At 52.0% G+C, this 57,671-nt stretch carries 47 protein-coding genes (1 of these 47 only partly in view); 21 read left to right on the forward strand and 26 right to left on the reverse strand.

The features are described from left to right. Positions 1-715 precede the first annotated feature (715 nt). Positions 716-2,092, reverse strand: coding sequence for a carboxyl transferase domain-containing protein (locus tag KKH3_RS15660; RefSeq protein ID WP_039361273.1), 1,377 nt, complete (start codon positions 2,090-2,092; stop codon positions 716-718). Between the two features lie 452 nt (positions 2,093-2,544). On the opposite strand from KKH3_RS15660, the gene KKH3_RS15665 reads away from it, so the two are divergent. Continuing rightward, on the forward strand, positions 2,545-4,233 hold the full coding sequence (locus tag KKH3_RS15665) for an NAD(P)/FAD-dependent oxidoreductase (protein WP_052201352.1): 1,689 nt from the start codon (positions 2,545-2,547) through the stop codon (positions 4,231-4,233). A 27-nt stretch (positions 4,234-4,260) separates the two neighbouring features. Continuing rightward, positions 4,261-5,595, forward strand: coding sequence for an amidase family protein (locus KKH3_RS15670; protein WP_039361275.1), 1,335 nt, complete (start codon positions 4,261-4,263; stop codon positions 5,593-5,595). Positions 5,596-5,892: 297 nt separating this feature from the next. Here the strand turns inward: KKH3_RS15670 and KKH3_RS15675 are convergent, their stop codons facing one another. Continuing rightward, on the reverse strand, positions 5,893-7,245 hold the full coding sequence (locus tag KKH3_RS15675; RefSeq protein ID WP_039361277.1) for an MFS transporter: 1,353 nt from the start codon (positions 7,243-7,245) through the stop codon (positions 5,893-5,895). 553 nt (positions 7,246-7,798) lie between these two features. On the opposite strand from KKH3_RS15675, the gene garD reads away from it, so the two are divergent. The 4 genes from garD (at position 7,799) to KKH3_RS15695 (ending at position 12,718) form a co-directional block, all read left to right on the forward strand. Next, on the forward strand, positions 7,799-9,373 hold the full coding sequence (gene garD, locus KKH3_RS15680; RefSeq protein WP_039361279.1) for a galactarate dehydratase: 1,575 nt from the start codon (positions 7,799-7,801) through the stop codon (positions 9,371-9,373). 664 nt (positions 9,374-10,037) lie between these two features. Further along, positions 10,038-11,573, forward strand: coding sequence for a methyl-accepting chemotaxis protein (locus tag KKH3_RS15685; protein ID WP_039361281.1), 1,536 nt, complete (start codon positions 10,038-10,040; stop codon positions 11,571-11,573). 170 nt (positions 11,574-11,743) lie between these two features. After that, positions 11,744-12,163 carry a FlxA-like family protein gene (locus tag KKH3_RS15690; protein WP_039361283.1) on the forward strand — a complete coding sequence of 140 codons (420 nt, stop codon included), beginning with the start codon at positions 11,744-11,746 and terminating at the stop codon, positions 12,161-12,163. 198 nt (positions 12,164-12,361) lie between these two features. After that, the gene (locus KKH3_RS15695) at positions 12,362-12,718 is read left to right on the forward strand and encodes a FlxA-like family protein (protein ID WP_039361285.1); all 357 of its coding nucleotides are present in this window, start codon (positions 12,362-12,364) and stop codon (positions 12,716-12,718) included. Positions 12,719-12,808: 90 nt separating this feature from the next. Here KKH3_RS15695 and KKH3_RS15700 read toward each other — a convergent pair whose 3' ends face one another. From KKH3_RS15700 to KKH3_RS15720, 5 genes are all read right to left on the reverse strand, one after another. Continuing rightward, positions 12,809-13,030 carry a DUF3820 family protein gene (locus KKH3_RS15700; protein ID WP_039361287.1) on the reverse strand — a complete coding sequence of 74 codons (222 nt, stop codon included), beginning with the start codon at positions 13,028-13,030 and terminating at the stop codon, positions 12,809-12,811. Positions 13,031-13,034: 4 nt separating this feature from the next. Further along, the gene (gene ligA / locus KKH3_RS15705; RefSeq protein ID WP_052201354.1) at positions 13,035-15,089 is read right to left on the reverse strand and encodes an NAD-dependent DNA ligase LigA; all 2,055 of its coding nucleotides are present in this window, start codon (positions 15,087-15,089) and stop codon (positions 13,035-13,037) included. A gap of 123 nt (positions 15,090-15,212) precedes the next feature. Further along, positions 15,213-16,649: a bifunctional D-glycero-beta-D-manno-heptose-7-phosphate kinase/D-glycero-beta-D-manno-heptose 1-phosphate adenylyltransferase HldE gene (hldE, locus tag KKH3_RS15710; protein WP_039361289.1), complete on the reverse strand. Its 1,437-nt coding sequence runs from the start codon at positions 16,647-16,649 to the stop codon at positions 15,213-15,215. Positions 16,650-16,706: 57 nt separating this feature from the next. Continuing rightward, entirely contained in the window at positions 16,707-19,562 is a 2,856-nt protein-coding gene (glnE, locus tag KKH3_RS15715; protein WP_039361292.1) for a bifunctional [glutamate--ammonia ligase]-adenylyl-L-tyrosine phosphorylase/[glutamate--ammonia-ligase] adenylyltransferase, read from the reverse strand. 52 nt (positions 19,563-19,614) lie between these two features. Then, a complete protein-coding gene (locus KKH3_RS15720) occupies positions 19,615-20,952 on the reverse strand; it encodes a CYTH domain-containing protein (RefSeq protein WP_039361293.1) in 1,338 nt (445 codons plus the stop codon). Positions 20,953-21,273: 321 nt separating this feature from the next. Here KKH3_RS15720 and KKH3_RS15725 point away from each other — a divergent pair, with 321 nt between their 5' ends. Both KKH3_RS15725 and KKH3_RS15730 read left to right on the forward strand, forming a co-directional pair. Next, the gene (locus KKH3_RS15725) at positions 21,274-21,894 is read left to right on the forward strand and encodes a TIGR04211 family SH3 domain-containing protein (protein ID WP_039361295.1); all 621 of its coding nucleotides are present in this window, start codon (positions 21,274-21,276) and stop codon (positions 21,892-21,894) included. A 369-nt stretch (positions 21,895-22,263) separates the two neighbouring features. Then, on the forward strand, positions 22,264-23,508 hold the full coding sequence (locus KKH3_RS15730; protein ID WP_039361297.1) for a multifunctional CCA addition/repair protein: 1,245 nt from the start codon (positions 22,264-22,266) through the stop codon (positions 23,506-23,508). A gap of 71 nt (positions 23,509-23,579) precedes the next feature. On the opposite strand, the gene bacA is transcribed toward KKH3_RS15730, so the two are convergent. Continuing rightward, the gene (gene bacA, locus KKH3_RS15735; protein ID WP_039361299.1) at positions 23,580-24,398 is read right to left on the reverse strand and encodes an undecaprenyl-diphosphate phosphatase; all 819 of its coding nucleotides are present in this window, start codon (positions 24,396-24,398) and stop codon (positions 23,580-23,582) included. Between the two features lie 252 nt (positions 24,399-24,650). Then, positions 24,651-25,004 (reverse strand): bifunctional dihydroneopterin aldolase/7,8-dihydroneopterin epimerase, encoded by a 354-nt coding sequence (gene folB, locus KKH3_RS15740; RefSeq protein WP_010287496.1) that lies wholly within the window; start codon positions 25,002-25,004, stop codon positions 24,651-24,653. 128 nt (positions 25,005-25,132) lie between these two features. Here folB and plsY point away from each other — a divergent pair, with 128 nt between their 5' ends. After that, the gene (gene plsY, locus KKH3_RS15745) at positions 25,133-25,768 is read left to right on the forward strand and encodes a glycerol-3-phosphate 1-O-acyltransferase PlsY (RefSeq protein ID WP_039361301.1); all 636 of its coding nucleotides are present in this window, start codon (positions 25,133-25,135) and stop codon (positions 25,766-25,768) included. Positions 25,769-25,820: 52 nt separating this feature from the next. On the opposite strand, the gene KKH3_RS15750 is transcribed toward plsY, so the two are convergent. Continuing rightward, the gene (locus KKH3_RS15750; protein ID WP_039362518.1) at positions 25,821-27,407 is read right to left on the reverse strand and encodes a methyl-accepting chemotaxis protein; all 1,587 of its coding nucleotides are present in this window, start codon (positions 27,405-27,407) and stop codon (positions 25,821-25,823) included. A gap of 247 nt (positions 27,408-27,654) precedes the next feature. Between KKH3_RS15750 and ppa the strand changes: the two genes are divergently transcribed. Next, positions 27,655-28,185 carry an inorganic diphosphatase gene (gene ppa / locus KKH3_RS15755; protein WP_010278977.1) on the forward strand — a complete coding sequence of 177 codons (531 nt, stop codon included), beginning with the start codon at positions 27,655-27,657 and terminating at the stop codon, positions 28,183-28,185. Between the two features lie 85 nt (positions 28,186-28,270). On the opposite strand, the gene KKH3_RS15760 is transcribed toward ppa, so the two are convergent. The 3 genes from KKH3_RS15760 to tamA are packed head-to-tail and all read right to left on the reverse strand — an operon-like array spanning position 28,271 to position 34,379. Next, entirely contained in the window at positions 28,271-28,627 is a 357-nt protein-coding gene (locus tag KKH3_RS15760; RefSeq protein ID WP_039361303.1) for a gamma-glutamylcyclotransferase family protein, read from the reverse strand. Positions 28,628-28,629: 2 nt separating this feature from the next. Then, a complete protein-coding gene (tamB, locus tag KKH3_RS15765; protein WP_039361305.1) occupies positions 28,630-32,667 on the reverse strand; it encodes an autotransporter assembly complex protein TamB in 4,038 nt (1,345 codons plus the stop codon). Then, the gene (gene tamA, locus KKH3_RS15770) at positions 32,664-34,379 is read right to left on the reverse strand and encodes an autotransporter assembly complex protein TamA (protein WP_039362520.1); all 1,716 of its coding nucleotides are present in this window, start codon (positions 34,377-34,379) and stop codon (positions 32,664-32,666) included. Before tamA ends, tamB begins: the two co-directional genes overlap by 4 nt. Positions 34,380-34,851: 472 nt before the next feature. Here tamA and msrA point away from each other — a divergent pair, with 472 nt between their 5' ends. Then, a complete protein-coding gene (gene msrA / locus KKH3_RS15775; protein WP_039361308.1) occupies positions 34,852-35,490 on the forward strand; it encodes a peptide-methionine (S)-S-oxide reductase MsrA in 639 nt (212 codons plus the stop codon). Between the two features lie 152 nt (positions 35,491-35,642). Further along, entirely contained in the window at positions 35,643-36,968 is a 1,326-nt protein-coding gene (gene paeA / locus KKH3_RS15780) for a polyamine export protein PaeA (protein ID WP_039361310.1), read from the forward strand. A gap of 76 nt (positions 36,969-37,044) precedes the next feature. On the opposite strand, the gene KKH3_RS15785 is transcribed toward paeA, so the two are convergent. Continuing rightward, positions 37,045-37,251: a DUF1107 domain-containing protein gene (locus tag KKH3_RS15785; RefSeq protein ID WP_005974755.1), complete on the reverse strand. Its 207-nt coding sequence runs from the start codon at positions 37,249-37,251 to the stop codon at positions 37,045-37,047. Between the two features lie 346 nt (positions 37,252-37,597). Between KKH3_RS15785 and KKH3_RS15790 the strand changes: the two genes are divergently transcribed. Further along, positions 37,598-38,176 (forward strand): YtfJ family protein, encoded by a 579-nt coding sequence (locus KKH3_RS15790; protein WP_039361312.1) that lies wholly within the window; start codon positions 37,598-37,600, stop codon positions 38,174-38,176. Positions 38,177-38,195: 19 nt separating this feature from the next. Here the strand turns inward: KKH3_RS15790 and cysQ are convergent, their stop codons facing one another. Next, on the reverse strand, positions 38,196-38,936 hold the full coding sequence (cysQ, locus tag KKH3_RS15795; protein ID WP_039361314.1) for a 3'(2'),5'-bisphosphate nucleotidase CysQ: 741 nt from the start codon (positions 38,934-38,936) through the stop codon (positions 38,196-38,198). 212 nt (positions 38,937-39,148) lie between these two features. On the opposite strand from cysQ, the gene KKH3_RS15800 reads away from it, so the two are divergent. Further along, positions 39,149-41,101, forward strand: coding sequence for a bifunctional 2',3'-cyclic-nucleotide 2'-phosphodiesterase/3'-nucleotidase (locus tag KKH3_RS15800; protein WP_039361316.1), 1,953 nt, complete (start codon positions 39,149-39,151; stop codon positions 41,099-41,101). A 52-nt stretch (positions 41,102-41,153) separates the two neighbouring features. Here KKH3_RS15800 and KKH3_RS15805 read toward each other — a convergent pair whose 3' ends face one another. Further along, complete coding sequence (locus tag KKH3_RS15805; protein WP_039361317.1) at positions 41,154-41,576, reverse strand: DUF2502 domain-containing protein; 423 nt, start codon at positions 41,574-41,576, stop codon at positions 41,154-41,156. Between the two features lie 303 nt (positions 41,577-41,879). On the opposite strand from KKH3_RS15805, the gene ipdC reads away from it, so the two are divergent. Together ipdC and ytfE are read left to right on the forward strand one after the other, a co-directional pair. Beyond that, on the forward strand, positions 41,880-43,547 hold the full coding sequence (gene ipdC / locus KKH3_RS15810; RefSeq protein WP_039361318.1) for an indolepyruvate decarboxylase: 1,668 nt from the start codon (positions 41,880-41,882) through the stop codon (positions 43,545-43,547). 101 nt (positions 43,548-43,648) lie between these two features. Then, positions 43,649-44,314: an iron-sulfur cluster repair protein YtfE gene (gene ytfE / locus KKH3_RS15815; protein ID WP_039361320.1), complete on the forward strand. Its 666-nt coding sequence runs from the start codon at positions 43,649-43,651 to the stop codon at positions 44,312-44,314. A gap of 119 nt (positions 44,315-44,433) precedes the next feature. Here ytfE and bamJ read toward each other — a convergent pair whose 3' ends face one another. Next, positions 44,434-45,054 (reverse strand): BamJ family beta-barrel-assembly machinery protein, encoded by a 621-nt coding sequence (gene bamJ, locus KKH3_RS15820; protein WP_039361322.1) that lies wholly within the window; start codon positions 45,052-45,054, stop codon positions 44,434-44,436. Positions 45,055-45,437: 383 nt separating this feature from the next. Here bamJ and KKH3_RS15825 point away from each other — a divergent pair, with 383 nt between their 5' ends. Beyond that, entirely contained in the window at positions 45,438-46,151 is a 714-nt protein-coding gene (locus KKH3_RS15825; protein ID WP_039361325.1) for a LysM-like peptidoglycan-binding domain-containing protein, read from the forward strand. Here the strand turns inward: KKH3_RS15825 and KKH3_RS15830 are convergent. The 6 genes from KKH3_RS15830 to yjfP form a co-directional block, all read right to left on the reverse strand. Then, positions 46,148-46,510, reverse strand: a complete 363-nt coding sequence (locus tag KKH3_RS15830) for a DUF488 domain-containing protein (RefSeq protein ID WP_039361327.1) — start codon at positions 46,508-46,510, stop codon at positions 46,148-46,150. The two genes, KKH3_RS15825 and KKH3_RS15830, sit on opposite strands and share 4 nt — an antisense overlap. Before the next feature lie 254 nt (positions 46,511-46,764). Further along, positions 46,765-47,217 (reverse strand): 50S ribosomal protein L9, encoded by a 453-nt coding sequence (gene rplI / locus KKH3_RS15835; RefSeq protein ID WP_010279043.1) that lies wholly within the window; start codon positions 47,215-47,217, stop codon positions 46,765-46,767. A gap of 41 nt (positions 47,218-47,258) precedes the next feature. Next, complete coding sequence (gene rpsR / locus KKH3_RS15840; protein ID WP_005974788.1) at positions 47,259-47,486, reverse strand: 30S ribosomal protein S18; 228 nt, start codon at positions 47,484-47,486, stop codon at positions 47,259-47,261. Between the two features lie 4 nt (positions 47,487-47,490). Next, entirely contained in the window at positions 47,491-47,811 is a 321-nt protein-coding gene (priB, locus tag KKH3_RS21890; protein ID WP_015841576.1) for a primosomal replication protein N, read from the reverse strand. Positions 47,812-47,816: 5 nt separating this feature from the next. Further along, positions 47,817-48,209 (reverse strand): 30S ribosomal protein S6, encoded by a 393-nt coding sequence (gene rpsF, locus KKH3_RS15845; protein WP_005974793.1) that lies wholly within the window; start codon positions 48,207-48,209, stop codon positions 47,817-47,819. Positions 48,210-48,390: 181 nt separating this feature from the next. Continuing rightward, on the reverse strand, positions 48,391-49,143 hold the full coding sequence (yjfP, locus tag KKH3_RS15850) for an esterase (protein ID WP_039361328.1): 753 nt from the start codon (positions 49,141-49,143) through the stop codon (positions 48,391-48,393). 293 nt (positions 49,144-49,436) lie between these two features. Between yjfP and KKH3_RS15855 the strand changes: the two genes are divergently transcribed. From KKH3_RS15855 to bsmA, 4 genes are all read left to right on the forward strand, one after another. Then, positions 49,437-51,377, forward strand: coding sequence for a methyl-accepting chemotaxis protein (locus tag KKH3_RS15855; RefSeq protein ID WP_039361330.1), 1,941 nt, complete (start codon positions 49,437-49,439; stop codon positions 51,375-51,377). 234 nt (positions 51,378-51,611) lie between these two features. Next, positions 51,612-52,733, forward strand: a complete 1,122-nt coding sequence (locus tag KKH3_RS15860; RefSeq protein ID WP_039361332.1) for an RNA ligase RtcB family protein — start codon at positions 51,612-51,614, stop codon at positions 52,731-52,733. Then, on the forward strand, positions 52,730-53,353 hold the full coding sequence (gene prfH / locus KKH3_RS15865) for a peptide chain release factor H (protein ID WP_039361334.1): 624 nt from the start codon (positions 52,730-52,732) through the stop codon (positions 53,351-53,353). Before KKH3_RS15860 ends, prfH begins: the two co-directional genes overlap by 4 nt. 116 nt (positions 53,354-53,469) lie before the next feature. Further along, positions 53,470-53,778 (forward strand): biofilm peroxide resistance protein BsmA, encoded by a 309-nt coding sequence (gene bsmA, locus KKH3_RS15870; protein ID WP_039361337.1) that lies wholly within the window; start codon positions 53,470-53,472, stop codon positions 53,776-53,778. A gap of 63 nt (positions 53,779-53,841) precedes the next feature. Here bsmA and KKH3_RS15875 read toward each other — a convergent pair whose 3' ends face one another. The 3 genes from KKH3_RS15875 to rnr all read right to left on the reverse strand — a co-directional run. Then, positions 53,842-54,240 carry a DUF350 domain-containing protein gene (locus tag KKH3_RS15875; protein WP_039361338.1) on the reverse strand — a complete coding sequence of 133 codons (399 nt, stop codon included), beginning with the start codon at positions 54,238-54,240 and terminating at the stop codon, positions 53,842-53,844. A gap of 185 nt (positions 54,241-54,425) precedes the next feature. After that, a complete protein-coding gene (gene rlmB, locus KKH3_RS15880) occupies positions 54,426-55,157 on the reverse strand; it encodes a 23S rRNA (guanosine(2251)-2'-O)-methyltransferase RlmB (RefSeq protein WP_015841585.1) in 732 nt (243 codons plus the stop codon). Positions 55,158-55,242: 85 nt separating this feature from the next. Continuing rightward, positions 55,243-57,671 carry the 3' portion of a ribonuclease R gene (rnr, locus tag KKH3_RS15885; RefSeq protein WP_039361341.1) on the reverse strand. The gene runs 28 nt beyond the window's last position, so the window shows 2,429 of its 2,457 coding nt (coding positions 29-2,457); its start codon lies off the right edge, out of view; the stop codon is at positions 55,243-55,245.

Raw genomic sequence — 57,671 nt, forward strand, 5'->3', positions numbered from 1 at the left:
TACAGGCTCCCGTCATGCATCGAGCGAACAGGCGTTACGCTTAGGTTTCCGATGTTTGCCGAAACACAGGGGCGCGTTGCAGCGGATGAAAATAATTCAGTCATACAGAAATAAAAAACAGATGGTGCACCAGTAGATGATTTCATGTTGTTTTCCTACTTTATTAGCGCGACCTTGTTTTTACTCTGATTTGAACTGAACACTGCTTGTAGGGTTATCAGAATAAAAACAGGTTATATACCCGTAATACTTCAAGCTGCATGTGCGTTGCCTTCCCGCACCTCGAATTATTTGAGGTATAACTGCCCGGATACCGAAATAAACCAGTCAGAAAAGCGATGTTGTAATCTGTAGCGCCTTACCAACCTCAGTAAAAAGTATAAGTTTTCTTATTTCACAACTCATTGGGCAATAGCACAGCATTCCCTGTCGAAATGCAGATTAAATATGTCATTATCACAGGCCAATGGGAGGTGTTTCACGAAAACCGGGAAAAGCGAATTTATCTCTTCAAAGGGTAAAATAGGTGCCAACCCAATGATATTTCACAAATGAAAATACCGCTGCTATGGCATAGCGTCTAAATCATGATAGAGCTAGACGGTGGTGTGTCAGTCACCGGATTAGAGAGCATACGTTACACACGATGCTCCTACTGCCCGGCTATTATTTATTTTTCTAGCTTCTTCTATTAACGTATCTATTGTGGTAGAAGCTAAACATTGACAGGATCTGCAGAGTCAGAAAATAAATACGTCATAATTTTCTCTCTGGTCTGAGAAATAGTAATAACATCCGTTAACAGTCCTTTGTCTTTTAATCGCTCAGGATGAGAAACTTCATATTTAAGTGTAGCAAGAACGTGATATTCTCGTTCATTAAGAGATGTTGTCATAATCTTATTTATTGTTTCCACGCTATAGACACCGATATTCGCCTGAGGATAAGCTAGAACAGCAGTGGGATTAAATCCAGGTCCACCAAGTGCAAAAACGCCGCCTGTATAAGCTTTTCTCGCGACTAAGAATAACTTTGGAACCTCACAATTAACGTGAGCCTTGAAAAGCTCCGCTGCGGCTAAAAACATTCCACTACTCTCAGCTACTTTACCAATCATAAACCCCGGGACATCCGCAATAAATAGAATGGGAGTATGGCACTTGGTGGCAAGATTTATCATCCGAACCATTTTGGTTGCAGACTGTCGATAAATCGCGCCACCTTTATATTTTGGATTATTGGCAATAATAATGAATGGATTACCCTGAATTTTCGCCCATCCAGTTATCACTTCCTGAGCATAGTCAGGGCTGCATTCAAAAAAACTTTCTTTATCAATAAATACTGATAATAAACGATGCATATCATAAGGTACTCGGTGATCCGTCGGAATAATAGTATTAACATCAACCTCATCTGGCTGAGTAAAATTAATAGTGTGCTGTCGTGGGAAAAGTAAAGAGAATAGCGTTCGTAAACGAGAGAATAATACCGTCTCCATTTCAAAAACACATTGAACCTGACCGGAATGCCTCGCATGCATCGTCGCCCCACCCAAACTGTAGAGATCTGACGCTTCGGCAAGCATCGCTTTGACCATATCAGGCCGTCCCATACAGAACGCGCCACGATCCGTCATCAAGACCAAGTCACCCAGCATAAGCGGCAGGGCCAAAGGTCCTGAGGTCGGCCCAAGGATCACAGAGATAAGCACATTACGATGTGCGAAGCGGGCCAATGACGCACTGACCTTTCCCATTCCCGATGGGGAGAGCAGGAGTGAAGACATATCTTCCGAAAACACATTTGTGGTGTTGAAAGGAGTATCGCCCCCCCCCAACTTATCCTGAATATAGATTAACGGCACACCAGAAACTGCAGCGCGCTCTGTCGTCTGAATAATATGGTCAATCGTTTTCCATTGCCAGAGTACGTTAAACTCACAATCCTCACCCCGATTCATAATAATGAAAACAGGTTGCTGGTTAATCGTTCCTTCGCCACATATAAAATGTGTATCGTGATAAGGAAAATGTGCACAGAAACTCTGGCAATCTAACAAATGCTTTATCCTTTCCTCGCTACAACTCATGTAACACCTATTTTAAAAATAAGAAAACAGACTCACCATACAACAAGAGACATGGCTAAATTTAAAAAACCAAGCTTAACCTGATAAAAAACAAATGATTTTAATTTACCCATGCAAGCGACCCCATAACCATTTACTATCCGAACTAATAAACCCTGTATATTTACACACCCACACCAAGTACTTTATTTAATGATTAAAAAATTATCTCGACTTACATTATTTATGGATATACCACCGATATTTTAATGAAAAAAATAAGCAACATCCATAAACTTACCCTACTAACAATATAGATAATCATTATCATAGCATGATAAAACATTAGCATTTCATACTATACACATGCAATATATACGCAACGAAAAATAAGAGTCATGAATTGACTATTTAATAATTACCACGCTATTTATTAAAACATTCATATTGCATAATAATGTTAAGGAAAACCTATGCTGAAAAGCAACATCCGCGCGATAAATGGAATGCCGTGTGTCGACCAACTATTTGACTACGCCGCTTTCCTTGAGCAAATAGAAGCATACGGTGCCATCGGATCGTTTCCTGCAAATGTGACACCACCCCGTATCGCAATCGTCGGTGCAGGGTTAAGCGGGCTGGTTACCGCATTCGAATTACTGCGTGCCGGCATACGTGACATCACAGTGTTTGAAGCGCGCGATCGCATTGGCGGCAGAATCTGGTCGCAAAACTTCGATCCCAACTTGCCCAATTTAATTGCCGAAATGGGCGCGATGCGCTTTCCATCCAGTGAGACATGTTTGTTTCACTACCTTGATAAATTCCAGATCGCGACATCTTCAGCCTTCCCCGATCCTGGCATCGTGGATACAGAACTGGACTACCGTGGTCAACGCTATTACTGGCCCGCAGGTGAAAAACCACCAACGCTATTCCAGCATGTTTATGAAGGCTGGCACGCTTTGCTACAAGAAGGTTATACACATAACGGCCAACAACTTGTCTCCCCGTTGACAATCACATCACTACTGCAGGCGCGACGCTTCAAGGAAGTTCAAGCCGCATGGCAGGCGTGGATCGATGCTTTCGGCGATTATTCCTTCTATTCGGCGATCGCCTTGATTTTCAGTGGCGATAATCCGCCCGGCGGCAAACGCTGGAAAAAACCGGATGATTTTGCACTTTTTGGTTCATTAGGTATTGGTTCCGGGGGCTTTCTTCCTGTTTATCAGGCAGGATTTATTGAAATTATGCGGTTGGTTGTAAATGGTTACGAAGTCGATCAGCGCTTAGTCGTCGGTGGAATATCTAGGCTCATTGACCAATTGCTCTCTCAAAATATTCACGATCATCCTCTGAGAGAGCATGTCCATTTCCGCACCGTGAAACAGATAGATAAAGTGGACGGAAAAATAGCGCTGAAATTTGAACAAGATGACGAGCAGCAGTTTGATCGCGTGATCGTCACTAGCAGTCCGCGTACCATGCAGATAGTGCATAACCTGACCCGAAGCAATATGTTTTTCAATCATGATGTCTTGCGAGCCTTAAAAGAGACACATCTTACGGGGTCATCAAAATTATTTATCCTTACTCGTAATAAATTTTGGCTACAACACGCTTTGCCCGTTACCATCCAATCTGATGGTCTGGTACGCGGTGTCTATTGCCTAGACTATGAGCCAGACAATCCGGAAGGACACGGCGTAGTGCTGCTGAGTTATACTTGGGAGGATGATTCTCACAAACTATTGAGCCTGACTAATAAAACGGAACGTTGTCACTATTTAACCAACGATTTAATGGCAGCATTCCCGGAATTCGCCCGCCACCTCATCCCGCTGAATAATGATTATGACCGCTATGTCTTGCACCACGACTGGCTGACCGACCCACATGCGCTAGGTGCCTTTAAGCTAAATTATCCTGGCGAAGATAGCTATTCGCAGCGGCTATTTTTTCAGTTTCAGGATGCCAACTCCCCGCATACCGATCCCGGTATTTATCTGGCTGGCTGTGGCTGTTCGTTTACTGGCGGATGGGGTGAAGGTGCCGTACAAACGGCCCTGAATAGCGCTTGTGCAGTCATTCGCAGTACTGGAGGACAGTTGGTTGAGGGTAACCCACTAGACGCAATGCAACCCGCGTACCGTTACTAGGCATCATGGTATTTCAGGAGAAAAAGCATGATCTCAAACCTATCGCTTCAATCGCTCTGCCACGCATTAAATACGGGTACCCTAAGTACCGAAGAAATGCGTACGCATGTTCACCAGTCGGCCAAACAGCAACAACATCTGAGTATTTTCATCCCCTCGATTGATGGGAAGATGATTTCAACAAAGCCAGATCAGGCTAAGCGTGGCAAACCACTCTTCGGGTTGCCTGTTGCCTACAAAGACAATATCAGCGTCGTCGGCTACCGGTTAACAGCGGGAACGCCAGGCATGGCTGACTGTATGGCCAAATACGATGCGGATATTGTCAAACGCTTCGCAATGCACGGCGCAATCGTGGCAGGCAAGACGAACATGCACGAACTTTCCTGCGGAGTCACTTCTCTCAATCTTCATTTTGGCGCAGTCGGCAATCCGGCAGCCCCCGGTTACTGCGCCGGAGGAAGCAGCGGTGGGAGTGCTGCGGCAGTAGCAGCAGGGATTGTGCCGGTCGCCGTCGGTACCGATACGGGAGGCTCCGTACGCATCCCTGCTGCATTTTGCGGCATCACTGGCTTTCGTCCTACAACGGGATGTTTTACGTCTGAGGGTATCATCCCCGTGTCACGCACGAAAGACACACCCGGTTTATTGACGCGCACAGCGGAGGACGCCCGTTTTCTACAACGTATCTTGATGCATGTCGATAGGCCACTTCACAAAATGCCATGCCGTATCGGGCTACCAACGACGATGTGGTCAGCATTGGATGACGAGGTTCGCATTTATTGCCAGCGCGCCTTGGATCGCCTGACTCGTGAAGGATATGAGTGTGTCGCCATCAATGATCGCCGCATCAACGCGCTGAATTCCGCCATCGTCTTTACGCTACCGCGCTATGAATTTCTGACCGATTTCCCACGCGCGCTGCTGGAACAGGGATGGGGTCATCGGATTAACGATGTCATCAACGAGATTTGCGATCCTGCGGTACGACACTTCATCCACAACGATTTGTCTTGCGCACACTATAGCAGCGCAACGGACTATATCACCGCACTTGGCACACTAGCCAGACTGCGTGACGCCGTCGCTGATATGTTCGTGAGACATCAGATCGATATTCTGGCTTATCCTACCGTCCCATGCGCCGTGCCGCACCTCAGCGCTGCGGCAAACCCCGATCTGTTTGCACGCATCGTTCGTAACACAGAACTAGCGAGCAACGCCGCACTGCCATCAATTACATTACCGGTAGCACCGGCTGGCTATCTACCCGTTGGGTTAAACATTGACGGCGCACATGGTAGTGACGGTGAATTACTGGCAACGGCATGTCATATTGAACACCTGTTAGCAGCATAAAATACCGCGCATTTTTAGGCTGGATTTGTTTGTCCACAAAGTCAGAAAATAGGTCGTAAGAGCATCTTGCCATACATACTCTTTCCCCTCTCGATTCTGGCAACACGCTATCGAGAGGGGGAGCAACTTTATTTCAGTTATAGCGTTTCGTTGTCCGTTGGGTTCCTTCCTTTTTACACCGTTAAAGCACTGGCCTCCCTCCTACCCACGTCTTTATCTGTAAGCAGGCCAAGGTGCCAAATAACCCCAGAACGCTGACATAACGATGCATCACTCTAGTATTAATGCATCCGGTAATTATTTAACAAACGGCTTCAATTCGATGCGTTCAATATTTTGCACGATGAATAGGTAGCTGATGATGGCAAACGCAGCATGGATACCGACATAAACTAAGCCACCATTAAAAGAGCCTGTCATTCCTACGATATAACCGATAGCAATTGGGGTCACGATACCGGAGATATTGCCAAACATATTAAACAGGCCGCCACTCAGACCGCTGATTTCTTTTGGTGCGGTATCTGCCATGACTGCCCAGCCTAGTGCACCAATCCCTTTACCGAAGAATGCCAGCGACATGAATGCAATAACCACCCATTCTGTCGAAACATAGTTACAAATCACCATCGACATAGAAAGCAACATACCAAGGACAATCGGCGTCTTACGGGCGAAAGTCAGGGAATTGGTACGACGCATTAGATAATCAGAAATCACACCGCCCAATACCCCGCCCACAAAACCACAGATTGCAGGGACAGATGCGACAAAACCAGCCTTCAGAATTGACATGCCTCTAGCCTGAACCAGATAAACAGGGAACCAGGTAATGAAGAAGTAAGTCAGAGCGTTAATACAATATTGCCCCAGATAAATACCAACCATCATCCGTGAAGTAAGCAACTGTTTAATCTGGGACCATTTTTCTTCTGCTGGCACCTTAGCCTTGCTAGCAGCCGCATCCATATTGATCAGTGCGCCACCCGCTTCGATATAATCCAGTTCCGCCTGATTCACTCCTGGGTGATCTTTCGGATCGTGGATCACTTTCAGCCAGACGAAGCTGAGGATGATACCTAACCCGCCCATGAACCAGAACACATGCGCCCAACCCACAGCATGCACCAACCATCCCATGATAGGAGCGAAAATCACCGTCGCAAAATATTGCGCCGAGTTAAAAATCGCTACGGCAGTACCACGTTCCTGTGCAGGGAACCAGGCGGCGACGATACGGCTGTTGCCAGGGAAAGAAGGCGACTCACAAATCCCCACCATAAAGCGCAATAAGAATAGCGAAATGATAATAGATGACGTCGTAGGAAAGAGATCAACGAACCCTTGTAACAACGTAAAGAGTGACCAGGTAAAAATACTCCAGAAGTAGACGCGTTTGGAACCAAAGCGATCAAGCAGCCACCCACCTGGGATTTGACCAATAACATAAGCCCAGGAAAATGCGGAGAAGATATACCCCATACCGACAGCATCCAGGCCAATATCTTTTGACATGGCGGAGCCCGCTATCGAGATAGTGGCGCGGTCGCCATAGTTAAATGACGTGACAATAAACAACATCACGACAATCCAGTAGCGGGCGTTTGTTCTCTTTTGTATCGCGCCAGCTGCTGAGCTTACTGTATTCATGATGAACTCCTGCTTCAATCGCGGTTCGCTCATTCATTCCGAATAACAGATAACGGTGTAGGGTTATCAGAATGAAGATCAGTGGATTATTTAGGGTATAGTTAACATTCCCATTTTTATTTTTTGCGAATAGCCAGGCTATATAGCATCAGAGTAATTAGCTGACATCTTCAACTCGCAGGAACATTATAATTTTTACCCACTGACTGCTCACTAGATAAAAGCACAACATTAAAAATGTCCTTTTGAATATGTTGGTGCACTTGCCCTATATAGTGCGAGGTGTTTCACGAAAAACACCGCTATTCTCTTTTTACATTCATACACATTATTTTCATTTCTGACTTAAAAACCGCGCACAGGAAGAATGTGATCAAACTCACCAAAATTTGGTTCTTCGCCTGATAAATCGAAAACAATAAGCGCCTGCTTAGGTCAATTGCATAATGTACGAGAAGGGAACCTCACGTATACTCATTAGCGAGCAATGAAGTAATAGCGTGGTAATCGTTACCACCGTGTTTCTGATAAACCAATAATAAAGGCTTGCATCATGTCAGATAAATCAGAAAGTAATGCTGCACAAGAGCAGCCACTTTATATTAAGGTCCACGATTCTGATAATGTTGCCATTGTTGTTAATAATAATGGCTTACGTGCCGGAACCCGTTTTAATGATGATCTGGAATTAATTGAGCATGTTCCGCAAGGCCACAAAGTGGCTCTTGTGGATATCGCCAAATCAGGCGCAATCATCCGCTATGGTGAAATTATTGGGTATGCGCTGCGCGATATAGCCAAAGGAAGCTGGATCGATGAATCTCTGGTCGAGTTACCTCAGGCTCCCGCACTGGAAACCCTGCCACTAGCAACCAAAATCCCCCCCGCGCTTCCTGCGTTGGAAGGGTACACCTTTGAAGGTTACCGCAACGCCGATGGCAGCGTAGGTACGAAAAACCTGTTGGGCATCAGCACCAGCGTGCACTGTGTCGCAGGCGTCGTGGACTATGTCGTCAAAATTATCGAGCGTGATTTATTACCGAGATATCCCAATGTCGATGGCGTGGTCGCGCTCAATCATCTCTATGGCTGTGGCGTAGCAATCAATGCCCCTGCGGCGGTGGTTCCCATCCGAACCATTCATAATCTGGCGCTGAACCCGAATTTTGGCGGCGAGATACTGGTAGTCGGTCTGGGCTGTGAAAAATTGCAACCGGAGCGTCTGCTGGAAGGGACGTCTGATGTACAAGCCATCTCCCTTGACGACACCAGCATTGTCCGCTTGCAGGATGAGCACCACGTTGGTTTCAGATCGATGGTGGATGATATTCTGACGATGGCAGACAAGCATCTGCAACGGTTGAACAAACGCCAGCGTGAAACCTGTCCGGCCTCTGAGCTGGTTGTCGGCATGCAGTGCGGTGGTAGCGATGCGTTCTCCGGCGTCACCGCGAACCCAGCCGTTGGTTTTGCATCTGACCTGTTGGTACGCTGCGGTGCGACCGTCATGTTCTCCGAAGTGACCGAAGTGCGCGACGCCATCCATCTGTTAACGCCGCGCGTCATCAATGAGGAAGTCGGTAAACGCCTGTTGGAAGAAATGGCCTGGTACGATAACTACCTCGACAGCGGCCAGACCGATCGTAGCGCCAACCCATCACCGGGCAACAAAAAGGGTGGCCTCGCGAACGTGGTGGAAAAAGCGCTCGGCTCCATCGCCAAATCCGGTACCAGCGCGATTGTCGAAGTCCTGTCCCCCGGTCAGCGTCCAACCAAACGTGGGCTGATTTACGCCGCAACGCCAGCCAGTGATTTCGTGTGCGGCACTCAGCAGCTTGCTTCTGGTATCACCGTGCAGGTCTTCACCACCGGTCGTGGTACACCCTATGGTCTACTGGCAGTACCCGTAATCAAAATGGCAACCCGTACCGCATTGGCAAACCGCTGGCACGATCTGATGGATATTGATGCTGGTACTATTGCGACCGGAGAGGCCACGATCGAAGACGTAGGCTGGCAGCTTTTCCGCTTTATTTTGGATATCGCCAGCGGCAAGAAAAAAACCTGGTCCGATCAATGGGGGCTTCACAACGCACTGGCCGTTTTCAATCCGGCACCGGTAACCTGATTATCTTTCTCCGCAGGCCAGAATCATTATCTGGTCTGCGGATAGCGTTATTTGATCTACAATAAATTCGGCATCAATAAAAATGGAAGAAAGGCCGTAATTAAAAGAATAAACAGCAGGGAGGCAACATTTAATTTCATTGGCGCAAAGAAAAAATAAAAAAAACTTAACAAATCATTCTTCATAGCGTCAATTTCATCGAATCCAAAACACCTTTCAAGAAAAAAACCATTTTACGCCCTGCCTATTTTTAATCATTTTTTACCAATTATTTATTCCCAATAAAATGAATCAATTGACAGATAATTGTCCTCATCATAAATTTACGCGTGCTGAAAAAGCGTGCTGACGCTGATGAAATATTTGTTACAAAAATACAGTTACCAAATCTCCATCACGCACAATATAGGGTAAATAGTCCGCTCATAAATAATGCATAACATTATTTTATATAAATGAGTCAGTCACCCAAAAAATTTCAGCATACCCATTTGAATAATTTGAATATTTACACAGCAATATGCCTGACAGATTTCATGGGACTCACCATTCGGCAGTGACACTGCGTTTCAGCTTCTGTAATGAACAGAGCAGCGGAGACGAAAACAGTGGCCTACGTGACTGAACCTGGGAACTGAGCAGGATGCGTACGCCGGGGTTTCTAATGAGATTGAATACACCTGTTACACAGCAGGAATATCTGTTAGACATGGACACCATATTGATGTCCACGACAGATATTCACAGCCACATTACTTATGCCAACTCTGCCTTCATTAAGGTTAGCGGTTTTTCTGAAGAGCAACTCATCAATCAGCCACACAATATTGTACGCCATCCAGACATGCCCGCTGAAGCCTATGCAGACCTATGGTTTACGTTGAAACAGGGCGATAGCTGGACCGGATTAGTGAAAAATCGTCGCAACAACGGCGATCACTATTGGGTGCGCGCCAACGTTACGCCGGTTTACCAGCAAGAGCAGCTCGCAGGTTATATTTCGGTACGTAACACGCCCGCTGCCGAAGAAATACAGTACGCCGAAGCACTATATAGTGCCGTGCAGAAAAAACAGGCTGGCAGCCGTAAATTCTACAAAGGGTTGGTTGTTCGCACCGGATTCTTTTCTCCACTGTCGATCCTACAAAAACTGTCAGTCCGCTGGCGCTTGCGCATAGCCGTGTTGACGGTGGGGCTTATTCCTGCCCTACTCGCGTTCAGTGGTATGAATCCGCTGTGGCTGCTGGCACTGACGCTGTTACTCATCGTCATCATGGATCAGTTTCTGCAAAAGCAAATTGCCCAGCCAATCAGGATGATACTGAAGCAGGCTCAGCACGTGGTATCGGGCCGTAAAGTCAGGCATGTCCACCTGAACCGGGTCGACGAAATTGGCTTGCTTCTCCGCTCTGTTAACCAGTTTGCCCTAAACCTGCATTCACTTGTCGACGACGTCAGTACACAGGTAAACGGCATCACCAACGTCAGCCATAAGCTGGCGGAGAACAATGTCGATCTGAATACCCGTACGGAAGAAACGTCAGCTAATCTGCAACAAACTGCCGCCGCCATTGAAGAAATTACCGTTGCCGTACAGCAGAGTGCAGAAACAGCGGCACAGGCCACCACCATGGCAGAAGCCGCCAGCAGCACCGCGTTTAAAGGTGGCAATATCATGAAGGAAACCATCGGCATGATGGATTCTATTTCCAGCGCCAGCGATAAAATCGTTGATATCATTGGCGTGATAGACAGTATTGCCTTCCAAACCAACATCCTTGCGCTGAATGCGGCAGTTGAAGCCGCTCGTGCTGGCGTACAAGGGCGCGGATTTGCGGTGGTAGCCGCCGAGGTTCGCAATCTGGCACAGCATTCCGCCTCTGCGGCCAAAGAGATTAAAACGTTGATAGACGCCAACGTCGAAAGTGTGAAACAGGGCAGCACAATGGTCGAAAATGCGGGCAAGCATATCAGCGATATCGTTGATGAAGTCTTGCAGGTCTCCACCATGATCAAGGAGATCAGCAACGCCACACATGAGCAAACCTCTGCGCTAGGCCTGATCAATACCTCTATCGCCCAGATAGAGCAAATGACACAACGCAATACCGATATGGTTACCCACTCAACAGAAGCGGCCGAAGGGCTAAATCTTCAGGCAAGGCGGTTGAATAGCGCAATTAACGTGTACGGAAGTTAACTGACGTTATCTTATGCATATTGCGTCAAGGGCGTGAGAAAACGTCCTTGACCCTCTTCCTTTCCCCCCTAGCAAGCGAATATTACCCCGATAGTTTTGTAAGCTTTTCGTAAAGGAAAGGGCGAGACCGCCGATAATAACCGCAGAATTACTTATTTCAGGAGGAAGTGATGTCCAATATCAGCCAGATTACAATGAATACGGTATCAAACGTAGCAACGGCCGCTGCGGCCAAGTCTACCTCTACGACAGAAAGTAAGGCTACGTCGACTAATGAGAGTAAGGCTGCGTCTGCTGGCAGTAGTGGTGCTCAACAAAAAATTGCCGCAATACAAAATCAAATCAAGCAACTGACTAAAAAGTTAACAGAGCTGGGTACATCGGCCGAAAAAGCGCAAAGCGAAGCCGAGCGAAAACTCATCAAACAACAGCAACAGATGATTCAGGCGCAAATCCAGGCGCTCTATGCTGAAATTGCCCGTATCCAAAAAGAAGAAGCAGAAAAGAAAGCGACTGAGTCTGCGTCAAATGTGACATCACAACAAACTGAAAATAAGGTCAAAAAAGGGGGGATTGATACCTACGCCTGACCGCAATATCTGACGCCCTTTCCCTTTATTCCTCCGCCCTTTCCTGGTAGATACACTTTGTTACATTAGCTATCAGGAAAGTGAGAATTTCATGTTTCTTTACCAACAATATCACCTTCGAGAAAGTGCTTAAATTGCCGATATAACAGCTTGTACCTCGAATAATTCGGGTATATCGGCATCTTTTCAGGAGGGAAAATGTCAAACACCATCAGCAGTATCAGCGTTTCGACAACAACCGCAAGCAGCAGTAAAAGTAGCAGCACTTCGGAGCAACAGATTGCGCAGCTCACCAAGCAGGTTCAGGCGCTTACCAAGCAGGTAAGTAAACTGACCGAATCCGCTTCCAGCGCAGAAAGTGATGAAGAACGTAAACTGATCGAACAACAACAACAGGCAATTCAGGCACAAATTCAGGCGTTACAAGCTCAAATTGCCCGCTTGCAGAGTGAAAAATCAGAACAGCAGTCTGATTCCTCTGTTTCGACTCAATATGCTAAAGAAGAAGGCGTTAACCGGCCGACAGCAGATAACCAGATTAATATCTACGTGTAGTCTGCGTCAGGGATGGGTAGCCAGTAAACGTAAAAGGTCGCTTCATTGAAGCGACCTTTTTTCATCAGGGGCTACGACAGAAATGGATAATCAGGGACGGGGCCGTTTCAGCGGCGTGACCAACCCTTGCAGACCTTCAACCTTGATTGCCAGCGTAATTTGCATCAATTCACCTAAGCGACCTTTAGGAAATTCATCCTTGCGAGAGAACCACAGCAGGTACTCTTCCGGTAAATCAATCAGCGCTCGCCCTTTGTATTTACCAAACGGCATCTGCATCCTGGCAATATCTATCAGGTCTTCTTTTTCCATCCGTTTACGCCCCCAATAGTCGGATCATTTCCGCCTCATCGATCACTGGGATCCCCAATTCTTGCGCCTTCGCTAGCTTAGAGCCTGCGGCTTCACCGGCGATCACCATATTGGTTTTCTTCGAGACACTGCCACTCACTTTTGCCCCTAACGCCGTTAGCCGATCTTTGGCTTCATCGCGAGACAAAACACTCAGCGATCCGGTCAATACCACCGTTTTCCCGGCAAATGGACTGTCGATCTCTTCAACATTGACGACCTGCACCTCAGGCCAGTGAATGTTGATGCCTGCGGGATCGGTCAGCTCGCGGATCACAGTTTGGTTGTGCTCTTCCTCAAGGAAATGACGCACATGTGCAGCAACGACTTTACCGACATCCGGCACCTCTAGCAGCGCCTCTTCATCAGCAGCAAAAAGCGCTTCCAGCGAGCCAAAATGGGCAGCCAGATTCGCTGCCGTTGATTCGCCAACATCGCGGATCCCCAACGCATAGAGAAAGCGCGCCAGCGTGGTGCTTTTCGCCTTTTCCAAGGCATTGACCAGATTCATCGCGGATTTCGGCCCCATGCGATCCAGACCCGTCATGATCCCAGCGCTCAGGCGGAACAGATCGGCTGGCGTCTTGACGTACTCTTTTTCCACCAGTTGATCGATGATCTTATCGCCCATACCTTCCACATCCAATGCGCGACGAGAAACAAAATGCTTCAGTGCCTCTTTACGCTGGGCACCGCAGATCAAGCCACCGGTACAGCGCGTGACGGCCTCGCCTTCCACACGCTCAACGTCAGATCCACACACGGGACAGGCCGCAGGGAAAACGATTGGGCACACCGTTGCTGGCCGTTCAGATTCTACAATACCGACGATCTGCGGGATCACATCCCCCGCTCGACGCACAATCACGCGATCGCCAATCTGCAAACCTAAACGCTCAATTTCATCGGCATTATGCAGCGTGGCGTTGCTGACGATTACGCCAGCTACGGCAACGGGTTCCAGACGCGCAACGGGCGTAATCGCACCTGTCCGCCCAACCTGAAATTCGACATCGCGTACCCAGGTCAGCTGTTCCTGTGCTGGGAATTTAAAGGCTACAGCCCAGCGCGGCGCACGGGCAACGAACCCTAACCGCTCCTGCAATTCCAGCGAGTCAACTTTGACAACGACGCCGTCAATATCAAAACCTAACGAGCCGCGGGTCTGTTCAATCTGACGATAAAAATCAAGTACCTCAGCCGGACCGGTACAGAGCTTGATTTTATCGCTCACCGGCAGTCCCCACTTCTTGAACTGCATCAGCCGTTCTTTGTGGCTAGCGGGCAACTCGCCGCCTTCCAGCAGGCCGACGCCATAACAGAAGAAGGTCAGCGGACGTGTAGCGGTAATGCGTGGATCGAGCTGGCGCAGCGATCCGGCAGCGGCGTTACGCGGGTTGGCAAAGACTTTGCTCCCTGTACGGCGAGCTTCTTCGTTCAGTTTTTCAAAGCCGCTGTGCTTCATGAACACTTCGCCGCGTACTTCAACACGACGCGGAATATTGTCACCCTCAAGGCGCAGCGGTATCGCCGCAACGGTACGAATGTTACTGGTGATATTTTCTCCGGTTGTGCCATCCCCGCGCGTGGCAGCCTGTACCAGAACGCCGTCTTCATACAACAAGCTAACGGCTAAACCATCCAGTTTCAGCTCGCAGCAGAATGTCAGCTCATCACCGTTTTTCAGCCTGTCGCCAATTCGCTTACTGAAGGCAAGATAACTCTCTTCATCAAATACGTTATCCAGCGATAACATCGGCACTTCATGACGAACCTGTTCAAATGCCGCCAGCGGTGCCGCACCCACGCGCTGCGTCGGAGAATCGCTAGTCACCAGTTCGGGGTGATCCGCCTCTAACGCTCTTAATTCCTGCATGAGTTTGTCATATTCAACATCAGGAATTTCGGGCGCATCTTCAACGTGATATTTGTATTCGTGATGGCGTAAGACCCGGCGCAACTCCGCTACCCGCAGTGCGACCGCATTCACTTCGGCTGGTTCTTTCTTCACTGGTTTCATACCTGTTTTATCTGACGTGTCGCCCTGTCGGCGCCATGATTGTTATGATTCTCGCCCGTAATGTGCCAGAGCGAGAATCATTAGCTTGCGGCCTAACGGCGTCGACACCGTCAGTGATATATTTTAAGAATTAGGCGTGCTGGCTTTGATCGTGTTGATGATGTTCGTCGTGGAGCAGCCGTCCTCAAAGTTCAGGACTTTCACTTCACCACCGTTAGCCCAGACCTCTTCACTACCCGCGATTTCATGTGGCTGGTAGTCCCCGCCTTTCACCAGAATGTCAGGCAGAATGCTGGCAATCAGACGCTGCGGCGTATCTTCTTCAAACGGCACGACCCAATCGACAGCTTCCAACGCCCCCAGCACGATCATCCGCTGCGGCAGCGGGTTGACAGGACGAGTCGGCCCTTTCAGACGCTTGGTTGAGGCGTCGCTGTTTACCGCAACGATTAATCGGTCGCCAAGTTTGCGGGCATTTGCCAGATAAGACACATGTCCGGCGTGCAGAATATCGAAGCAGCCGTTGGTCATCACAATCTTTTCGCCCCGCTGACGCGCCAGTTCAACGGCGTGTTTCAGCTGTTCTTCGGTCATTACGCCAAATCCGGTTTCAGCACGGCCGCGGATAGCATTTTCCAATTCAATCGGCGTGACCGTTGACGTCCCCAGCTTGCCGACAACGACGCCTGCGGCGGCATTCGCCAGGAAACAGGCCTCTTCCAGCGGGTTACCCGCCGCTAACGCAGCGGCCAGTACACCAATAACGGTATCGCCCGCACCTGTCACGTCATACACTTCCTGCGCCTGCGTCGGTAAATGCAGTGGCGCTTTACCCGGCTGTAGCAGCGTCATCCCTTGCTCAGAACGGGTAATCAGCAACGCGGACAGATCGTAATCGGCCACCAGTTGCATACCACGCTCAACCAACTCCTCTTCCGTTTTGCAACGCCCTGCGACGGCTTCAAACTCAGACAGGTTCGGTGTCAGCAATGTCGCGCCACGGTAGCGGGAAAAATCCGTGCCTTTCGGATCGATCAGCACCGGAACGCCAGCCGCTTTTGCCGTCTGAATCATGGTTTGCACATGTGCTAACGCGCCTTTTGCATAGTCAGACAGCACCAGTGCGCCAATTTTTGGCAGCGCCAGTTGAATGCGTTCGATAATCGGCTGAGGATCAATCCCCTCAAAGCCCTCTTCGAAATCCAGTCGGATCAGTTGCTGATTGCGCGACAAGACACGCAGCTTGGTGATCGTCGGGTGTGTAGGAACCGCGACAAAGTCACACTTCACATTCACTTCGCCAAGTTTGGCATTCAGTGCGCGAGCAGCATCATCAATGCCCGTTAACCCTACCAGACGCGAACCCGCGCCCAATGCAGCGATGTTCATTGCGACGTTCGCCGCGCCGCCTGGGCGCTCTTCGATCGTATCAACCTTGACCACAGGCACCGGCGCCTCTGGTGAAATTCGGCTGGTCGGCCCATACCAGTAACGATCCAGCATGACATCACCCACCACTAACACACCCGCTTGACGGAAATCAGGCAGCGTCACTTTCATCCTTTACTCCAGGCTTATTTCGCATAATGCGCGTAATAATATCACAGGCACGTATCATTACACGCCCACCAGCCACTTACGCCAACTCACCAGAACCTGCTCCCGCTCCGCAACAAACCGATCTTTACTGACCCGACCGGACAGTTCTTGCAAAGCCAGATGGTGCAGTTCATTGCGCATGGTGACATAGGCCAGCTTGAGCGCATTGGCTTCACTCTCTTCCATCACGCCATATTGCGCCATCAGCTCCAGAATACGCACATTATCTGACCAACGGGTCAAACGCGGTTCCTGAGCGGCGTAACGCAGCATCAGATATTGGGCAATGAATTCAATGTCCGTAATGCCGCCCTCATCCGTTTTGATGTCAAAGAGTGCTTTATCTTTGTTCGCCAGATGCTGACGCATTTTTTCCCGCATTTCTCGCACTTCGGTTCGCAACGTCTCCGCGTCACGCTCGGCACACAGAATGCTGCGCCGAATAGACTCAAATGTCTGCTGTACACCGCTTTCGCCGTATACCATACGCGCGCGCACCAGCGCCTGATGCTCCCACGTCCATGCCTCATTGCGCTGATACTCATCAAACGCTTCTACTGTACTCACCAGCATACCCGCCGCCCCCGATGGCCGCAGACGGGCATCCACTTCATACAAAATGCCTGATGACGTTCGAGTGCTAAACAGATGCATCACCCGCTGTGCGAGGCGCAGGTAAAACTGGCGACCATCAATACTGCGTTCGCCATCCGTCATCACGTCTGATGGACAGTCCAGCAAGAACACCAAATCCAGATCGGAGCTGTATCCCAACTCCCAGCCGCCGAGTTTGCCATAGGCAATAACGGCAAACCCACGACCTTCACGATGCTGCAAATGCGATGGCTGGCCGTAGCGCGCCACCATCTGTCCCCACGCCTGCTGAACCACGGCCGCGATAATCGCTTCCGCTAAATACGTTAAGTGATCGCTCACTTTCATCACTGGCAGTACGCCGCCGATATCGCCTGCGGCAATACGCAACTGCTGCGACTGTTTGAACTGGCGAACTGCCTCCAACTGCTGCTCTTCATCATCTTCAGGGACACGCATCAAATACTGACGTAGCTCATCGGCATACGCCCCCGGTGCCGTCGGCTGATACAGCGTTGACGCATCGAGCAATTCATCCAGTAGCAAGGGATAGCGTGCCAGTTGGCTGGCAACCATCGGCGACGCCGCACACAGGCGAATCAGTTGGCCGAGCGCAGCACGCGACTCCAGCAACAGTTCAAGGTAGGTGGTGCGTGTAACGATCCCCAGCAGCAGTGGAGTCAAACGAGACAGCACCGTATCCGCTTCCTGGCGAGCGCAGACTTCCGCCAGCAAACACGGCATGAGCTGATCCAGCACATCCCGCCCTCTCGGCCCTATGGTGCGTTTCGCTACATCGTGACGGAATTCCACAATCGTCCGCATCAGCTTTTCACGCACACTTTCCGAGAGATGCGGCGTCAGCGGAGCCAGTTCGCCATCATCCAACGTGTCCTGCCATAGGCTGCTATAGCTGCTATGTTCAGGGATGTCATTATTGTCTGGTGCATCATCGCCAATCAGGTCATCAAATACGTGGCGCACCGCCTGCATATGCTGGGACAGCATAGATTGCAGCGTATCCCAGTTGTCGAAACCCATTCCCCATGCCAGCCGCTGCTGATTCAGCTCATCACCTGGCAGCGTTTGTGTCTGCTCATCGGCAATGGCCTGCAACAGGTTCTCTAAACGACGCAGAAACAGGTAAGAGGTACTGAGGTCAAGCACCTGTTGCGGCGTTAATAATCCCAGTGCGCCTACATGCTGAAGCGTAGGCAGCAGCGAACGTCCTTGTAATCCCGGCTCACGCCCGCCGCGAATCAGTTGGAAAACCTGCGTGATAAATTCGATTTCACGAATGCCGCCCGCACCCAGCTTGATGTTATTGCGCAAATCCCGGCGACGCACTTCGCGGGCAATCATGCCCTTCATATTCCGCAGCGATTGGATCACACTGAAATCGATATAGCGCCGGAAGACAAAAGGCTTCAACGTACTGCGCAGTTCCTGACTGTAAGCATCATCCATTCCCCCCATCAGGCGCGCTTTGACCATGGCATAGCGTTCCCAGTCGCGCCCCTGTTCCTGATAGTAATCTTCCATCGCCGCAAAGCTGAGCACTAGCGGGCCGCTGTCACCAAAGGGACGTAGCCGCATATCCACACGGTAAACAAAACCATCGACGGTCGGCTGATCCAGCACCTTAATAAGCCGCTGACCCAGACGCGTGAAGAACTGCGCGTTATCCAGCTCGCGCCGCCCACCTTGCGTATGTCCATTTTCTGGATAGACGAAGATCAGATCGATATCCGAAGAGAAGTTAAGTTCCCCTCCACCCAATTTTCCCATGCCAAGAATCAGCAAAGGCTGCGCCATACCCTGCGCATTGCAAGGTGTACCCCACTCGCGACAACAGGCCTGATATAGCCAGCTTCTGGCCGCCACAATCACCACCTCGGCCAATTCACTAAGCTGACGCAGCGTGTGTTCCGTCGTACTGGTTTGCAACGCCTGCGACCACGCAATACGCGTCAACATATGTCGGCGAAACCGACGCAATGCCGCCATCAACGCATTTTCATCGTTCACATCGGCCAGTGCGTGACTCAACCAATCGGCGTAGTGCTGCCACTCTTCGGGCTGAGGTGGTTGCTGATGAATTCCTTGCCACCAGTCAGGATGCAGCGCAAGCGCATCGCTGACAAAATCGCTCAATGCCAGAACAGCGGCATCGCTGTCCGTTATCGGCTCATCAGGTGCGGCTTCGCGCAAACGCGACAGAGCACGCTGAGAGTGTTCCGTCAGAAGCACAGGTAAGGCAGGCAAAGGAAGTATCGACATGGGGGTTCCCTTGATACGCCGCCTATCCTCACTGACAAGCGGCAGTTAACGGTTACTGTGATGGTCCGCCGCTATGTAGCCAGAACGGAGACAAGTTCAGCACCTCTTTACGGTGGGCTTCCAGATACACGGAGGGTGCCTTCCCGGCAGCGAGTCGCTCAATTTCCTGTAGTAACGCCCGCCAGTGTTCAATGTAGGCTTCAACTTGCTCCGCCGGATACGCGCCGGATAAGAGAAGAAACGCGCAGATATTACGTTGCAAACGAGGGATCTGCTGTTCGTACTGCGCTTCCGTCAGTTTAGAAGCAAAAGCGCTTTTCAGATCCGCCGTGCTACGGCTCAGCATGATGTCAGCAAAGCGTTTGAACGATCCCTGTAGCTTAATACGATCTTTATTATCCATATGGTCACGCCAGCCAGACTCGACCAGCCAGGAAGTCAGCACTAACTTACTTTGCAGGTAGTCCGCGCTGTAACACACTTCCGCGTCGTCGGAACCCTGTAGCCGGATCTCCAAAGTGGCGAGGGCAGAGCGAAAAAGCGTGGTGACCTTGCGTAAGACGACGCCACCCACCAGCACCAGCATTTCGCGCATCATCGCACTGGCTTCTGGCAGGGCTTCACGGGCAGAGGCATTTCCTCTTACCCACAGTTCTTCGTGGTATTGCCAGTGATTCAACGCCAGTTCCAGCGCCGCACGAATGGCCTGATCGATAGTGGTCTTTGGATCCACAACCAATCGATTGAGAGGCAGACATTCGCGAACTGGATTACCTTTAGCCAGATGGTATCCGCGCGCCGCCTTACTCAGGCTGCCCTGCCGCATACCACCAAACTCTGCGATTTCCTTTGCCAGCTCCAGCAGGTGAGTGGTCTGCCCAATCTTAAGTTCCATCTCCAGTTCGCACAGCGGTTCACTCAGCTCTCCGGCACGAATCTCACCGCGATCTAACGCAACCTCAATCACGCTTTGATAGTAAGTAAACACCCACTTTTCACGCGTAAAATCTGTACTAAACAGCGGATTAAGCGACGATTGTAGCCCGACAATATCGCAATCCTCCGGCCAGACCTCCGCCGGAAACAGGCTGAGATCCAGCTCGGCTTTCTCCAGTTCTACATTATATTCTGGGTGTTGATGCAGCCCGCCAATCACCTTGCCGGCCGTTTTCGCCGTCATTTCGTAGCGTTCATTTTCACCGCGAATACGCAGGCCGATGCCATTGCGGCGCAGGTAATTATCCGCCGTTTCATAATAGATATTGCTCAGGCGCTGAGCACGCATATGCTCATACTGGCTGTAATCACTTTCCCATTCAGCCAGTTGCGTCAGCAGCGATTGAACGCTGTCGGGATGAACAATAAATTTCAGCTCGATTTCTTCACTCATAGCACTCACAACACCAAGACCACGTTCATTATCATGTCAGTAAATAACATTTTACTTCAGCTTACTACTCTTACCGCACACACTCTTTTTCACCTGCGAACAAGCGCGCATTTCTTATGCAAACCGGCCATCAGCTACACGGCGCTTCCCCGCTGAAACACACTGCACGCCGCAGTCAACGAACCCAGTCCAGTCGGCGTTATTGGTGTGAAAAGCCCTAATGGGATAGGTTCTAAGACTGTTCTCATTTCGGTTTAGAGATTGCCTCGTCAGACTTAAGCCTCTACTATCGGACCACCATTAACGCAACATGATGATCTTATGCAGAAATTAGGCTTACTCTGTTTTACTTTATTTTCTCTCACGCTGAGTTGGACCGCACAGGCGGAAGAAAAACGCTACATTTCCGATGAGTTATTGACGTATGTCCACAGCGGCCCAGGCAATCAATATCGTATCGTCGGCACACTGAATGCAGGTGCAGAGGTCACACTACTCAGCGTTAATGAAAACGCAGGCTATGCACAGATCCGTGATGACAAAAACCGCACCACCTGGATTCCGCTCGACCAGTTGAGCAATACGCCAAGCCTGCGCACGCGGGTGCCAGAACTGGAGAATCAGGTCAAAGAGCTGACTGAAAAACTGAATAATATCGATCAGACCTGGAATCAGCGTACCGCCGATATGCAGCAGAAAGTCGCGGCCAGCGATAGTGTTATCAACGGATTACGTCAGGAAAATCAGGATCTGAAAAATCAGCTTATCGTTGCGCAGAAGAAAGTCAGCGCGGCGAATGTCCAGCTTGACGATAAGCAGCGCACCATCATTTTACAGTGGTTTATGTATGGCGGCGGCGTGGCGGGCATCGGCCTGCTGCTGGGTTTGCTGTTGCCGCACATCATCCCTCGCAAAAAGAAAAACGACCGTTGGATGAGCTAATCGGAACATGTGCCTGAGAGACTCAGGCATGAGGTTGCTGACACAGTCCGTAGAGCGGGAGCAACGGATAGACCGTAAAGACGCTGTAAACACATATATGGACGCTCGGCTTGCGCAGATATGAATCTCATTCCTGAGATTCACCCTTACAGGGCCGTCGCAAGCGGCGTTCAAAGGCGTTCCTGACGCCTTTGCCCCTGGCGCAAACGCTTTACTCTTCTATTCCGTTACTCCCGTTTTCGCTCGACAAATAGGTTTGTTAACGGTCCGGTGCCTGCTTCTTGCAGGCATTTTTCTTTGCAGCCAACGCGGCGGCGCAAAGATGGTAGTATGGGGTGAAGTATTGGTTATTGATTCAGGAGTCCGACGTTGAAGATCTACCTTGTCGGCGGTGCTGTTCGGGACAGCCTGCTGGATTTACCCGTCACTGAGAAAGATTGGGTGGTGGTCGGCGCAACGCCGGAGAATCTGCTTGCGCAGGGTTACCAACAGGTTGGAAAGGATTTTCCCGTCTTCTTACACCCCGTTAGTCGCGATGAGTATGCCCTCGCGCGTACCGAACGCAAATCTGGCAAAGGCTATACCGGGTTTGTCTGCCATGCTGCACCCGATGTCACGTTAGAGCAAGATTTGCTGCGCCGCGATTTGACCATCAATGCCATTGCCCGCACCGAGCAGGGCGACCTTATCGATCCCTATCACGGTCGTCGCGATCTTGAGAATCGCGTGCTGCGCCACGTTTCCGAGGCATTTAGCGAAGATCCGTTACGGGTGCTGCGTGTCGCCCGCTTTGCTGCACGCTTTGCCCATCTCGGCTTCGAGATTGCAGAAGAAACCATGACGCTGATGCAAACAATGGCGCATGAGGGCGAGCTGGCTTATCTGACGCCAGAGCGCGTCTGGAAAGAGACGGAAAAAGCGCTCAGCACCTCATCGCCAGATGTCTATTTTCAGGTACTGCGCGACTGTGGCGCGCTGGCCGTACTGTTCCCTGAAATCGATAACCTGTACGGCGTGCCCGCCCCCGCCAAATGGCATCCGGAAATTGATACCGGTATTCATACCATGATGACGGTGGCGATGGCCGCCCGCCTCAGCCCTGCGATTGACGTACGCTTTGCCACGCTGTGCCACGATTTGGGAAAAGGGCTGACGCCCCCCGAACTGTGGCCACGTCATCACGGGCATGGCCCGGCGGGTGTCAAACTGGTTGAAGCACTGTGCCAACGCTTGCGTGTGCCTAACCCGATTCGCGATTTGGCAAAGTTAGTGGCGGAATATCATGACCTGGTTCATACCGTACAGGTGCTGCAACCCAAAACCCTGCTGAAGTTATTTGATGCGATTGACGTCTGGCGCAAACCACAGCGTCTGGAACAGCTAGCCCTCACGAGCGAAGCCGATGCCAGAGGCCGTGCGGGTTTTGAAGAGAACCCTTATCCACAAGGTGATTACCTGCGCGAAGCCTTCCGCGTCGCCAGTCAGGTCAGCAGTGCAGACGTCGTCGCCGAGGGTTTTAAAGGCATTGACGTGCGTAACGAACTGGCACGTCGCCGCATTCATGCACTGACTGACTGGAAAGCACAACAGCCAGATAGCTCGGTCGCGTCCTGAAGCCAAGAAGCCACGCATTAGCGTGGCTTCTTCTCTTACTAACAACCTACCTAAAATCTACGTTCCCAGTCTTACATAAACACCATGTAAACCACGCCCGCGACGATAAAACGGTAAATCGCGAACGGGACAAACGAGATGCGTTTGATGACTTTCAGGAAGGTTTTAATCGCAATCAGCGCCACGAGAAACGCCGTCACAAAACCCACGGCAAACATCGGTACATCGGACAGCGCCAGGAAATGCCAGCTTTTATACAGATCCAGAACGGTCGCCCCCATCATCATGGGAACCGCCAGAATAAAAGAGAACTCAGAAGCCGCATAGCGACTGACGCCCACCAGCATCCCACCGGAAATCGTCGCCCCTGAACGTGAAAAACCGGGCCACAGCGCCAGGCATTGAAAACAGCCAATCATAAATGCCTGACGATGCGTGATGTCATCCAGCCCCACGGCACGCGGTTTTTTAGGTTTGAGCCATTCCGCCGCTAACAACAGGAAACCACCGACAACCAGCGCATACATCACGTTCTGTGGGTAAAACAGCGATTTGATCACATCATGGAAAACCAACCCAAGCACCACGGCGGGAATCATTGCCAGCAAGATGTGCGTCAGCTTTAGTCGACCTGGCGTATGCCCCTCGTGCGGCACCTCACCGAAGTGAATCCCAATCAGGCCAAAGAGACGACGCCAGAACATCACGACAACGGCCAGAATCGAACCAAGCTGAATGATCACTTCAAACGTCTTGGCTTTCTCATCCGCAAACCCTAACCAATGACCAACGATAATCATATGCCCCGTAGACGATACGGGCAAAAACTCGGTCAGCCCTTCGACCACGCCAAGAATAAATGCGATTAGCAATGAATGCAGGTCAGTCATCTAAAAATCCTTGCCTCTGATAAAAACGAAAATGCAGCCCATAAAAAAGCGGCCGCGTACTTTGCGAGCCGCTACACACCCTAAATAATTCGAGTTGCAGGCAGGCGGCAAGCGAACGAGTCCCACGTAAGTGGACCGAGTAGCGCGCCAACGCACATGCAGCTTGAAGTATGACGGGTATAACTGGCTTATAGACTATTTGGGTTACGGTTTAGTTGCACGTAAATCAGTATTTATTCTGTTAAATCAGATTTATCGCGTGCCGCGCTCAATAATGACGCCAACCTGACGCGCTTGCGCGACGGCTCCCGGCTTGCTGAGCTTGATCCGCAGCCAGGGAATCGAGAAGCGCTGCATCAGCATGTGTGCGACTTCTTCAGCAACGCGTTCCACCAGCGCAAAACGCTGGTTTGCCACGTGGGCAATCACCGCCTCGCTGACATCGGCATAGCTCAGGCAGTCATTAACATCGTCACTGGCCGCTGCCTGACGGTTATCCCAGCCCATTTCGATATCGAACACCAGTTTCTGCTGGATGGTCTGTTCCCAGTCGTAAACACCAATAGTAGTGATTACAGTAAGCTCTTCAATAAATACGATATCCATCACGCCATTCTCTGTTTTTGTCGCTGTCGGATACCACTTCCGACGGAATGTGCGTATTATCCACAGATGAGAAGAGTAAAACGACCCTTATTAAACGTCTCTCTATACAAACTAAACGGAATAGCGTTATGAGTGTTACCGCGCTTGGTATGATGTTAATCGCGTATCTGTGTGGCTCTATTTCCAGTGCGATTTTGTTTTGCAGAATTGCTGGGCTACCCGACCCGCGTCAGCATGGTTCCGGGAACCCCGGAGCTACTAACGTATTGCGTATTGGCGGCAAAGCGGCCGCTGCAACCGTATTGGTGTTTGATGTTCTGAAAGGCATGCTGCCCGTCTGGGCCGCTTACGAGCTGGGCGTGCCCCCGCTGTATCTCGGGTTAACCGCTATCGCCGCCTGCCTCGGCCATATCTATCCGGTCTTTTTCCACTTTCGCGGTGGCAAAGGGGTCGCAACGGCATTTGGTGCCATTGCGCCGATCGGCTGGGATCTGACGGGCCTGATGACTGGCACCTGGCTACTGACCGTGCTGCTGAGCGGTTATTCCTCGCTTGGCGCGATAGTCAGTGCGCTCATCGCGCCGTTTTATGTCTGGTGGTTCAAGCCACAGTTTACCTTCCCCGTCGCGATGCTCTCTTGTCTGATCCTGATGCGTCATCATGACAATATCCAACGCCTCTGGCGCGGACAGGAAAGTAAAATCTGGAATAAGCTACGCAAGAAGAAACAGCCGGAAGACGAGCAAAGCGCGCCCGAAGAGTAAGGCAAAAAAATTCCCGTTTTCACGGGAATTTTTTTATGAAGTATGGCGGGAATTAGAATCGGCCGATAGCGGCAAACTCCTGCGACTGCACTTTAAACTGAGACATGCTTTCTGCCAGCAGGCGCGCCTGATCTTCCAGTGAGCGTGTGGCAGCGGCGGACTCTTCTACCAAAGACGCATTTTGCTGTGCGACCTCATCCATCTGCGATACCGCCAGATTCACCTGCCCAATGCCATTACTCTGCTCACGCGTTGCCGTTGAGATTTCACGCATCAGCGATGTCACGCGCGCCACGGCGTCAGAAACGTCATTCATCGTTTCACCCGCCATTTTTGCCATAACGGTGCCTTCACTCACGCGGCTCTGAGATTCTTCCATCAGCATTTTGATCTCTTTAGCGGATTGCGCACTGCGCTGTGCCAGATTGCGGACTTCCCCCGCCACCACGGCAAACCCACGCCCCTGCTCCCCCGCACGCGCGGCTTCAACCGCCGCATTCAACGCCAGAATGTTGGTCTGGAACGCGATGCCGTCAATCACCGCCAGAATATCGCCGATACGTGCAGAGCTGCTGGAGATCATCTCCATTTTCTCGATCATACTCCCCACAGTTTCACTGCCTTTATTGGCAATGTCGGACACATTTTGCGCCAGCGTATGCGCTTGTTCCGCACTTTCCGCGTTCAGCGTCACGGTAGCGGTCAACTGCTCCATACTGGCTGCGGTTTCTTCCAGCGAGGAAGCTGACTCTTCCGTACGAGCGGCTAAATGGGTGTTGCCGGAAGACAGCTCGCGGGTACCGACGTCAATCTGCATACCGGCGTCGCGGACGCGCCCCACGGCGGTTGCCAACGAATGCTGCATTGCCTTCATCGCCTGAATCAGGCGACCAATTTCGTTATTGCCGCCATCGGCGATGCGTTGAGTCAAATCACCACGGGCAATAAACTCCAGTTGACCGACGGTCTCTTCAAGCGGAGACAGAATGGAGCGCTTCAGCGCAATCCAGGCAGCCAACACCAGCAGCAGCACAGATATACAGGCGATACCAATGATCGTCAGGCGCTCGAACGCGAAGCTTTCTGCATCTGTGAGCATGTTTTCCCCCACTTCCAGACCGAAGTCGCGGAATTCGTTCGCGACCTTATCCATCTTAACGCTGAGCGGCGGCAGCACGTCCTGCAATAGCACATAATAAGCAGCGACATCGCCACGCTTCAACGCTGCAACCATTGGCTGAACGCCAAGGCTCATGTATTGCTCGTAGTTGCTTTTAACCTCTGCCGCCATTTTGGCGCCGCGTTCCGTTACCGTGCCGTAGGAAAGAAAGCGCGTCATTTCTTTTTGGGAGAGCGCCGTATAAGCCTCTGCTCGTGCTACCGATGCATTCGCGAGATCGGTCAGCCCGTTTTCCATCTGACGAGCGGCCAACGCCGCCCCCGTTCTTGCACGCAGTGAAGCGGTATAACTTCCCGCCAGCGCAGTGACTTCTTTTCCCTGAATCTTGTCGATTGTCGTCAGAGACGTGATTCCCTGATTAATTGAGGTGATGCCGATTCCACATACGAGTAGTAAGAGCAGTACCATCGTTCCTAACAAAGCAATCAAGCTCGTCTTGATTGTGATATTTCTTAACATTTTTGTTTCCCTGGAATTACAAATGATAAATAAATGCGGAGAAAAGCCCCACATAACGTGATCCTGATCATGTTCCTATCGGTAACAAGCCTGCTTTCTTTAAAGAAACTTTAGTAACGAAAGTATTTTTACTTAAACGACTCGCGCAAGCGCATCGCGCCTCGGCACACTAAAAGTCAGGGACATTAAACGCTTTTTGGCTATAATGACGGCCACGCTATTTCAGGTTTAAGAGAAGGAAACCGACATGAGTCTGAACAATGTCCCGGCGGGTAAAGATCTGCCGGAAGATATCTATGTAGTGATTGAAATTCCCGCGAACGCCGATCCGATCAAATATGAAATTGATAAAGATACTGGTGCGCTGTTTGTAGACCGTTTCATGTCTACGGCCATGTTCTACCCGTGCAACTACGGCTACATCAACCACACGCTGTCTCTGGATGGTGATCCGGTTGACGTTCTGGTGCCGACCCCGTATCCGTTGCAGCCGGGCTCAGTGATCCGTTGCCGTCCTGTTGGCGTGCTGAAAATGACTGACGAAGCGGGTGAAGATGCCAAGCTGGTCGCCGTTCCGCACAGCAAGCTGACTAAAGAATACGATCACATTAAAGACGTTAACGACCTGCCTGAACTGCTGCGTGCACAGATCGGCCACTTCTTTGAACACTACAAAGATCTGGAAAAAGGCAAGTGGGTGAAAGTTGAAGGTTGGGATAACGCTGCGGCGGCAAAAGCCGAGATCGTTGCTTCCTTCGAGCGCGCGAAAAACAAATAAGCGCCACTCAATGAATGATCAAAAACACCGCCTTGCGCGGTGTTTTTATTTATGGCGACCATGAGACTTGATTGGCTACTCGGCCTCAAGCCTCTTCATCTTCTTCGCTGCGCTTTAGCCAATCACCGCTGGCAATACGCGTCAGCCCTACAACAGGGTGTTTGTACAGATAGATCCAGGCACTGCCCAGAGGAGTACGAATCAGCTCACGTTGGTATTCGTGGCCGTCCCGCTTTAAGGCATCCAGCTCGGTCAAAATCGACGAACTAATGCGATAGACCTCGCAATGGATTTCTCCATCACCGGGTACGACTGCCGGATAATGGCCGAGATCGTACAGCTCGAAACCCGCGAGCTGACAATCCCCTAACCATTGCGCATTTGTCATCCAATGACTGTTTCCCTGTTTGCGTCGTAAACTGCCGTAAACAATAATTCGCATCGCTAGAACTCAAACTGATAGAGCACATCTAATGCCTGGCTAATTCCAGACACCGCTTCCAAGTATAGTTTTGGCATCAGACGATAACGTAGCGTTAACGTTGCCAAAGAATCGAATATGCCAACACCATATTTTACTTGCAGACCCGGAAGGACGTAGCCGCTGACGACAACTTGAGAATTATCGCCAACACCCTGTGTATCCAGAGCTAAATTACTTACGCCAAAGGCCTCGCCGATTTTACCCACAACTTGACCACTTTGTGCAACCCCTAAACCGACTAACATTGAGGTCATTGCCGAGCTATCTGCGCCACTGCTGTCCAAACCCTGTCCACGCAACAGATAAGAAAGTGCTTCCTGCTGCGACATTGTAGGATCGGAGAAGACTTCCAGCTTCGGCGTGGCGGCCATGCCAGTGACGCGCACGCCAGCGGTAACATCATCAGCGGTGTTGTCTGGATTACGAATGGCTTCGATATTCAGGATCGGCTGATCCGGCGGACCAGAGAACAGAATCAGCCCTTTACGGACGATCAGATCCTGTCCGTAGGCTTTAAAGCGCCCTGACGGAATATCGATCTGACCGTTCAGCCCTAGCCCGCGCTCATCCTGAACCATTTTCAGATCGCCCTGTAGACGAGCGACCAGCCCGAACGCATCCAGCCGAACATCGTTACCAACGCGGATCGTCAGGTTACTGTTAATTGGAATTGCGGCGCTGGCTTTTTTCAGTGGCTGACGCTGAGCGTCCAGCATCACTTCATCCGACGACACCGCCACCGCACTTTCCGGCATGTCTTTAACGACAATGCGCGCCCACGGGATACTGACCGATCCGTTTAACGCGAACAGCTGCGGCGTGGCCTCGAAGACAATATCCGGCGAAACATCCAGCCGCGCCATCGGCGGAACCGTCACCCGCAGCTTCTGGCCTTTCGCGGCAATTCGCGCACGCCAGGCATCTGGCCGCGACCAGTCTGCGTTCCCGCCGAGGTTCAACTGCCCGTTATCCGTTTTCAGGAAACCTTGCAGCGTCGACGACATCCCACTGAAATTCACCGCCAGTCGCCCGTTGGTCAGATCGATCGGCATCCAGTTGCCATCAATATCCAACCGCTCCAGCACCATCTGGCCGAAGATCTGAGGACGCGCCGCATCCCCCGCCAAACGCAGGTTCGCATTCAGTATCCCGGCCGCTTTTTCTCCTTTACTCAGCGCAGGGTTAAGCAACGCCAGCGAAATATTATTGATCGTGACGCTGCCGCCGAGATTGCGCCGTCCCTGTGGATCGGTCACCTGAATATCACCGCTGAAGCGTCCGTTCTCTCGGATCGCCATCAGCCAGCCAAGCTGCGCCCGCCCGCGATCGAGCCCGGCATTCAGCGTAAAGGTGTCGAAATCAATCGGCAGCGTATTGCCCTGCATCTGCTGGCGAACGCTGACGCCGTTACCCACGAGCGACACTTTCGCCTGCGGTAAACCTTGCCCTGCCTGCCAGCTGATATCCGCACCGCCGGTGAACGTCCCAGCTAGCACCGTATCCGCCGTCAGGAACGGTTTCAGCATGGCGAGATCGAAGCGGTTCAATCGGATACTCGCCTGTCCGCTCGGTCCAGCCTCAATCGCTTTTGGTACGCAAAGCTCTGCGTTCGGATTCCGCCAGCAGTGCGTGCCGATGGTGATCTTCTGCTGCGCGTTCAGGTAATCCAACGCCATATCCTGCGTCAGACGCCACTCACCCACCGGCGTGTCAAAGCGGGTATTGTTCAGCGTACCGCGCCAGCGTTGTTCCTGACGATCGAAACTGCCCGAAAGTGCCAGTTGCCCCGCAACCGGTTCGCCCTGCATATTCAGCCGGAGCTGGTGCTGTTTCTCGTTACCGCTGGCATCCAGCGTCAACAGCGCAATATTCAGGCCTTCTTGCTTCAGTGCTTCGAGGCGTATGGCCAGCTTGCCCTGAATTTGCTGTTCGGAGCGCACATCCCCTTCCACCCGCACCTGGCTAATCGTCATCGCCTGCCAGCGCAGGCCAGACGCAGTGATATCCGCCAGTATCTGCGGTTCACGCAGATTGCCACGTAATTTGAGTGTGCCGATGGCGCGCCCTGCCAGACCGGGCAACATGCCGTCCAGCGACGGCGCATTGATGTCCGCATCCAACTGCCACTTATCGCTCAGGTCGCCTTTGACGTTCAACTGGTTGCGGCCTAACGCCAGATTCAGCGCTGGAATTGTCCACTGCCCCGCTGCGTTTCCGCGCAGTTCACCTCTGGCCGTGAGCTTATTCGCTTTCACGTTGCCATCTAGCCGTAGTTCCGGCACCTGTAACTGCCAGCTTCCGCCATAGACGCTACCGCGCGTCGTTATTTTGCCGTCTATTTTCGCGGGCCATTCAGGCCACTGCTTCGCCGTGTTAATCCCGTTCAGCAGCAGCTCGCTGCGCCAACTGATGGCTTTGCTCCAGTCGATGAGCGCACTCAGGTCAGCATTTCCCTGCAATGCCGCCAGCCGCAGGCGACTCAGCGTAAACTGCTGTTCGTTACCTTTGCCATCCAGCAACAGCGTTGCGGGAGGAATGTCCGCCCCAGTCAGATCGCCGCGCAGCGACAGCGCATAGTCGGTCGCTTTACCATTAAAACGCAGCCTGACGTTGTCAGCCTGATATTGCGTCGCGCCCGTCAGCGGCCAACGCACGCGCTCGGTTTGCAGCGTTAACGCCAGCGGCAGCCCAGCTTCCGCCAGCTGAGTTTGCAAATCCAACTGGGCGCGCTGCGGCCCAGAGAGGTTCAGCGCCACATTCAACTGCTCGCGCAGGCCACCATCGACCGTCAACTTCAGCTTTTCGCCCTTGAGCGGATCGACGTTCAACACGCCGTTCGCTGTCAGCGAGACAGGCCAGTTATCGCTGAGCGTCGCTTCACCGCGCACATTCAATCCACCTTGCGGCGATTGCACGATCAGTTTGTCCAGACGCAAATGTTGTTGCTGAGTCGACGCCTGTACGAACAAGTTATTAATCAAAATATCCTGATCGCCCGTCAGCCGCAGCTGTTCACCGTGAATCTCGACAATGTTCAAGTCCAACGGCAGCGTGAACTGCGGTAAATCCGGTAGTAACGGTTTGGAGAACAGCTCGCTCAGTCGTTCGCCCAGCGGCTGTTCAGGGACTGCTGGCCTGTCAGCGGCGCTATCCGTTTTTGACGTCGACGCTGTCGGTATCGGTGTCGTCGTCGTGGCGGCCGCTACCGTATTATTTGCCTCTAGCACTTTATCGATTTGAAGCGTTTGCGAAGAGCCTTGCTCAGCCGCTTCGCGTACGTTCGCCGCCGTTTCTTTGATGACGGACGCCATTTCCGCCGCCGTCACTTTGCCATCCTCCAGTACATCGACGGGAGTTTTCGGCAAGGCCACCAGCAGTGCGCTGATTTTGGTCGGCAACAGCGTTAGAACACGGCCTTCCCACTGCATTCCCGTGCGGAATTCGCCTAGAGAAATCGCGGTGTCATCCACGGTAACCTGGACGCTATTGAGCACGAGTTGACGTAGAGAGATAGGGAAAGGTGCGGAGATTTCCGTGACTGGGGTCGAAGGCGGCGGTGGCTCTTCCGCCACAGGCAGGGCTTTGGTATCCACGACCACATCGACGCGGTTTGCTGAAAGGTCATTGATGCACAGCTGACTTTTGCGTAAACAGCCTAACGCGAGCGACAGGTGAAATTCATCACTCTTTACCGTCACACCCGGCATTTCGTAGCTAACGTTTTTCAGCGTTAAATCACGCCAGCCACCGCTTACACTGGCAATCTCCAGTCCCGGCACCACGCGTGCGGCGGTATTCAGCAACAGATGCAGACCCGGCGTCGTTCCTACCAGCAATCCTAGCCCAACAATGAGAAGCAGTAAGAAAGTGACAAAGCCAATACCGATTCTTTTCCACCAGCGCCCTTTTCGCGCGGGCGTCGTCGGCACGTTATTCTGTGCAGCGCTCTCTTCCGCCAGCGGATCCTGTGCTTTTTTTTCGTTTTTCTCATCCATCATAATTCAGGCCCCAGTGCGATATAGAACTGAACATCGTTCTTCTTCTCTGCATCGCCGATCGGCATAGCAACATCGAGCTTCACCGGGCCAATCGGCGAGGCCCAGCGAACACCGACGCCCGAACCGGTCTTGAAGTTACTTCGTTTGATATCATTCACTGCTTCACCTGAATCAACAAAAACCGCACCCCACCATTTTCCCGTCACGTTGTATTGGTATTCGAGCGAACCCGTCGCCAGCTTGGATGCACCTGTCAGTTTGCCGTCGCTGTCACGCGGCGAAATAGATTTGTACTTATATCCACGGATGCTGCGATCGCCACCGGCAAAGAAACGCAGTGAGGGGGGAACGCGGGAGAAATTATTGGTCTCAATCCAGCCCAGATTGCCGCGCGCGACAAAACGGTGTTTATCCGCCAGCGTACGAATCCAGACGTTTTGCGCCTGAAGCACGGCAAAGTCGATATCCGACCCCCAAATGGTGTCAGAAACATCAATAGAATAACGTTGCGTATCGCCCCACACCGGCATCAGCCCGCCGCGTTGGCGGGTTCGGTTAATGCTGACCCCCGGATAGATCAGCATCGTAGTATCCGTCACGCTTGCCTGCGTAAAGTGGTCGAGACTCCAGCGCAGGTTAATCGCCCGCTGCCAGCCGCTGGAAAGATCCCAGTAGCGCGCCACATTCAGCGTGGTGCCATCGGATTTGGTATCGTTGAGATCTTCGCGCTTGAAGCCGCCTTGCAGCAGGTAATACTGCTCAAGCGGGTTCTTCAACAAGGGGATTTTGTAGCTAAAATCGAGCGATTGCTCCGGCGCAGACACGCTCAGGCTACTTTCCAGACTGTGGCCCCGAGAGTTTACCCACGGCTTATTCCAGGTCGTTTTAAAGCGAGGGCCAACATCAGTGGCATAGCCGACCCCGGTTTCAATCCGATTACGGGTTCGCGGCGTCACCACGGCTTCCAGCGGCAACACCTTGGCGTTTTTCGACCGTTCGAAATCAGGTGACACCACGACAGAGTTAAACCATCCCGTCGCAGAAAGACGGCGGTTTAGCTCGCCAAGATCTTCACTGGTGTAAGCATCGCCTTCGTGAAACGGCACCAAATTTTGCAGATAATCATCACGGATTTGTGCGCCCTGAAAGTGTACGGCGCCAAAGCGATAGCGTTCACCGCTATCAAAGTCGATATCCCAAAACGCTTCTCTCTCTTCCCGCATCACGCCGAGCTGGCTTTGCTGGAAGCGCGCATCGAAATAGCCTTTACGTAATGACAAACCGTTCAGCCCGCTTTTAAAGCGATCGAAGTCACCGTGGTTCAATACCGAACCGATTTCGGGGCGATCGTCTTTAACCAGCTGTTGGTAGTCCTTATCGTCATGCGCACCGCCGCGCAGGGTGATGTTAACCCCAGCAATTTTTACCGGTTCACCGGGCGTGACGGTGGCAATCAATACAGGTCGTCCACCATTAACAGCAGGCCGGAATTCGAAACCAATCTGTGGATCGTAATAGCCGAGCGCGCGCAATCCCTGACGGATCGCTTCATCGACGCGTGAGCGGAAACGCCCGTCGGCATTAACCTCATCGACCGCGATGGTGGATAAGCGAGCCCGTACATTCTTTTGTAACTGCCCTTCCAGCCCCATGACTTGCAGACGCACATTCGCCGCCTGACTCTCTGGGGCCAGCATAAGCAGCGCGCACATCAGGCCAAGAATCCGGTATCGTGGCGCACCGCAGCCAGCAAAGCTATTTTTTTGTCCTGCTATGCCTTTTTGCCCGGTAACGCTTTTTTTTCCAATGAAACTTTTCGTTGAGATGAAAATAGTCACTGAGCTCCCTGAAAAATCTGTCTGTCGCCTAAACCCTGTCGTCTAAAACCTATAGCATGGCTTTTATCACTTCGCCCGCCACATTGACGGCCGTCGCTGTACGCTGACCTGACAATCCGCCACGCAGCGCCGAAATCCCCTGCCAACTTTGCATGATATTAGTGATAAATACTAATTTTCCATCTTAAGAATAGATTTTCACCTATAAACATCAATTTACGGCATTACAGATAAACATTACCTTAACATTAAACACCATGAAGATATAAAGACAGCGCCATGCTTCTTGGTTATGCTTTCCATGAAAGCGGGTTATTTACCCAGTCTAGCTGGAGTTAACAACGTGATGAGTTCAATTGATAAAACACAGCGGATTACGCAATCCGATGCTTTACCGGGGCGTTCCACGCCCATGCCGGTAGCCAGGCTGCATGTCGTTCATGAACATTCCATGACGCATGTGCCGGACTCGATGTCTGTCGCTATTTTTGCGATGGGCTGTTTCTGGGGCGCGGAGCGCTTGTTCTGGCAACAGCCGGGCGTCTACAGCACCGCGGCGGGTTACATTGGCGGTTACACGCCCAACCCGACCTACCGTGAAGTGTGCAGCGGGCAGACCGATCACGCCGAAGCCGTGCGTGTCGTTTTCGATCCTACGGTCATCAGTTACGAGCAGTTACTGCGACTGTTCTGGGAAAATCACGACCCCGCGCAGGGTATGCGTCAGGGAGGCGATATCGGCAGCCAATACCGCTCTGCTATCTATACGCTCACACCCGAGCAGGAACAGGCGGCACAGGACAGCCTTCAGCGCTTTCAGCAGGCGATGAGGGTGAACGGTGACAGCCGCGCTATCAGCACAGAAATCGAACCTGCGGGTCCGTTCTATTATGCGGAAGACGACCACCAGCAATACCTGCACAAGAACCCGAACGGCTACTGCGGGTTAGGCGGCATCAGCATCTGTCTTCCGCCTCCACGTTGACCACTGGCGGTAAATTCACCGCTCCTGCTATAATGCGCCCAAACCGGGCGGATCGTTGCCCGGTTATAGACCTTCTAATTATTGCTATTAATTTACTCACCTTTCTGAGGATCGCTGCGCTAACGTAGGCCCATGCGAAAACGTTAAAAATGATGTTAAACAGTTTATTGCTGATTCTTTGTCTCATTGCCATCAGTGCGTTTTTCTCGCTGTCCGAGATCTCGCTGGCGGCGTCTCGTAAAATTAAACTCAAACTGATGGCCGATGAGGGAAACCTCAACGCCGATCTGGTGCTCAAGTTTCAGGAAACGCCGGGCATTTTCTTTACCGTCATTCAAATCGGCGTCAATGCCGTCGCGATTCTGGCGGGTATCATCGGCGATGCGGCATTTTCCCCGACGTTTTCCATACTGTTTGAACGCTTCATGTCACCCGAAGCCGCCGATAAAGTCAGTTTCATCTGCTCATTCGTACTCGTCACCAGCTTGTTTATCCTGTTTGGCGACCTCACCCCGAAACGCATTGGTATGATTGCGCCGGAAACCGTCGCGGTCCGCATAATCAACCCCATGCGCTTCTGCCTGTTCCTCTTCCGCCCGCTAGTTTGGATCTTTAACGGCCTGGCTAACGTCATTTTCCGCCTGCTCAAGCTGCCGATGGTGCGTAAAGATGACATCACGTCCGATGATATTTATGCCGTGGTGGAAGCCGGTGCACTGGCTGGTGTGCTGCGTAAGCAGGAACATGAGCTCATCGAGAACGTGTTTGAGCTGGAATCCCGTACCGTGCCGTCTTCGATGACCTCACGCGAAAGCGTGGTCTACTTCGATCTGCGCGAGCAGGAAGACAGCATTAAGGAAAAGATCGCCCAGCAGCCGCATTCCAAGTTTCTGGTTTGTGATGGCACGATTGATCAGATCGTCGGCTACGTGGACTCTAAAGACCTGCTGATTCGGGTGTTAGGAAACCAAAGCCTGACGCTCAGTAGCGGCGTGCAGATTCGTCCTGCACTGATCGTGCCGGATACGCTGACGCTGTCCGAAGCGTTAGAAAGTTTTAAAACCGCAGGCGAAGATTTCGCGGTCATTCTGAACGAATACGCGCTGATCGTCGGCATCATCACTTTGAATGACGTGATGACAACGCTGATGGGCGATCTCGTTGGTCAGGGAATGGAAGAGCAGATTGTCGCGCGCGATGAGAACTCTTGGCTGGTTGAAGGTGGTACGCCAATAGAAGACGTGATGCGCGCGCTGAATATTGATGACTTCCCGCATTCCGGCAACTACGAAACCATTGGCGGCTTCATGATGTATACGCTGCGGAAAATCCCGAAACGTACCGATGCGGTGCGCTTCTCTGGCTATAAGTTTGAAGTGGTGGATATCGATAGCTACAAGATCGATCAGCTGCTGGTGACACGCCTAGAAGACCGCCCGATCGTTTCATCCAGCGTGAAGATTGATAGCGACGATTAACCGCCAGAAGACATGCATGACAAACCATTCTTCATAAAAAACCAAAACGGCCCATGACGGGCCGTTTCTTTATCATTCATCCCATCTCGGCCTGAAGCCGGATGACCTGGCGATTCACTTCAGACATCACCAGTAGATGCTGCTTATCCTGTTTCTTTGGCAATAGAATTTTGCCGTAGTCGAACTCAAAAGCACCAACCCCTTTTATGTACAGCCGCCCACGAAATAGGGTTTTCACATACTTGGCGACTTTCAAAGGATTGTAACGTTCGAAGATCCTCATCGTTTTACGCTCCCGTTTTATTTTTTTACGCTCTCCCTTTCACCAACATGGCTGAGGTTCTGGAGCGCTAATGAGATAACGGATACTGCTAATTAGTACTGTAAAACAGCATTTAGTTCCCCACTATTCAGTATTCTTAACTGCTTTTACAGATTTTTACAGAGTAGTATTTAAGGAAACCCTTACTCATCAGTATAAACCTTCAAAAATAAGGGTTTTGTGCACTCAGGCACAAACCGTTTTATCGCGGAGCAGGACAGACCAGTTTCCTGAATCTACGCTTATTCCATCGCCTGATATTTTCCATCTTTACCATCGCATCGGGCCCCACATTGAAGGATATACCATGATAAAAATACGCCACCTGCTCCTCGCGCTCTCTATCACACCTTTCTTGGGGCTTCTCTCACTCCCGGCTTCAGCCCATACGCTGGTACTTAACCAATTGGTTCCACCGGTTGGCGTCGCGGATAGGGGAGAACTTCAGTACCTTAATAATCAGTTTAGTTATAAAAACTGGAACAGTGCGCAATTGCCCGGAAAAGTGCGGGTGATACAACATATCGCTGGCCGCACCTCAGCCAAAGAGATGAACGATCCGCTCATCTCTGCACTGAAGGCCGCTAACCTACCGCATGATTATTACCAAACGACGACAATCGTGAATACCGACGACGCCATCATCGGCACCAGCATGTTTGTGCGCAGTAGCCTTGAGGACAACAAGAAAGCCTTTCCGTGGTCGCAGTTTATCGTCGACAGTAACGGCAACGTGCGGAAAACCTGGCAGCTACAGCCGCAAAGCTCAGCCATCGCCGTGCTGGATAAACAGGGGAAAATCCGTTTCGTGAAGGATGGCGCATTGAGCGGACAGGAAGTGCAGCAGGTGATTTCCCTGCTGCGCCAGTTGCTGGAAGAGAAATAACGAACCCGGCTCTAGCTGATTAAAACAGAGAGACGCGAAAACCGGGGTTGAGGAAAGATTCACGCGGCGTGTAAGACAGAGTTTGCCCCTGCCAATCGTGAATCTGCGCCCCGGCCGCCACCGCCACCGCATGGCCTGCCGCCGTATCCCAAATGTTCGTCGGCCCGAAGCGTGGGTAAAGCTGTGCTTCCCCTTCCGCCACCAGACAAAATTTTAGCGATGACCCAATCGCCACCGTCTGGTGTTCACCCAGTTGATTGAGATAGTCCTTTAGTTCGCTATCGGCATGGGAGCGGCTGACCACCACTAACGGTGGCCGAGCCTGCTTCACGGTAATTTGCCGACGTTGGCCGTTCTCTTCTTTCCAGGCTTTGCCTTCCGCCGCGGAATACATCACGCCCGTAACCGGCACGTAAACCACGCCAAGTACGGCCTGACCGTTCTCGATCAGCGCAATATTCACCGTAAACTCGCCGTTGCGGCTAAGGAACTCTTTGGTGCCATCCAGCGGATCGACCAGCCAATAGCGCTGCCAGTGCCGACGGATTTCCCACTCAGGCGGATCTTCTTCTGATAGCAAAGGAATATCGGGAAACGCCGCCGCCAGTCCGTCCTTAATGACCCGATGCGCCGCAAGATCGGCGGCGGTGACTGGCGAATCATCTTTCTTGTGCGCGACATCCACAGGATGTTGCCCTTCATAAACCTGCATAATCGCAGTACCGGCATCGCGAGCCAGTTGGCAAACTGTTTCTAGCATGATCGACCTCGTCGTTATCGGTTACGCGACGATAGCGTAACGCAGACTTCATCTCTGTCATTCATTATACATCTGTGAGGCAATCTACGATTATTGCCATTATTGATGTCATCCTCAGAATTTAGGGACGATAATCACTTTAACTTCATCATGATATGAAAGACACCCCGATCGTCTTACGCGTCGACAATCACCGCACAAGGAGTTACGCAATGAAGCATTCACTGGCACTCAGCCTGTTTGCTACGCTGGTCGCCACGACCGTTCATGCCGCCACCGTTGATCTACGGGTATTAGAAACCACCGATCTGCACAGCAATATGATGGACTTCGACTACTACAAGGATACGCCAACCGATAAATTTGGTCTGGTGCGTACCGCCAGCCTCATTCACGCCGCACGCGAGCAAGCCACCAACAGCGTGCTGGTGGATAACGGCGATTTGATCCAAGGCAGCCCGTTAGGGGATTACATGGCCGCGAAGGGTCTGAAAGCAGGCGATGTACATCCGGTTTATCAGGCGATGAACACGCTGGATTACTCCGTCGGCAATATCGGTAACCACGAATTCAACTATGGATTGGACTATCTGCACAAAGCGCTGTCCGGTGCAAAATTCCCTTATGTGAACGCCAACGTGCTGGATGCGAAAACGGGTAAACCGCTGTTTACGCCTTACCACATTGAAAACAAGTCGGTCACCGACCGCGACGGCAAACCGCATACCCTGCGCATCGGCTATATTGGCTTCGTCCCGCCGCAGATCATGGTGTGGGATAAAGCTAATCTGACCGGAAAAGTCACCGTGGAAGACATCACCGCCAGCGCGAAAAAATGGGTACCGGAAATGCGTAAGCAAGGTGCCGATCTGGTGATTGTGATCCCACATTCCGGTCTTTCTGCCGAGCCGTACAAAGCGATGGCGGAAAACTCGGTTTACTACCTCAGCCAGGTTCCGGGCGTTGACGCGATCATGTTCGGCCATGCTCACGCGGTTTTCCCCAGCAATGACTTTGCCAACATCAAGGGCGCGGATATCAAACAGGGAACACTGAACGGCGTGCCTGCCGTGATGCCGGGACAATGGGGTGACCACCTCGGCGTTGTCGATTTCACGCTAAATAACGACAGCGGCACATGGAAGGTGGAACAGGCGAAAGCGGAAGCCAGACCGATCTATGACAAAGCGCAGAAGAAATCACTGGCAGCAGAAGACGACAAGCTGGTGAAGGTGCTGTCCGATGCCCACCAGAATACGCGTGAATTCGTCAGTAAACCGATCGGTAAATCCGCAGACAACATGTATAGCTACCTGTCGCTGATTCAGGACGATCCGACTGTACAGATCGTCAACAACGCTCAGCGCGCCTATGTTGAGCACTTTATTCAGGGCGATCCCGATCTGGCCGATCTTCCCGTGCTGTCGGCTGCCGCGCCGTTTAAAGCCGGTGGGCGTAAAAACGATCCGGCCAGCTATGTCGAAGTAGAAAAAGGTCAGCTCACCTTCCGTAACGCTGCTGATTTGTATCTCTACCCGAATACGCTGGTGGTGGTGAAAGTCAACGGACAGCAGGTACAGGAGTGGCTGGAGTGCTCTGCGGGTCAGTTCAAACACATCGATCCGAGCAAGCGTGAGCCGCAATCCCTGCTCAACTGGGACGGCTTCCGCACGTATAATTTTGATGTGATCGATGGCGTCAATTATCAGATTGATGTGACGCAACCTGCTCGCTATGACAGCGAGTGCACGTTAATCAACGATAAGGCACACCGTATCAAAGCGCTGACGTTTAACGGCAAACCAATCGATCCTAAAGCGACCTTCCTGATCGCCACCAATAACTACCGCGCCTACGGCGAGAAGTTTGCCGGTACGGGTGAAAAGTACGTGGCCTTCGCCTCGCCGGATGAAAACCGCTCTGTTCTGGCGGCCTACATCAGCGCGGAAACGCAAAAGTCGGGAGAGGTGAAGCCGCAGGCGGATAACAACTGGCGTTTGGCTCCTATCGTTAGCGATACGCCGCTGGATATCCGCTTTGAAACATCGCCGTCAGAGAAAGCTACCGCGTTTATCAAAGAGAAAGCGCAGTACCCGATGACATCCGTCGGCAATGATGAAACGGGCTTTGCGGTTTATCGTCTCGACCTGCAACACGCGAAATAAGGGCTGACAAGGTAGTCAGCCCCAGGCTCCTGCTGCGGCAGGAGCCTGCAAGCTAGTCGCGGAACGATTCTCGCCCATTGCGATAGTCACCATTTCCCCGCTCGTGACCGCGCCTGTCCGACTCGCCGCGACGCGGCCCACGCTTGTCAACATAACGAGGCTGATCGAAACGACGGTTGTCATAATCACGTCTATCGCGCTGACTCTCACGCCACCAGCGGGCATCGCGCCAGCGCCAGCCATCCCAATAGTAACCGTGACGATTACGTTCACCACGATGGTAACCTCGGTGCTCCTGCCACCAGCGCTCGCTGCGCCAGTCATAGCCATCCCAGTAATTACCCCATCTGTCACGTTCGCCGATATTCAACGTGACGCCGGGCATCAGCTCAATGCTGGCACCCTTAGCCTCTGGCGCCGGCATAACCACAAACATTCCCATAAACAGGGCACTAATGACGAGTGGCTTAAACATAGGGTTACTCCTTGCTCACCGCGACTGCGGCCTGACAGAGATATACGGGGAATTGCTCTGCGTCACTATCAGATAAATGCGCATTTTCCTGATTTTACGGTTCTTAACGTTTCGCTAACGCCAACGCGCGCTATTCATCAGTGCCCCATGAGTTAATTCATTAATAAATTTAATAATAAAATCTCTATCAAGTACGAATAAATGCAGGGTTAACGATTAACTATAGGGAATAAATATTAGAAATATTCACCTTATCACTAATACTTACTTTCAGAATATCCATCATTCATAGAGGAAACAGCGATGGGCGAAAACTATACGGTGGGTGATTATTTACTGGATCGTCTGGCACAAATCGGTATTCAGCATCTCTTCGGCGTGCCGGGCGATTACAACCTGCATTTTCTCGATCATGTCATCAGGCACTCAGAGATCGCCTGGGTCGGCTGTGCGAACGAGTTAAACGCCGCTTACGCCGCCGATGGCTATGCGCGATGCCGGCCAGCGGCGGCTTTGCTCACCACCTTCGGTGTCGGTGAACTCAGCGCGATTAACGGTATCGCAGGCAGCTATGCGGAATGCCTGCCCGTCATTCACATTGCCGCTGCGCCCAGTCTCGCGTCACAACATAACGGTGAATTACTGCATCACACATTAGGCGATGGCGACTTTAGCCACTTCTCCCGTATGGCAGCAGAAGTCACCGTTGCGCAAGCCAGCCTCACCGTCGAGAACGCCACCACAGAGATCGACAGGGTTATTGGAGAAGCGCTTGCTCAGCACAAGCCAGTATATCTGTTTCTGCCATTGGACGTGGCAGCAGCACCTACGGGTGCACGACCGCATAAACTCGTCATCCCTGAACCACTACGGTCTGATGAATCGCTGCAAGCTTTTACCGCCGCTGCCACCACGATGCTCAGCGAGGCAAAATCAGTCTCATTGCTGGCTGACTTTCTGGCTCAGCGCGTTGGCGTTGCAGGGCAAATCCAACGCTGGCTTGATAAAACACCGCTCCCCCACACCACCTTACTGATGGGGAAAGGCACGTTAAACGAGCAGCACCGCAGTTTTACCGGCACCTACGCGGGTGGTGGCAGTCATGAAGCGATCCGGGCACACATCGAAGACGCGGATGTCATTATCAGCATTGGCGTGCGCTATACCGATACGATTACCGCTGGCTTCAGCCACCAGATTTCCAGCGAAAAAAACATCGATATCCAGCCAACGCTGGCGCGCGTTGGAGGTCAGGTTTTCCCGGCGGTTCCGATGTCAGACGCTATCGCCGCGCTGGAAAACATCACCACGATACTCTCGCCCCGTTGGGATCACCGCACCATTACGCCTCCAGCCTTACCGCAGTCAGAGCACACAGACACTCTCAATCAGCGCGAACTTTGGCAACAGATGCAGCGCTTCCTCCGCTCTGACGATATTCTCGTGACCGACCAAGGCACTTCCTGCTTTGGTGCCGCTGCGCTTCGGTTACCCGCGGGCTGTCATTTCATCGTCCAACCGCTGTGGGGGTCAATCGGCTATTCTCTGCCCGCCGCATTCGGCGCACAGATTGCCGAACCGAAACGGCGCGTGGTGCTGATGATCGGCGACGGCTCACTTCAACTCACCGTGCAGGAATTGGGTTCGATCATTCGGGATCGCCTGAACATGGTGATTGTGGTGCTGAATAACCAAGGCTACACCGTTGAACGCGCGATTCACGGCCCCGAACAACGCTACAATGATATTGCCGCCTGGAACTGGACACAGCTTCCTACCGCGTTAGGGGCGAATGAAGACGAGATACTCTGCGAGCAGGTGCGCTCACCGGCCGCACTCGCGCAGGTGCTTGAGCAAGTGAACGCGGCATCGTGTTTGTCGCTGATTGAAGTGGTATTGCCGAGAATGGATATTCCCGCGCTTTTACATACCATCACGCAGTCGCTTGAGACTCGCAATACCGTGCAGTAGCACGGTATGCTTTTACCGCCTACCTCGTAAGCGGTATATTCAACGCATAAAGATGCATTTAAAATGCAATTTATAAACTGCATTCGTTGAGAGGCATCATCATGGCATACCGCGATCAATCCCTGGGTGAGTTAGCTATCGCTATTCCGCGCGCGACCAAACTCTTTCGTGAACTCAATCTGGATTTCTGCTGCGGCGGAAAGCAAACGCTCAGCCGCGCGGCTGGCAAAAAAGATCTCAATATCGACGAGCTGGAAGCACAGCTAGAAAAACTGGCCGCACAGCCTTCCGACGCGCGGGACTGGCGTGAAGCACCGCTGGCTGACATTATCGCGTACATCATCCCTCGCTTTCACGATCGCCACCGTGAACAACTGCCAGAGCTGATTCTGATGGCAGAAAAAGTCGAGCGCGTGCATCACGATAAAGCCGATTGCCCGCACGGGCTCGCAAACCAGCTGACCGCCATCTATAACGAGCTGTCTCAGCATATGATGAAAGAAGAGCGCATCCTCTTCCCAATGATCAGTCAGGGCATGGGGTCGAATGCTGCTGCACCGATTTCCATGATGGAGCATGAGCACGATGACGCCGGACGTGATGTGGAAGTGGTCAAAGAGCTGACCAACGGTGTCGTACCGCCGGAAGGTGCCTGCAACACCTGGCGTGCGCTGTACTCTGGTATCAACGAGTTCATTACCGACCTAATGGAACACATCCATCTGGAAAACAATTTGCTGTTCCCACGCGCGCTGCGCGGTGAGTAATGTCGTTTCAATAAAAAAAGAAAGTCAGTAGAAAACAAGAAAGGCCGACGAGAGGGAATGACGGATAGATTTGTCAACGAGCAGAAAGGCGCTCAGTGAGCGCCTTTTTTGTCTGGAGATTACAGAATTTCCAGCAGTTCCACTTCAAAAATCAGCGCGCTGAACGGCGGAATGGACGCACCCGCACCACGTTCGCCATACGCCAGATTGTGCGGAATATAGAGTTCCCACTTGGAACCGACTGGCATCAGCATCAACGCCTCAATCCAGCCTGGGATCACGCCGCTTACCGGGAACTCAGCAGGTTGACCACGCTGAACAGAGCTGTCGAACACGGTGCCGTCAGTCAGGCGACCGGTGTAATGCACACGTACGCGATCCTGACGGGCAGGGATCGAACCTTCACCCTGAGTCAACACACGGAATTGCAGACCGGATTCCGTGCTGTTCACGCCTTCTTTCTGCGCGTTTTCGGCCAGAAACTGTTGACCCTCTACCGCCAGCACCTGTTGGCGATCGCGACGTACCGCATCAGCACGCTCATGAACTTCACGTAGCGCACGATGAACCACATCCACAGGCACCGCAGGCGCATTACCTTCCAGCGCATCGCGTAGACCAGCAAGCAGAGCTTCTGGGATCAGGCCTTCAAGACCTGATTCCTGTAACTGTTGACCAACTTGTAAGCCGATGCCGTAACTTGCTTGCGCTTCGACGCTATCAAAAGAAGGAGTTGTCATGGATGTTCCTTTTAATCTGTAAAAAACTGAAAGCGCAGCATAACAGCGACGGGGATTGGGGTAAAATCCTGTGTGCAGGCAATCACGTTAACCGCACACCAGCCAAGCCATTCCGAGAAGCTGGCCTATACTGGTAATTCAACGCTTTCTGGTGCACCGCTTGCCTTAATCATCAACGCGTTAACTGGTCAGCTCATACGGATTGTCGGTATACTGGATTGCGTTATTATCCTGATACTGTTTTATGCCGACGCCGTCTGGCGAGTGATACAGCGTAGTGGCTGGCATAGGCATAGATAGTTGAGCTGCCGATATAGCGTTGCTAATGACATCATTTTTATATGATGCTGTTTTTATACTGAATTGTAGTAAGAGAGGTCACCATGGGCAGAATTGCGCCCAGGAAGCGTAAAACCACCTGGGATTATCAAACGCTAGTACGCTTCTGCCAGCGAATCATCCAGCGGCAGCCCTCACATGCTGTAGCCGTAGAAAACGACGAGGAACGTGAAGAGCAGGAACGTCTGCCCTCTCCTTCCCTGCGCGAGCGTCTTGGTGCCATGCTACAGAAAGTTTGGCATCTGCCCGACAGCTATCACTGGATGGAACCACTGCCGTTCCTCCACCGTCGCTGGATTTTAATCGCTATCGCACTGCTGCTCGTCGTGTTGCTCTGGCCTTACAGCGCCCAACATCCACAGCCTGCCCACACCACGCCCGTACCTCTTACTCAGGCGGATAATCAGGCTGCGATGCAGGCCGTGATTATTGAAAGCCAGCCTTCAACACCACAGCAACAGCCTGCGGCTACCGAACCACCAACGCCGTCATCAGCACCGTGGCGACAGTATGAGATCGCCTCAGGGCAAACACTGGCCCAGCTCTTTCGCGATAACAATCTGCCCGTCAGCGATGTGTTCGCGATGGCTCAGGTGGAAGGCAGGGATAAACCACTCAGCAATTTACGGGCAGGTCAGGAAGTCAAATTACAGCTGAATGCACAAGGTGTGGTCGCAGAGCTGGAGATCGAAACCACGGCGAACCAGACAATTCGTTTCACCCGTGGTGCGGACGGTGCCTTTACTCGTACTCGCTAACGAGCCAGCCGTTCCGATAGAAAATCGCGCAGAACAATAGCATGGTTGTGCTGCGCGTCTTTACTGCCATAAAGCAGCGTGATGGCTTTCTTCCCATCAAGTAACGTCAATAGCCTGTCGCACGCCGAGCCTTGCGCTAACTCATTACGATAATAATCCACAAATTCCGCCCAGCGCTCGGGTTCGGCGTGAAACCATTTGCGCAGCTCGCTGCTCGGCGCGATGTCTTTAAACCACTCAACGCCCTCCAGACGCGCTTTGCTGATGCCGCGCGGCCACAGACGGTCAATCAGAAAGGTAGGAGAAGAGAAAGGGGCGTGCGCGTCATAGACGCGAATGAGGTGAATTAAGTCAGACATGCGGCCTCCGGCCTCATTTTTTAGGTATATACCCGTCATACTTCAAGCTGCTTGTGCGTTAGCCGCCTTTACTCACCCCAGTCACTTACCTGAGTAAGCTCCTGGGATTCGCTCAGTTGCCGCCTTCACGCAACTCGAATTATTTAGGGTATAGGTAATGATAGGCCATTTCCCGATCCCTAAAATGCAAAACGCTGGCACAAGGCCAGCGTTTCACATGTTAACTAAAGTATTAATTCAACGATAAACGTGAATTATGCTTCAGCAACAACAACTACATTCAGTTCAGCAAATACATCGCTGTGTACCTGGAAGCTCACTTCGTGCTCACCCAGAGTACGCAGAACGCCGTTCGGCAGGCGAACTTCGCTCTTAGCAATGTCAACACCGGCAGCCGTTACCGCATCAGCGATATCGCGAGTACCGATGGAACCGAACAGTTTACCTTCGTCGCCAGCTTTAGACGCGATGGTAACGCTACCCAGTTCTTTGATCTTAGCAGCGCGAGCTTCAGCAGCAGCCAGAACGTCAGCCAGTTTGGCTTCCAGTTCAGCACGGCGTGCTTCGAAGAACTCAACGTTTTTCTTGGTTGCTGGGACAGCTTTGCCCTGTGGAACCAAGAAGTTACGAGCGTAGCCCGCTTTAACGTTTACCTGATCACCCAGGCTGCCCAGGTTTGCTACTTTATCAAGCAGAATAACTTGCATTACTTTATCCTCTCAAAGTCTCGTTAATGGACAGTGGCCGATTACTGATGACGGTCAGTGTACGGCAACAAAGACAAGTAACGCGCACGCTTGATAGCGCGGGCCAGCTGACGCTGGTATTTTGCACGAGTACCGGTGATACGGCTCGGAACAATCTTGCCGCTTTCAGTGATATAGTTTTTCAGCGTAGCGATATCTTTATAATCAATCTCTACAACGCCTTCCGCGGTGAAACGGCAGAATTTGCGACGACGGAAATAACGTGCCATGTGGCTAGTCTCCAGAATCTATCAATTCAATCTGCTCGGCATGTAACACTATCTTGCTCAAGCCATTGCGCCCTTGATGGCAGCTAATGAACCCGTGCACGGTAAGTTGCGTGCCGACCGTTATACTGTGGGTAACTGCTTGTGACGAGAGTCCGCTGACAATCACGGGCATACGACACCATGCTTGCCGACTCAATCCGGCTTCCTCCTGTGTCGAGCGGTGCTCAAGCACAAACTGACAGTGAGGAATGCCTGACGGGCTGACTTTACGAATGGGCGTCTTGCACACTGTGCCGGACAACACCAGACGATTTACCGTCACCACAACAATTACTCTTCAGAATCCCCTGCATCCACATCATCGCCAGCTTCAGCGAAATCTTCACGACGCTCACGGCGTTCGTCTTTCGCTTTCACCATTGGAGATGCTTCAGTTACCGCGTGCTTAACGCGCATAACCATGCTACGGATAACGGCATCGTTAAAGCGGAAGTTTGTTTCCAGCTCATCGATCGCTTCCTGCGGCGCTTCAACGTTCAGCAGAACGTAGTGTGCCTTGTGCAGTTTGTTGATCGGGTAAGCCAGCTGACGGCGGCCCCAGTCTTCCAGACGGTGGATCGTGCCCTGCGCACCAGTGATAGTGGCAGTGTAGCGCTCGATCATGCCCGGAACCTGTTCGCTCTGGTCAGGATGAACCATAAATACGATTTCGTAATGACGCATCGAATTGCTCCTTACGGATTATTCAGCCTCCTGTCTGGGTCAACCGCGGCCCGTGGAGGCAAGGAACGTGTGTATGTGCGGCTGAAAAAATGACGCGTAAGTATAGTGCCCGACATTAAAGAACACAAGGAAGAAACACAGGAGTTTTCTGCGCGGCGATATTGACGCAATCGGGACAGGATTACAGCGCTTGTCGGAAGAAATCCGCGCCCGCCCGCAACGCCGTTGGCGTAATACGGTGCCCTACGCCCGGTTCGGTCAGATACGTCAGATTAGCCAGCTTGTCGCGTGCCTGTAATGCCTGATAGAGACGTGCGCTTTCTGCCGCTGGCACGACGTCATCCGCTTCACCGTGCCACACCAGCAGCGGTCGATCGGACAACGCGTCCAGACGCGTCGTGACATCATAATCTGCCAGTTTGCTCGCTAGCGCCTGCAACACCGCCTGATTTTCCTCGCGATCGGCCGGAACCGGAGGGAACAGCGCGGACGATAGCGTAGAGAAGTAGCCGGATCCCATAAACGCCGCAACTGCCGTAATCCAGGGGTAGCGTGCCATGCATCCGAGAGCACTCATTCCACCGAGTGACGCACCGCAAACACCAATCCGTTCCCCGTCGATCAGGCCACGCTGCCGATATTCCGCGACATAGTCGGGAAATTCTTCAATATTAGATTGCAGAATATCCCAGAAATGGCACAACCGCTGCGCTTCATCCCCGTTATAGCGCGCGCCGTGCATGGCTGCATCGGCCAAAATCACCCGAAACCCGGCCTGAGCCAACGCATAACCAAAATACGAATACACCTCTTTTGATGACGTGTAACCATGAAAGAAGAAAATCGTCGGGAGGGGCTGATCTCTCCTTCCCGCAGGTGTCGCGTGAATCGTTTCAATACCGCTACCGAGTTTATCCAATGACATTTCGACCATATTTCCCTCGTTTTCCGTTCTGTCAGCCTATTTTTATGTAGCGAAATCGTATTTAGCAGAAAGGGGACGACCTTTTACGATAACCCGGCTCACAGCCATGTTCTTATCTCCGTGTCGCCTTGATTTCGTTCGGGTTTAATCAGTGCGTTTATGTAAATAAAAAATTACATTGATCCAGATCAATAACTGAAATGAATGTTTACACTCCGTGATTAATTTTTTTCCATCTACTGCCGTTAACGCATGTGAAGCAAGACTAAAAAATAACCTTTTTTATTATAAGAGACACACATATGTTGGGACTTTCTTTTAAACACTGGGGCCTGGGTATCAAGTTATCCGTCATCGCTTCCCTGAGCGTGGCAATACTTTTCATTGCATTCACCCTATCCCTCACCCGATCAGCAGGCAATCAGCTCAAAGTTCTGACCCTTAACGACATGCAGAGCCAGGTGAATGGCGTCACCGACATGATCAACATGTACGATACCAGTCTACAAGCCGAGGTCAGCAACTATACGCGGCTACTGGCGAGCTTTCTGCCGACGCGGTTTTCATTGGATACCGTTAATCGCACTCCTTTCGGCGACACCTCGCACCCAACACTTAAGGCTGGCGATACGGTATTGAACCTCAACACCGAAGTGCCGGACGACTTTCTGAGCCGTACCCACGCGATTTCAACGATTTTTGTCCGCGATGGCGAGGATTTCACGCGCGTCACTACCTCACTGAAAAAAGAAGATGGAACGCGCGCGATGGGCACCAAACTCGATCGTGAAAGCCCTGCCTATGCGCTCGTAGTGAAAGGTGAAACCTACAGCGGGTTAGCCACGCTATTCGGCAAACAGTACATCACCCAGTATCAACCGATACGCGATAGTGACAATAAGGTTATCGGTATTCTATTTGTCGGTGTCGACATCACGAAGCAGTTTACCGAGATGCAACAAACCATCCTGAACAAGAAAATGGGAGAGACAGGTCATTTCTTTGTACTTAGCACGAAAAAAGGAAAGGATGCGGGTAACTATCTTTACCACCAAACCAATGCCAATCAGCGCCCTGACTGGTCAACAGGTGCGTTAGAGAACGTGCTGGCGACCAGTAATGGTACGCTTGAATACGACAACAACACGATGACGGGCGAAGAAAGAACCCGAATCATGGTGTACCGCAGTATTCCGCAATGGAACTGGATTGTTGCAGGTACGGTGAGCAAAGAAAGTCTCATGGCAGAGGTTAATCACACCCGTAACTTGTTTTTGGGCGGCGGCATTATTCTGGTTCTGCTCTTCGCAGGATTTTTTGTCATGCTGACGCGCAAATGGCTAAGCCAGCCGCTGGTTGAAATCGTTAAAGTGGCGGAACAGTTTTCTGCTGGTAACCTGACGGCCACGCTTTCCAGCAACCGGAGCGACGAAGTAGGTCGCCTGATTGATGCGATTAACGGTATCGGACACGGGCTGACCACCATTGTGTCGCAGGTGAGAAATTCGGCAGAAGAAATCAGCACCGCGACCGATGCGTTGGCTGCCGATAGTGAAAACATCAGCGAGCAGATTGCCCGTCAGGCTAGTAGCGTCGAAGAGACCTCTGCCAGCATGGAGCAGCTCTCCGCCAGCGTGAAACAGAACGCCGATAACGTCTCCGCCGCCAAAGATCTGGCAGAACAGAGCGCAGCAGCAGCACGAAACGGCAGTCAAACCGTCACCGACTCTGTCTCCACGATGAGCGACATCAAGAACTCCTCACAGCGGATTGCCGATATCACGACGGTGATCGAATCTATCGCTTTCCAGACCAATATTCTGGCGCTGAATGCGGCAGTTGAAGCCGCTCGTGCGGGTGAGCACGGCAGAGGCTTCGCCGTGGTTGCTGCTGAAGTGCGTGCGCTGGCACAGCGCAGTTCTACCGCAGTGAAAGAGATCGAAACTCTGATTGATGAGTCGCTGGAGAAAATCGAAGCGGGCTACCATTTCTCAGAAAAAACGCAGGCGGTAATGGACGACTTACGTAACCGCATCCTGCAAGTCAGCACCATCGTGAACGATATTGATATCGCCTCACGCGAGCAGTCCGCCGGTATTGGTCAGGTCAATATCGCGATTGTACAGATTGGTCAGGCAACGCAGGAAAACACCATTCTGGTCAATAACTCGGAAGACACCGCACAGAGTCTGCGCCAGAAAGGCCACCACCTCAGCGAGCTGGTCAGCGTATTTCGTATTTAACCACCCGTCATGGCCATCGTGTTACAGATATTGCACGATGGCCCCCACTTGGGTATTATGCCGACGTTTTTTCATCCATCCCCCAACTGACAAAGGAGACGACATCATGACAACACTCACTCTGATTCTTTGCAGGACATCTCGGGACTAATTCCGCATTCTTTTCCGCTTTGCGTTATCCCCCCAGCTGTAGCCTGCCTTACCCTATTTTTAAATTGATCAGCAGGATGATCTATGGGCAATGCTATTCGCTCTATTTCGGCGCGCGTCAGTGTGATCGCGACGGAAAATACCTGGATTGAAGATAAAGCAATCCAACAGCTTCAAATTACATCACAACTTCCCGATATGGTTCGTGTGGCCGGCATGCCAGATTTGCATCCGGGACGTGGTTACCCTATCGGCGCTGCCTTTTTTTCACAGCAGCGTTTCTATCCGGCGCTGGTCGGAAACGACATCGGCTGCGGTATGGCACTATGGCGCACGAGCCTGAACGCCAACAAAATTTCTCTGGATAAGCTGGAGAAACGGCTTGGCAATATCGATGGACCACTGGAAGACGATATCGACATTCCCCCATCGCTGGCGGATTTCCGCTATTCGCTGGGCACCATCGGCGGCGGTAACCACTTTGCGGAATTGCAGCAGCTTGATGAAATTTATCAGCCAGAGACGCTGCACGCTCTGCACATCGATCCTAAAGAGCTACTGCTGCTCGTACATAGCGGCTCGCGCGGCTTAGGACAAACCATACTGGAAGCCCACGTGCGGGAATTCGGCCATCAGGGGCTTGAAGCTAACACGCCAGCCGCTGACGCCTATCTGGAACAACATCAGTTCGCACTGACGTTTGCCATCAATAACCGGCGACTGATCGCTCAACGCATGCTGGAGCGCTGGCATACGGAAGGCGATGTTGCACTGGACGTGAACCACAATCTGGTGACATCGACAACGATTGAAGGCATTGCTGGCTGGCTGCACCGCAAAGGCGCGACACCAGCCGACTGCGGACCGGTCATCATTCCTGGCTCGCGCGGTGACTACAGCTATATTGTGCAACCCATTCCTCACGCCGACAGCCTGTATTCACTGGCACATGGCGCAGGCAGAAAATGGATGCGCACAGAGTGTAAAGATCGGCTGTCTTCACGTTATAGCGTCCAGCAACTGGCACGTACTCGTTTCGGCAGCCGCGTGATTTGCCAGGACAGGCAACTGATTTTTCAGGAAGCGCCGGAAGCCTACAAGCCAATAGATAGCGTGATCGGCGCAATGCAACAGGCGGGATTAATCACGCTGATTGCTCGTCTGAAACCCGTACTCACCTACAAAACGTGCGGGGAGGACAAATGATATTGCTTCAGCTTTCCGCCGCGCAGGGGCCGGACGAATGCATGCTGGCAACCGCAAAAGCGTTGCAGGCTCTGACACGAGATGCAGCACAGCGCGGCATCGAGTGTGAGATCATCGAAACCGAAGCGGGAAAACGTGCTGGTACGCTACGTTCCGCCTTGGTGCTGTTAAACGGTGAGCAAGCGGAACCGCTGGCTACAAGCTGGTGCGGTACGCTTCAGTGGACGTGCAATAGCCCCTGGCGTAAAGGTGGCGGACGCAAAAACTGGTTTATCGGCATCGCACGCTTTCATCAGGAACAGGCGTTTGCGGATAACGAGATTCGTTTTGAAGCCACAAAATCCTCTGGTCCCGGCGGACAACATGTGAACAAAACCGAGTCTGCCGTCCGTGCGACGCATATCGCCAGTGGTATCACGGTGAAAGTACAGAGTGAGCGCAGCCAGCACGCCAACAAACGGCTCGCCTGTTATCTCATCGCTTACCGTCTGGAGGCGTTGCAGCAGCAACAGCACGCCGAGCTACGGGCACAGCGGCGTCTGTTCCACCACCAAATCGAACGCGGTAACCCGGTAAAAGTCTTCAAAGGCGAAGACTTCACGCTGGTTGCCTCACGCTAACCTCAACTCACGGGCGGACACCGACTGCCGCCCGTTATTTTTTCCTCTTAAAGAGAATGCCATCGGTCCAATGATAGCGCTACACTCCCGCTATCGACTCCTGTCAGGCTGAAACGATGAACCTCGTGCGGATACTTTTCTTACCCTTAATACTAATGCTGTCCGGCTGCCAGATGATACAAGGTAAGCCTGTCGCGGCACCGCCTCCTGCGGAGAAAGCACTCGAAATTCGCTATGCGCAAACCAGCAAGTTGGAAAAAATGGGGACAATTTCGGTTAACGAGCGCGGAAATGCTGATGATGTGGATCGCGCCCTTCAACAGAAAGCCGATGCCTCCGGCGCGCATTATTATGTGATTGTGCTGAAATCCGAGGCAGCAACGCTACCCGGCATGTGGTTCGCGCGCGCCGTGCTGTATCGCTGAATCTAAGGGACACACAGTAAAACAATACCGGGCAGTTCCCCGGTATTGTCACGCCACGGCACATTAATACGACATACACGCCGCATTCAGGATCCCGCCGCTGAGCGAGGCAGCGCAGAGAAAGGTGCCGGAAGCGATATCGTTATTCTGAATATGCTGGCTGAGGCGCGGCATATACAGGCGCACAGCGAAATAAATCAGCAATTGCACCACCAGCGCAACCACGCCCCAGGTGATGTAATCCACCAGACTCACCGAGTTAATCGCCGCACTGGAAAGCGGGATCACATAGCCAATCAATGCCCCACCAAACCCAATAGCAGCCGTACCGTTGTTCTCTTTAATCAGCGCCCATTCATCATGCGGCGTGATACGGGTGTAGATAAACAGAAAGGCTAGCACCATAGCAAACCCGATAAAGAAATAGGACGCAAAAGCGAGTAGCGAGGTAACAATAGGCATAGCATTATTCCTTTTAATAAGAGCTGTTGGCGTATCAGCGATAAATCATCGAGATAAGAGAAAGAATATAGATGATTCTTGCATAGCAAAGCGTTTATACATGACTTTACGTGATAACCAATGCGAGCCCTCTAACGACAGCGGGGTGCCTCATGGCACCCCGCTGCTATCAATCACCGTGCTGATTACGCCCGTTGGCGAACGGCTTCAAACAGACATACGCCAGTAGCAACCGACACATTCAGTGAAGACACGCTGCCCGCCATCGGAATGCTAATCAATTCATCGCAGTGCTCGCGGGTCAGGCGACGCATGCCTTCCCCTTCCGCGCCCATTACCAGCGCCAGCGGCCCGGTCAGTTTGCTTTGGTACAGCGTATGATCCGCTTCCCCCGCCGTACCGACGATCCAGATATTACGCTCCTGCAACAGGCGCATCGTACGCGCCAGATTGGTCACGCTGATAACCGGTACGGTTTCCGCTGCGCCACAGGCCACCTTCTTCACTGTCGCATTGAGTTGCGCGGAACGATCGCGAGGCACAATCACCGCATGTACGCCAGCCCCATCCGCATTACGCAGGCACGCGCCCAGGTTGTGTGGATCGGTCACGCCGTCCAATATCAGCAGGAAAGGGGTTTCCAGATTGTCTAACAGCGCAGGCAGATCGTTTTCCTGATATTTCCGCCCTTCTTTGACTTTCGCGACGATCCCCTGATGCACCGCGTCGTCGGCCTGCTTATCCAGCCATTGGCGATTCGCCACTTGAATGACGATGCCCTGCGCTTCCAGTTCTGCAATCACAGGCTGAAGGCGACGATCGTCACGCCCCTTCAGAACAAAAACTTCCAGAAAACGCTGTGGATCGCGCTCAAGCAGTGCCTTAACCGCGTGGATACCGTAAATAATTTCGCTCATTGATACTCTTCACATTGTGTAAAGCGAGATAACATTCGTCTTACGGGTTGTAGAGACCGAAGCCTCTACAACGTTAAGCCGTTCGTTATTCCTCAGATTTCTTCTTTGCTCGTTTAGCCTTTGTCGCGGCGGCGATTTTACGCGTTTTTTCCGCGTTCTTTTTCGCTTTATCGCGGTTCTTTTTCGGCTTGGCTTTTTGCTTATCCGACTTCGCGTTGCTATCGCCTTCTTTGCGGAATGCGGCATCCGGCTCAAAGTTTGCCGGCGCTTTGCTGGCGCTGCGACGACGTCGAACTGGCTTGGCCTCACGCGAATCCGGCTTCTTCACACGGTCGCGTGCAGTTTTACCTTCGCCGCGCACCTTGCGGGTGCTGGAAATCAGCGCGAAATCAATGTTGCGCTCATCCATATGAACGGCTTCAACACGAATTTCGACTTCATCACCCAGGCGATAAACCTGCCCGCGCGATTCACCGATCAGCCGCTGTCCGATATTATCGTAGCGGTAGTAATCATTATCCAGCGTGGAAACGTGCACCAGCCCATCGATAAACAGCTCTTTCAGGCGCACGAAGAAGCCAAAACCGGTTACGCTGGAAATGATTCCCGTAAAGACTTCGCCAACGTGATCCTGCATAAAGTCGCATTTCAACCAGTCCGCAACGTCACGCGTGGCTTCATCCGCACGGCGCTCTGTCATCGAGCAATGCATACCCAGCTGTAGCATCTCGTTAATGTCGCTATGCCAGCCGCCCGTTGACGTCCAGCGCTCATGACGATCGCTCAACAGATACTTAATCGCGCGGTGCAGCGACAGGTCAGGATAGCGACGAATCGGTGACGTAAAATGGCCGTAAGAGGTTAATGCCAGACCGAAGTGGCCTCGGTTCTCTGGGTCATAAACCGCCTGCTTCATTGAACGCAGCAGCATAGTTTGCAGCATTTCCCGGTCGGGACGTTCAGCCAACTCATTCATCAATTCCGCGTAATCTTTCGGCTGTGGCTTCATTCCGCCTTTCAGCGTCAGCCCCAGCTCACCCAGTACACTACGCAGGGCTAATACATGGTCTTCACTCGGTTGATCGTGTACGCGGAACAGCGCAGGCTCTTCATTTTTCTCCACAAATTTCGCCGCGGAGATATTCGCCAGAATCATGCACTCTTCGATCAGCTTGTGCGCATCGTTACGCACCACCGCTTCCACACGGTCGATACGGCGTTCAGCGTTGAAAATGAACTTCGCCTCTTCCGTTTCAAACGCGATGCCGCCACGCAATTCACGCGCGTGTTCAAGCACCTTGTACATGCGATGCAGCTCTTCCAATCCACCGACCAGCGGCTTGTAGTGCTCGCGCAGCTCGGCATCACCTTGCAGAATATTCCACACTTTGGTGTAGGTCAGGCGCGCATGTGAACTCATCACGGCTTCATAGAACTTATAGGACGACAGCTTACCCTGCGCCGAAATAGTCATTTCACAGACCATACACAGGCGATCGACTTGCGGGTTAAGCGAACACAGCCCGTTTGACAGGACTTCCGGCAACATCGGCACCACCTGCGATGGGAAATACACCGAGGTGCCACGCGCCCGCGCTTCATGGTCGAGCGGCGTATTCGGCCGAACGTAATAGCTCACGTCCGCAATCGCAACCCATAAACGCCAGCCACCGCCACGTTTCGGTTCACAGTGCACCGCGTCATCGAAATCGCGAGCATCTTCGCCGTCAATGGTGACCAGCGGCAACTTACGCAGATCCACACGGCCTTTTTTCGCGGCTTCTGGCACCTCTTCGGAGAGATCTTTCACCTGCTCTTCCACTTTAGGTGGCCAGGTGTGCGGAATATCATGGGTACGCAGAGCGATATCCACCGCCAGCCCGGTGCCCATGTTGTCACCGAGGATCTCGACGATCTTACCCACCGCTTTCGTGCGGCGCGTGGCGCGTTGCGTCAGCTCAACCACCACCACGAAGCCCATGCGAGCGCCGTTAATTTCTTCTTTCGGGATCAGAATATCGAAGCTCAGTCGGCTATCATCCGGCACCACGAACCCGACACCCGCGTCGACAAAATAGCGGCCGACAATTTGTCCGGTACGCGGTTCCAGCACGCGCACAATGCGCCCTTCACGACGTCCTTTACGATCCGCACCCAGCGGCTGCGCCAGCGCAACATCGCCGTGAATCGCCCGTTTCATCTCTTCAGCCGACAGATAAAGATCGTCTTTACGGCCTTCCACGCGCAGGAAGCCGAAACCATCGCGGTGACCAATAACCGTACCGCGCAGCAGATCGAGTTTTTCCGGCAACGCATAGCACTGACGGCGGGTAAAAATAAGCTGACCATCACGCTCCATCGCACGCAGGCGGCGGCGCAGCGCTTCGAGGGGTTCTTCTCCGGTTAATTGCAGGTCGGCGGCTAATTCTTCCCGGCTAATTGGGGTATCGCGCTTGGCGATGTGCGCCAAAATATATTCACGACTGGGGATGGGGGATTCGTATTTTTCTGCTT

The organism is Pectobacterium actinidiae (genome assembly GCF_000803315.1).
Lineage (GTDB): Bacteria > Pseudomonadota > Gammaproteobacteria > Enterobacterales > Enterobacteriaceae > Pectobacterium > Pectobacterium actinidiae.

Bases quoted from the DNA above. Each gene is read 5' to 3' on its own strand.
- ligA (WP_052201354.1), bottom strand. From the start codon at position 15,089: ATGAAACCAGTGAAGAAAGAACCAGCCGAAGTGAATGCGGTCGCACTG.
- KKH3_RS15685 (WP_039361281.1), top strand. From the start codon at position 10,038: ATGAGATTGAATACACCTGTTACACAGCAGGAATATCTGTTAGACATG.
- KKH3_RS15860 (WP_039361332.1), top strand. From the start codon at position 51,612: ATGGGCAATGCTATTCGCTCTATTTCGGCGCGCGTCAGTGTGATCGCG.
- msrA (WP_039361308.1), top strand. From the start codon at position 34,852: ATGAGTTCAATTGATAAAACACAGCGGATTACGCAATCCGATGCTTTA.
- bacA (WP_039361299.1), bottom strand. From the start codon at position 24,398: ATGACTGACCTGCATTCATTGCTAATCGCATTTATTCTTGGCGTGGTC.
- rlmB (WP_015841585.1), bottom strand. From the start codon at position 55,157: ATGAGCGAAATTATTTACGGTATCCACGCGGTTAAGGCACTGCTTGAG.
- ipdC (WP_039361318.1), top strand. From the start codon at position 41,880: ATGGGCGAAAACTATACGGTGGGTGATTATTTACTGGATCGTCTGGCA.
- prfH (WP_039361334.1), top strand. From the start codon at position 52,730: ATGATATTGCTTCAGCTTTCCGCCGCGCAGGGGCCGGACGAATGCATG.
- cysQ (WP_039361314.1), bottom strand. From the start codon at position 38,936: ATGCTAGAAACAGTTTGCCAACTGGCTCGCGATGCCGGTACTGCGATT.
- rpsR (WP_005974788.1), bottom strand. From the start codon at position 47,486: ATGGCACGTTATTTCCGTCGTCGCAAATTCTGCCGTTTCACCGCGGAA.
- tamB (WP_039361305.1), bottom strand. From the start codon at position 32,667: ATGATGGATGAGAAAAACGAAAAAAAAGCACAGGATCCGCTGGCGGAA.
- KKH3_RS15805 (WP_039361317.1), bottom strand. From the start codon at position 41,576: ATGTTTAAGCCACTCGTCATTAGTGCCCTGTTTATGGGAATGTTTGTG.
- bsmA (WP_039361337.1), top strand. From the start codon at position 53,470: ATGAACCTCGTGCGGATACTTTTCTTACCCTTAATACTAATGCTGTCC.
- hldE (WP_039361289.1), bottom strand. From the start codon at position 16,649: ATGAAAGTGACGCTGCCTGATTTCCGTCAAGCGGGTGTGTTAGTGGTG.
- rplI (WP_010279043.1), bottom strand. From the start codon at position 47,217: ATGCAAGTTATTCTGCTTGATAAAGTAGCAAACCTGGGCAGCCTGGGT.
- glnE (WP_039361292.1), bottom strand. From the start codon at position 19,562: ATGTCGATACTTCCTTTGCCTGCCTTACCTGTGCTTCTGACGGAACAC.
- garD (WP_039361279.1), top strand. From the start codon at position 7,799: ATGTCAGATAAATCAGAAAGTAATGCTGCACAAGAGCAGCCACTTTAT.
- plsY (WP_039361301.1), top strand. From the start codon at position 25,133: ATGAGTGTTACCGCGCTTGGTATGATGTTAATCGCGTATCTGTGTGGC.
- KKH3_RS15750 (WP_039362518.1), bottom strand. From the start codon at position 27,407: ATGTTAAGAAATATCACAATCAAGACGAGCTTGATTGCTTTGTTAGGA.
- KKH3_RS15760 (WP_039361303.1), bottom strand. From the start codon at position 28,627: ATGCGAATTATTGTTTACGGCAGTTTACGACGCAAACAGGGAAACAGT.
- paeA (WP_039361310.1), top strand. From the start codon at position 35,643: ATGTTAAACAGTTTATTGCTGATTCTTTGTCTCATTGCCATCAGTGCG.
- KKH3_RS15725 (WP_039361295.1), top strand. From the start codon at position 21,274: ATGCAGAAATTAGGCTTACTCTGTTTTACTTTATTTTCTCTCACGCTG.
- ytfE (WP_039361320.1), top strand. From the start codon at position 43,649: ATGGCATACCGCGATCAATCCCTGGGTGAGTTAGCTATCGCTATTCCG.
- KKH3_RS15695 (WP_039361285.1), top strand. From the start codon at position 12,362: ATGTCAAACACCATCAGCAGTATCAGCGTTTCGACAACAACCGCAAGC.
- KKH3_RS15665 (WP_052201352.1), top strand. From the start codon at position 2,545: ATGCTGAAAAGCAACATCCGCGCGATAAATGGAATGCCGTGTGTCGAC.
- KKH3_RS15700 (WP_039361287.1), bottom strand. From the start codon at position 13,030: ATGGAAAAAGAAGACCTGATAGATATTGCCAGGATGCAGATGCCGTTT.
- tamA (WP_039362520.1), bottom strand. From the start codon at position 34,379: ATGTGCGCGCTGCTTATGCTGGCCCCAGAGAGTCAGGCGGCGAATGTG.
- KKH3_RS15830 (WP_039361327.1), bottom strand. From the start codon at position 46,510: ATGTCTGACTTAATTCACCTCATTCGCGTCTATGACGCGCACGCCCCT.
- KKH3_RS15670 (WP_039361275.1), top strand. From the start codon at position 4,261: ATGATCTCAAACCTATCGCTTCAATCGCTCTGCCACGCATTAAATACG.
- ppa (WP_010278977.1), top strand. From the start codon at position 27,655: ATGAGTCTGAACAATGTCCCGGCGGGTAAAGATCTGCCGGAAGATATC.
- KKH3_RS15790 (WP_039361312.1), top strand. From the start codon at position 37,598: ATGATAAAAATACGCCACCTGCTCCTCGCGCTCTCTATCACACCTTTC.
- folB (WP_010287496.1), bottom strand. From the start codon at position 25,004: ATGGATATCGTATTTATTGAAGAGCTTACTGTAATCACTACTATTGGT.
- KKH3_RS15855 (WP_039361330.1), top strand. From the start codon at position 49,437: ATGTTGGGACTTTCTTTTAAACACTGGGGCCTGGGTATCAAGTTATCC.
- KKH3_RS15660 (WP_039361273.1), bottom strand. From the start codon at position 2,092: ATGAGTTGTAGCGAGGAAAGGATAAAGCATTTGTTAGATTGCCAGAGT.
- KKH3_RS15875 (WP_039361338.1), bottom strand. From the start codon at position 54,240: ATGCCTATTGTTACCTCGCTACTCGCTTTTGCGTCCTATTTCTTTATC.
- bamJ (WP_039361322.1), bottom strand. From the start codon at position 45,054: ATGACAACTCCTTCTTTTGATAGCGTCGAAGCGCAAGCAAGTTACGGC.
- KKH3_RS15800 (WP_039361316.1), top strand. From the start codon at position 39,149: ATGAAGCATTCACTGGCACTCAGCCTGTTTGCTACGCTGGTCGCCACG.
- KKH3_RS15675 (WP_039361277.1), bottom strand. From the start codon at position 7,245: ATGAATACAGTAAGCTCAGCAGCTGGCGCGATACAAAAGAGAACAAAC.
- KKH3_RS15690 (WP_039361283.1), top strand. From the start codon at position 11,744: ATGTCCAATATCAGCCAGATTACAATGAATACGGTATCAAACGTAGCA.
- yjfP (WP_039361328.1), bottom strand. From the start codon at position 49,143: ATGGTCGAAATGTCATTGGATAAACTCGGTAGCGGTATTGAAACGATT.
- rpsF (WP_005974793.1), bottom strand. From the start codon at position 48,209: ATGCGTCATTACGAAATCGTATTTATGGTTCATCCTGACCAGAGCGAA.
- KKH3_RS15825 (WP_039361325.1), top strand. From the start codon at position 45,438: ATGGGCAGAATTGCGCCCAGGAAGCGTAAAACCACCTGGGATTATCAA.
- KKH3_RS15720 (WP_039361293.1), bottom strand. From the start codon at position 20,952: ATGAGTGAAGAAATCGAGCTGAAATTTATTGTTCATCCCGACAGCGTT.
- KKH3_RS15785 (WP_005974755.1), bottom strand. From the start codon at position 37,251: ATGAGGATCTTCGAACGTTACAATCCTTTGAAAGTCGCCAAGTATGTG.